Annotated in this window: 68 protein-coding genes, 1 tRNA gene and 2 pseudogenes; 24 read left to right on the top strand and 47 right to left on the bottom strand. The window is 36.5% G+C overall.

Features of this window, described 5'->3' with window-relative positions; all coding sequences use genetic code 11:
- Window positions 1-368 precede the first annotated feature (368 nt).
- Both ABEA36_RS10775 and ABEA36_RS10780 read left to right on the top strand, forming a co-directional pair.
- Window positions 369-1,058, top strand: a complete 690-nt coding sequence (locus tag ABEA36_RS10775; protein ID WP_345492497.1) for a response regulator transcription factor — start codon at window positions 369-371, stop codon at window positions 1,056-1,058.
- Between the two features lie 9 nt (window positions 1,059-1,067).
- On the top strand, window positions 1,068-2,363 hold the full coding sequence (locus ABEA36_RS10780) for an ATP-binding protein (RefSeq protein WP_345492024.1): 1,296 nt from the start codon (window positions 1,068-1,070) through the stop codon (window positions 2,361-2,363).
- Window position 2,364: 1 nt separating this feature from the next.
- On the opposite strand, the gene ABEA36_RS10785 is transcribed toward ABEA36_RS10780, so the two are convergent.
- On the bottom strand, window positions 2,365-3,084 hold the full coding sequence (locus ABEA36_RS10785) for a M15 family metallopeptidase (protein ID WP_345492026.1): 720 nt from the start codon (window positions 3,082-3,084) through the stop codon (window positions 2,365-2,367).
- Window positions 3,085-3,201: 117 nt separating this feature from the next.
- On the opposite strand from ABEA36_RS10785, the gene rlmN reads away from it, so the two are divergent.
- The 3 genes from rlmN to ABEA36_RS10800 are packed head-to-tail and all read left to right on the top strand — an operon-like array spanning window position 3,202 to window position 5,649.
- On the top strand, window positions 3,202-4,395 hold the full coding sequence (gene rlmN / locus ABEA36_RS10790; protein ID WP_425571934.1) for a dual-specificity RNA methyltransferase RlmN: 1,194 nt from the start codon (window positions 3,202-3,204) through the stop codon (window positions 4,393-4,395).
- A gap of 20 nt (window positions 4,396-4,415) precedes the next feature.
- On the top strand, window positions 4,416-5,051 hold the full coding sequence (locus tag ABEA36_RS10795; RefSeq protein WP_345492030.1) for a hypothetical protein: 636 nt from the start codon (window positions 4,416-4,418) through the stop codon (window positions 5,049-5,051).
- A 34-nt stretch (window positions 5,052-5,085) separates the two neighbouring features.
- Window positions 5,086-5,649, top strand: coding sequence for a manganese efflux pump MntP (locus tag ABEA36_RS10800; RefSeq protein ID WP_345492032.1), 564 nt, complete (start codon window positions 5,086-5,088; stop codon window positions 5,647-5,649).
- Between the two features lie 126 nt (window positions 5,650-5,775).
- On the opposite strand, the gene groL is transcribed toward ABEA36_RS10800, so the two are convergent.
- The 3 genes from groL to ABEA36_RS10815 all read right to left on the bottom strand — a co-directional run bounded on the left by groL (window position 5,776) and on the right by ABEA36_RS10815 (window position 8,357).
- A complete protein-coding gene (groL, locus tag ABEA36_RS10805) occupies window positions 5,776-7,419 on the bottom strand; it encodes a chaperonin GroEL (RefSeq protein WP_345492034.1) in 1,644 nt (547 codons plus the stop codon).
- Window positions 7,420-7,467: 48 nt separating this feature from the next.
- Window positions 7,468-7,761 (bottom strand): co-chaperone GroES, encoded by a 294-nt coding sequence (locus ABEA36_RS10810; RefSeq protein ID WP_039105960.1) that lies wholly within the window; start codon window positions 7,759-7,761, stop codon window positions 7,468-7,470.
- A 155-nt stretch (window positions 7,762-7,916) separates the two neighbouring features.
- A complete protein-coding gene (locus ABEA36_RS10815) occupies window positions 7,917-8,357 on the bottom strand; it encodes an FxsA family protein (protein ID WP_345492040.1) in 441 nt (146 codons plus the stop codon).
- 203 nt (window positions 8,358-8,560) lie between these two features.
- On the opposite strand from ABEA36_RS10815, the gene ABEA36_RS10820 reads away from it, so the two are divergent.
- Window positions 8,561-8,636, top strand: a tRNA-Phe gene (locus ABEA36_RS10820).
- 146 nt (window positions 8,637-8,782) lie between these two features.
- On the opposite strand, the gene ABEA36_RS10825 is transcribed toward ABEA36_RS10820, so the two are convergent.
- From ABEA36_RS10825 to ABEA36_RS10940, 25 genes and pseudogenes are all read right to left on the bottom strand, one after another.
- The gene (locus ABEA36_RS10825) at window positions 8,783-9,004 is read right to left on the bottom strand and encodes an Ogr/Delta-like zinc finger protein (RefSeq protein WP_345492042.1); all 222 of its coding nucleotides are present in this window, start codon (window positions 9,002-9,004) and stop codon (window positions 8,783-8,785) included.
- 72 nt (window positions 9,005-9,076) lie between these two features.
- Window positions 9,077-10,099 carry a phage late control D family protein gene (locus ABEA36_RS10830; RefSeq protein WP_345492044.1) on the bottom strand — a complete coding sequence of 341 codons (1,023 nt, stop codon included), beginning with the start codon at window positions 10,097-10,099 and terminating at the stop codon, window positions 9,077-9,079.
- A 14-nt stretch (window positions 10,100-10,113) separates the two neighbouring features.
- Entirely contained in the window at window positions 10,114-10,512 is a 399-nt protein-coding gene (locus tag ABEA36_RS10835) for a phage tail protein (protein ID WP_345492046.1), read from the bottom strand.
- Between the two features lie 17 nt (window positions 10,513-10,529).
- Window positions 10,530-13,346: a phage tail tape measure protein gene (locus ABEA36_RS10840; protein ID WP_345492048.1), complete on the bottom strand. Its 2,817-nt coding sequence runs from the start codon at window positions 13,344-13,346 to the stop codon at window positions 10,530-10,532.
- On the bottom strand, window positions 13,339-13,503 hold the full coding sequence (locus tag ABEA36_RS10845) for a GpE family phage tail protein (protein ID WP_345492499.1): 165 nt from the start codon (window positions 13,501-13,503) through the stop codon (window positions 13,339-13,341). The genes ABEA36_RS10840 and ABEA36_RS10845 overlap by 8 nt, the downstream gene beginning before the upstream one ends.
- Window positions 13,467-13,763, bottom strand: a complete 297-nt coding sequence (locus ABEA36_RS10850) for a phage tail assembly protein (protein WP_345492050.1) — start codon at window positions 13,761-13,763, stop codon at window positions 13,467-13,469. The genes ABEA36_RS10845 and ABEA36_RS10850 overlap by 37 nt, the downstream gene beginning before the upstream one ends.
- 62 nt (window positions 13,764-13,825) lie before the next feature.
- The gene (locus ABEA36_RS10855; protein ID WP_345492052.1) at window positions 13,826-14,338 is read right to left on the bottom strand and encodes a phage major tail tube protein; all 513 of its coding nucleotides are present in this window, start codon (window positions 14,336-14,338) and stop codon (window positions 13,826-13,828) included.
- A 13-nt stretch (window positions 14,339-14,351) separates the two neighbouring features.
- Window positions 14,352-15,527: a phage tail sheath protein gene (locus ABEA36_RS10860; protein WP_345492053.1), complete on the bottom strand. Its 1,176-nt coding sequence runs from the start codon at window positions 15,525-15,527 to the stop codon at window positions 14,352-14,354.
- Between the two features lie 548 nt (window positions 15,528-16,075).
- Window positions 16,076-17,143 (bottom strand): annotated as a pseudogene (locus tag ABEA36_RS10865) (phage tail-collar fiber domain-containing protein); the annotation flags it as partial.
- Complete coding sequence (locus ABEA36_RS10870) at window positions 17,140-17,745, bottom strand: phage tail protein I (protein WP_345492056.1); 606 nt, start codon at window positions 17,743-17,745, stop codon at window positions 17,140-17,142. The pseudogene ABEA36_RS10865 and the gene ABEA36_RS10870, both read right to left, overlap by 4 nt.
- The gene (locus tag ABEA36_RS10875) at window positions 17,735-18,643 is read right to left on the bottom strand and encodes a baseplate assembly protein (protein ID WP_345492058.1); all 909 of its coding nucleotides are present in this window, start codon (window positions 18,641-18,643) and stop codon (window positions 17,735-17,737) included. The genes ABEA36_RS10870 and ABEA36_RS10875 overlap by 11 nt, the downstream gene beginning before the upstream one ends.
- A complete protein-coding gene (locus tag ABEA36_RS10880) occupies window positions 18,643-18,969 on the bottom strand; it encodes a GPW/gp25 family protein (protein ID WP_425571937.1) in 327 nt (108 codons plus the stop codon). Before ABEA36_RS10880 ends, ABEA36_RS10875 begins: the two co-directional genes overlap by 1 nt.
- An 11-nt stretch (window positions 18,970-18,980) precedes the next feature.
- Entirely contained in the window at window positions 18,981-19,619 is a 639-nt protein-coding gene (locus tag ABEA36_RS10885) for a phage baseplate assembly protein V (protein ID WP_345492062.1), read from the bottom strand.
- 72 nt (window positions 19,620-19,691) lie between these two features.
- The gene (locus ABEA36_RS10890) at window positions 19,692-20,153 is read right to left on the bottom strand and encodes a phage virion morphogenesis protein (protein ID WP_345492064.1); all 462 of its coding nucleotides are present in this window, start codon (window positions 20,151-20,153) and stop codon (window positions 19,692-19,694) included.
- A complete protein-coding gene (locus ABEA36_RS10895) occupies window positions 20,138-20,584 on the bottom strand; it encodes a phage tail protein (RefSeq protein ID WP_345492066.1) in 447 nt (148 codons plus the stop codon). Before ABEA36_RS10895 ends, ABEA36_RS10890 begins: the two co-directional genes overlap by 16 nt.
- A complete protein-coding gene (gene lysC, locus ABEA36_RS13285) occupies window positions 20,559-20,792 on the bottom strand; it encodes an Rz1-like lysis system protein LysC (RefSeq protein ID WP_425571943.1) in 234 nt (77 codons plus the stop codon). The genes ABEA36_RS10895 and lysC overlap by 26 nt, the downstream gene beginning before the upstream one ends.
- Window positions 20,695-21,153 carry a hypothetical protein gene (locus ABEA36_RS10900; protein ID WP_345492068.1) on the bottom strand — a complete coding sequence of 153 codons (459 nt, stop codon included), beginning with the start codon at window positions 21,151-21,153 and terminating at the stop codon, window positions 20,695-20,697. Before ABEA36_RS10900 ends, lysC begins: the two co-directional genes overlap by 98 nt.
- Window positions 21,128-21,715, bottom strand: coding sequence for an N-acetylmuramidase family protein (locus ABEA36_RS10905; protein WP_345492070.1), 588 nt, complete (start codon window positions 21,713-21,715; stop codon window positions 21,128-21,130). Before ABEA36_RS10905 ends, ABEA36_RS10900 begins: the two co-directional genes overlap by 26 nt.
- The gene (locus ABEA36_RS10910; RefSeq protein ID WP_345492073.1) at window positions 21,712-22,026 is read right to left on the bottom strand and encodes a phage holin family protein; all 315 of its coding nucleotides are present in this window, start codon (window positions 22,024-22,026) and stop codon (window positions 21,712-21,714) included. The genes ABEA36_RS10905 and ABEA36_RS10910 overlap by 4 nt, the downstream gene beginning before the upstream one ends.
- Complete coding sequence (locus ABEA36_RS10915; RefSeq protein ID WP_345492075.1) at window positions 22,023-22,394, bottom strand: putative holin; 372 nt, start codon at window positions 22,392-22,394, stop codon at window positions 22,023-22,025. The genes ABEA36_RS10910 and ABEA36_RS10915 overlap by 4 nt, the downstream gene beginning before the upstream one ends.
- 4 nt (window positions 22,395-22,398) lie before the next feature.
- Window positions 22,399-22,602: a tail protein X gene (locus tag ABEA36_RS10920; RefSeq protein ID WP_345492077.1), complete on the bottom strand. Its 204-nt coding sequence runs from the start codon at window positions 22,600-22,602 to the stop codon at window positions 22,399-22,401.
- Complete coding sequence (locus ABEA36_RS10925) at window positions 22,603-23,073, bottom strand: head completion/stabilization protein (RefSeq protein ID WP_345492079.1); 471 nt, start codon at window positions 23,071-23,073, stop codon at window positions 22,603-22,605.
- Between the two features lie 95 nt (window positions 23,074-23,168).
- On the bottom strand, window positions 23,169-23,816 hold the full coding sequence (gene gpM, locus ABEA36_RS10930; protein WP_345492081.1) for a phage terminase small subunit: 648 nt from the start codon (window positions 23,814-23,816) through the stop codon (window positions 23,169-23,171).
- 8 nt (window positions 23,817-23,824) lie between these two features.
- Window positions 23,825-24,838, bottom strand: a complete 1,014-nt coding sequence (locus ABEA36_RS10935) for a phage major capsid protein, P2 family (RefSeq protein ID WP_345492083.1) — start codon at window positions 24,836-24,838, stop codon at window positions 23,825-23,827.
- A gap of 60 nt (window positions 24,839-24,898) precedes the next feature.
- Complete coding sequence (locus tag ABEA36_RS10940) at window positions 24,899-25,726, bottom strand: GPO family capsid scaffolding protein (RefSeq protein ID WP_345492085.1); 828 nt, start codon at window positions 25,724-25,726, stop codon at window positions 24,899-24,901.
- 155 nt (window positions 25,727-25,881) lie between these two features.
- Here ABEA36_RS10940 and ABEA36_RS10945 point away from each other — a divergent pair, with 155 nt between their 5' ends.
- Window positions 25,882-27,663: a terminase large subunit domain-containing protein gene (locus ABEA36_RS10945; RefSeq protein WP_345492087.1), complete on the top strand. Its 1,782-nt coding sequence runs from the start codon at window positions 25,882-25,884 to the stop codon at window positions 27,661-27,663.
- A 2-nt stretch (window positions 27,664-27,665) separates the two neighbouring features.
- Window positions 27,666-28,652 carry a phage portal protein gene (locus ABEA36_RS10950; RefSeq protein WP_345492089.1) on the top strand — a complete coding sequence of 329 codons (987 nt, stop codon included), beginning with the start codon at window positions 27,666-27,668 and terminating at the stop codon, window positions 28,650-28,652.
- A 308-nt stretch (window positions 28,653-28,960) separates the two neighbouring features.
- On the opposite strand, the gene ABEA36_RS10955 is transcribed toward ABEA36_RS10950, so the two are convergent.
- From ABEA36_RS10955 to ABEA36_RS11010, 12 genes are all read right to left on the bottom strand, one after another.
- Complete coding sequence (locus ABEA36_RS10955) at window positions 28,961-29,137, bottom strand: hypothetical protein (RefSeq protein WP_345492091.1); 177 nt, start codon at window positions 29,135-29,137, stop codon at window positions 28,961-28,963.
- Between the two features lie 182 nt (window positions 29,138-29,319).
- Complete coding sequence (locus ABEA36_RS10960; RefSeq protein WP_345492093.1) at window positions 29,320-29,919, bottom strand: hypothetical protein; 600 nt, start codon at window positions 29,917-29,919, stop codon at window positions 29,320-29,322.
- 9 nt (window positions 29,920-29,928) lie between these two features.
- Complete coding sequence (locus ABEA36_RS10965; RefSeq protein WP_345492095.1) at window positions 29,929-31,071, bottom strand: putative phage abortive infection protein; 1,143 nt, start codon at window positions 31,069-31,071, stop codon at window positions 29,929-29,931.
- An 87-nt stretch (window positions 31,072-31,158) separates the two neighbouring features.
- Entirely contained in the window at window positions 31,159-31,359 is a 201-nt protein-coding gene (locus ABEA36_RS10970) for a hypothetical protein (RefSeq protein WP_345492097.1), read from the bottom strand.
- 435 nt (window positions 31,360-31,794) lie between these two features.
- Window positions 31,795-33,963: a replication endonuclease gene (locus ABEA36_RS10975; RefSeq protein ID WP_345492099.1), complete on the bottom strand. Its 2,169-nt coding sequence runs from the start codon at window positions 33,961-33,963 to the stop codon at window positions 31,795-31,797.
- Window positions 33,964-33,975: 12 nt separating this feature from the next.
- A complete protein-coding gene (locus tag ABEA36_RS10980) occupies window positions 33,976-34,800 on the bottom strand; it encodes a DNA adenine methylase (protein ID WP_345492101.1) in 825 nt (274 codons plus the stop codon).
- 16 nt (window positions 34,801-34,816) lie between these two features.
- Window positions 34,817-35,617, bottom strand: coding sequence for a DNA adenine methylase (locus tag ABEA36_RS10985; RefSeq protein WP_345492103.1), 801 nt, complete (start codon window positions 35,615-35,617; stop codon window positions 34,817-34,819).
- Window positions 35,614-35,820 carry a TraR/DksA family transcriptional regulator gene (locus tag ABEA36_RS10990; protein WP_345492105.1) on the bottom strand — a complete coding sequence of 69 codons (207 nt, stop codon included), beginning with the start codon at window positions 35,818-35,820 and terminating at the stop codon, window positions 35,614-35,616. Before ABEA36_RS10990 ends, ABEA36_RS10985 begins: the two co-directional genes overlap by 4 nt.
- Complete coding sequence (locus ABEA36_RS10995) at window positions 35,820-36,053, bottom strand: DUF2732 family protein (RefSeq protein ID WP_345492107.1); 234 nt, start codon at window positions 36,051-36,053, stop codon at window positions 35,820-35,822. Before ABEA36_RS10995 ends, ABEA36_RS10990 begins: the two co-directional genes overlap by 1 nt.
- On the bottom strand, window positions 36,025-36,438 hold the full coding sequence (locus ABEA36_RS11000) for a hypothetical protein (RefSeq protein ID WP_345492109.1): 414 nt from the start codon (window positions 36,436-36,438) through the stop codon (window positions 36,025-36,027). The genes ABEA36_RS10995 and ABEA36_RS11000 overlap by 29 nt, the downstream gene beginning before the upstream one ends.
- Before the next feature lie 25 nt (window positions 36,439-36,463).
- Window positions 36,464-36,598 carry a hypothetical protein gene (locus ABEA36_RS11005; RefSeq protein ID WP_345492111.1) on the bottom strand — a complete coding sequence of 45 codons (135 nt, stop codon included), beginning with the start codon at window positions 36,596-36,598 and terminating at the stop codon, window positions 36,464-36,466.
- Window positions 36,595-36,840, bottom strand: a complete 246-nt coding sequence (locus tag ABEA36_RS11010; protein WP_345492113.1) for a MerR family transcriptional regulator — start codon at window positions 36,838-36,840, stop codon at window positions 36,595-36,597. The genes ABEA36_RS11005 and ABEA36_RS11010 overlap by 4 nt, the downstream gene beginning before the upstream one ends.
- Window positions 36,841-36,960: 120 nt before the next feature.
- Between ABEA36_RS11010 and ABEA36_RS11015 the strand changes: the two genes are divergently transcribed.
- The 7 genes from ABEA36_RS11015 to ABEA36_RS11045 are packed head-to-tail and all read left to right on the top strand — an operon-like array spanning window position 36,961 to window position 41,481.
- Complete coding sequence (locus ABEA36_RS11015) at window positions 36,961-37,320, top strand: helix-turn-helix domain-containing protein (protein WP_345492115.1); 360 nt, start codon at window positions 36,961-36,963, stop codon at window positions 37,318-37,320.
- A 46-nt stretch (window positions 37,321-37,366) separates the two neighbouring features.
- Entirely contained in the window at window positions 37,367-38,464 is a 1,098-nt protein-coding gene (locus tag ABEA36_RS11020) for a hypothetical protein (RefSeq protein WP_345492117.1), read from the top strand.
- Window positions 38,461-38,787, top strand: a complete 327-nt coding sequence (locus ABEA36_RS11025; RefSeq protein WP_345492119.1) for an STAS-like domain-containing protein — start codon at window positions 38,461-38,463, stop codon at window positions 38,785-38,787. The genes ABEA36_RS11020 and ABEA36_RS11025 overlap by 4 nt, the downstream gene beginning before the upstream one ends.
- Window position 38,788: 1 nt before the next feature.
- Entirely contained in the window at window positions 38,789-39,220 is a 432-nt protein-coding gene (locus ABEA36_RS11030) for a hypothetical protein (RefSeq protein WP_345492121.1), read from the top strand.
- 50 nt (window positions 39,221-39,270) lie between these two features.
- Window positions 39,271-40,290: a phage integrase gene (locus tag ABEA36_RS11035; protein WP_345492123.1), complete on the top strand. Its 1,020-nt coding sequence runs from the start codon at window positions 39,271-39,273 to the stop codon at window positions 40,288-40,290.
- A gap of 4 nt (window positions 40,291-40,294) precedes the next feature.
- Window positions 40,295-41,005: a DUF3800 domain-containing protein gene (locus tag ABEA36_RS11040; protein WP_345492125.1), complete on the top strand. Its 711-nt coding sequence runs from the start codon at window positions 40,295-40,297 to the stop codon at window positions 41,003-41,005.
- Window positions 41,005-41,481 (top strand): hypothetical protein, encoded by a 477-nt coding sequence (locus ABEA36_RS11045; protein WP_345492127.1) that lies wholly within the window; start codon window positions 41,005-41,007, stop codon window positions 41,479-41,481. Before ABEA36_RS11040 ends, ABEA36_RS11045 begins: the two co-directional genes overlap by 1 nt.
- A 555-nt stretch (window positions 41,482-42,036) precedes the next feature.
- On the opposite strand, the gene ABEA36_RS11050 is transcribed toward ABEA36_RS11045, so the two are convergent.
- Window positions 42,037-43,170, bottom strand: coding sequence for a hypothetical protein (locus ABEA36_RS11050; protein WP_345492130.1), 1,134 nt, complete (start codon window positions 43,168-43,170; stop codon window positions 42,037-42,039).
- An 82-nt stretch (window positions 43,171-43,252) separates the two neighbouring features.
- Here ABEA36_RS11050 and ABEA36_RS11055 point away from each other — a divergent pair, with 82 nt between their 5' ends.
- Genes ABEA36_RS11055 through ABEA36_RS13290 form a run of 3 tightly spaced genes read left to right on the top strand, consistent with a single transcriptional unit; the run spans window position 43,253 to window position 44,399 of the window.
- A complete protein-coding gene (locus ABEA36_RS11055; protein ID WP_345492132.1) occupies window positions 43,253-43,546 on the top strand; it encodes a transposase in 294 nt (97 codons plus the stop codon).
- A gap of 14 nt (window positions 43,547-43,560) precedes the next feature.
- Window positions 43,561-44,304, top strand: coding sequence for an IS3 family transposase (locus tag ABEA36_RS11060; RefSeq protein ID WP_345492501.1), 744 nt, complete (start codon window positions 43,561-43,563; stop codon window positions 44,302-44,304).
- On the top strand, window positions 44,301-44,399 hold the full coding sequence (locus ABEA36_RS13290) for an IS3 family transposase (protein WP_486348661.1): 99 nt from the start codon (window positions 44,301-44,303) through the stop codon (window positions 44,397-44,399). The genes ABEA36_RS11060 and ABEA36_RS13290 overlap by 4 nt, the downstream gene beginning before the upstream one ends.
- Before the next feature lie 700 nt (window positions 44,400-45,099).
- On the opposite strand, the gene ABEA36_RS11065 is transcribed toward ABEA36_RS13290, so the two are convergent.
- From ABEA36_RS11065 to ABEA36_RS11080, 4 genes are all read right to left on the bottom strand, one after another.
- Complete coding sequence (locus ABEA36_RS11065) at window positions 45,100-45,843, bottom strand: MipA/OmpV family protein (RefSeq protein WP_345492134.1); 744 nt, start codon at window positions 45,841-45,843, stop codon at window positions 45,100-45,102.
- A 100-nt stretch (window positions 45,844-45,943) separates the two neighbouring features.
- Entirely contained in the window at window positions 45,944-46,294 is a 351-nt protein-coding gene (locus tag ABEA36_RS11070; protein ID WP_345492137.1) for a helix-turn-helix domain-containing protein, read from the bottom strand.
- A gap of 4 nt (window positions 46,295-46,298) precedes the next feature.
- Complete coding sequence (locus tag ABEA36_RS11075; protein WP_345492140.1) at window positions 46,299-49,436, bottom strand: multidrug efflux RND transporter permease subunit; 3,138 nt, start codon at window positions 49,434-49,436, stop codon at window positions 46,299-46,301.
- Between the two features lie 13 nt (window positions 49,437-49,449).
- Window positions 49,450-50,640 (bottom strand): efflux RND transporter periplasmic adaptor subunit, encoded by a 1,191-nt coding sequence (locus tag ABEA36_RS11080; protein ID WP_345492142.1) that lies wholly within the window; start codon window positions 50,638-50,640, stop codon window positions 49,450-49,452.
- A 186-nt stretch (window positions 50,641-50,826) separates the two neighbouring features.
- On the opposite strand from ABEA36_RS11080, the gene ABEA36_RS11085 reads away from it, so the two are divergent.
- The 4 genes and pseudogenes from ABEA36_RS11085 to ABEA36_RS11100 all read left to right on the top strand — a co-directional run bounded on the left by ABEA36_RS11085 (window position 50,827) and on the right by ABEA36_RS11100 (window position 53,160).
- Window positions 50,827-51,390: a TetR/AcrR family transcriptional regulator gene (locus ABEA36_RS11085; protein ID WP_345492144.1), complete on the top strand. Its 564-nt coding sequence runs from the start codon at window positions 50,827-50,829 to the stop codon at window positions 51,388-51,390.
- Between the two features lie 342 nt (window positions 51,391-51,732).
- Window positions 51,733-52,032 (top strand): transposase, encoded by a 300-nt coding sequence (locus tag ABEA36_RS11090; protein ID WP_345492146.1) that lies wholly within the window; start codon window positions 51,733-51,735, stop codon window positions 52,030-52,032.
- The gene (locus ABEA36_RS11095) at window positions 52,029-52,877 is read left to right on the top strand and encodes an IS3 family transposase (RefSeq protein ID WP_345492503.1); all 849 of its coding nucleotides are present in this window, start codon (window positions 52,029-52,031) and stop codon (window positions 52,875-52,877) included. The genes ABEA36_RS11090 and ABEA36_RS11095 overlap by 4 nt, the downstream gene beginning before the upstream one ends.
- A 73-nt stretch (window positions 52,878-52,950) precedes the next feature.
- A pseudogene (locus tag ABEA36_RS11100) lies at window positions 52,951-53,160 on the top strand (helix-turn-helix domain-containing protein).
- 256 nt (window positions 53,161-53,416) lie between these two features.
- On the opposite strand, the gene ABEA36_RS11105 reads toward ABEA36_RS11100, so the two are convergent.
- Window positions 53,417-54,646: a sugar transporter gene (locus ABEA36_RS11105; RefSeq protein ID WP_345492148.1), complete on the bottom strand. Its 1,230-nt coding sequence runs from the start codon at window positions 54,644-54,646 to the stop codon at window positions 53,417-53,419.
- Between the two features lie 503 nt (window positions 54,647-55,149).
- On the opposite strand from ABEA36_RS11105, the gene ABEA36_RS11110 reads away from it, so the two are divergent.
- Both ABEA36_RS11110 and ABEA36_RS11115 read left to right on the top strand, forming a co-directional pair.
- Entirely contained in the window at window positions 55,150-55,977 is an 828-nt protein-coding gene (locus ABEA36_RS11110; RefSeq protein WP_345492149.1) for a DUF1266 domain-containing protein, read from the top strand.
- Window positions 55,978-56,073: 96 nt separating this feature from the next.
- Complete coding sequence (locus ABEA36_RS11115) at window positions 56,074-56,208, top strand: hypothetical protein (protein WP_345492151.1); 135 nt, start codon at window positions 56,074-56,076, stop codon at window positions 56,206-56,208.
- Window positions 56,209-56,342 lie beyond the last annotated feature (134 nt).

Raw genomic sequence — 56,342 nt, forward strand, 5'->3', positions numbered from 1 at the left:
GGAGCCGATGGTAGTGTGGGGGTCTCCCCATGTGAGAGTAGGTCACCGCCAGACTATATAATATAAAGAAGCCTGCTGATGCAGGCTTTCTGCTTTTTAGCGGTTTAGATTTTACGAGTGTTATTAGAATCTCACCGAGTAGGCCAAATTGAACCCCTATCGTATGATAGGGGTTTTTTATTATCAGTCGGTATAACACGATTATCCTTGCTGGATTATCGATTTTTCTACGTTTATCCGTTGTTTATAAGTCCATATTTTTATTAAAAATATGCTAATTCGTGTAATATTTTAGTAAAAAGAACTGACATTTTTCTGTACTTGTTGATAATATTAACTATCTTTAACTCTTCTATAAATATTTTATGATAAATATCTTACTAATTGATGATGATGTTGAACTTTCACAAATGTTAAGTGAATACTTAACCAATGAAAGCTTCAAAGTAAAAGTAGTTCATACCGGACAAGAAGGTATTGATGAGGCGTTATCTGGAAAATACAAAGCCGTAATTTTAGATATTATGCTGCCTGATATCAATGGTATTGATGTATTAAAAAGTATCCGTCAATCGGTAAACCTTCCCGTGATTATGCTTACAGCAAAAGGCGATAATATCGATCGTGTGCTCGGGCTTGAACTTGGTGCAGATGACTATGTGCCGAAACCGTGTTATCCACGTGAATTACTCGCTAGATTACGCGCAGTTTTAAGAAGAATTGATGATCAATCAGCATTAGGTCAAACAGAATTAAGTAATAAAAAATATGAATTCCATAGTTTGGTCCTTGATGTTCCTCAACGTCTTTGTATTTGGAATGATGTGACAATCGAACTAACTTCAACAGAGTTTAATCTGCTTGCATTACTAGTTAAACATCAAGATCGTGTCGTAACGAAAGAAGAACTTTCCGAAGTTGGCCTTGGGCGAGCACGGGAGCTTTATGATCGCAGCGTTGATGTGCATATTAGTAATATTCGCCAAAAATTACATCAGCTAACAAAAGATGCAGTGACTATTGAAACAATACGAGCTGTCGGATATCGCATTAGATAATAGATACTTATGAATAGGCGCCTGTTTTGGAAAATCCTTATCGTTTTCTGGGGGATTTTCTACCTTACATTTCAGCTGACTTGGTTTGGCTTTGCTTTTTATTTAGAAAGCCGTGAACCGAGGACGTTTTATCATATTCCAACTAAAGTTGAAATGATTGCTCAATTGTTGCAGATATCAGGCGAACAAGAAGCGGTTAACTTTATTTCACATCTCCCAGAACCTGAACGTATTTGTTTTTCAATCACGCTATCTGATGCACAAGATGAGCAATATATTGAAATGGCTTCAACAGATTTAAATGATAGTGCTTTTATTTACCAGAAAACGGCGACCGCACCCGATGGTATTACTTATCTGATTTCATTTAGAGATCATGATAAAAGTTACAGCAAAGGTATGATCTTTAATATGCCGATACCCATGTTTTTAGTTGGTATCGCTGGAGGATTACTCTTTAGTCTATTTTTAGCTTGGAACTTAACCAGACCAATGCGACTATTAAGACAGGGTTTTTATCAAGTGTCACAAGGTGATCTTTCGGTACGATTATTTGATAAATTGAAGAAACGTCATGACGAGTTGAGTGAGCTTGCGCAAGATTTTGATGCGATGGTCGAACAGTTAAATATTTTGATTTCAGATCGACAAGTTTTATTGCATGATGTCTCTCATGAACTGCGCACACCCCTCGCTCGTTTACAATTAGCAATTGGACTTGCACAGCAAAATAAGCAAAATATTGATAATTCATTACAACGAATTGAACTAGAATCTCAGCGTTTAGATACGCTTATTGGTGAAATACTCAATTATTCACGAGCAGAGATCAGTAAGCCATTAGATGAATACTTTGATCTTAAAGAATTGGTTGGTGTTGTTGTCGATGATGCAACCTATGAAGCTGAGCCACAAGGTATTATTATTAACTTTACCTCTTCACCGATTATTCATTCGATCATTAAAGGTAATGCTGAGCAGATACGTCGTGCGGTTGAAAATATTATTCGTAATGCGATTCGTTTTTCACATTCAGGGCAGCAAATCGATATTGCGCTAAAAGAAAGTGGTCGCTATTTACAAATTGATATTAGCGATCATGGGCCTGGTGTAGATGAACATAAGTTATCGAGTATATTTGAACCTTTCGTTCGCATTCAGTCTCCACAACTTGGTAAAGGTTATGGCTTAGGTCTGGCAATTGCTCGCAAGATTATCATTATGCACAAAGGGACCATTCAGGCACGCAACCGTGATACTGGTGGTTTAGTCATGACGGTCAAAGTGCCATATTGGCGTTCATAATTTAATTACATTCTGAATTAATATCAAATACGAACTCTTGTAATAATTCGTCTAACGTAATTTTATTATGTCCGCTAAAATTGAGCTTAGTAAGAATTGATTGTTTATTCTCTTTGAGTAATCTTTTATATTCATTGAGATAGTTTTGTGAAATCGGTTTATATGACCAATGCCACTCTTCGGGTTGGTAACCCCCTTTACGCCCTTCACCATATGGTCGACAAAACCCATACTTAGGCATGTTTTCTTGTAACCATTGATAAAGAATTTTACCTTGCTTATTCTCTTTAAAAAACGCAGATGAAACACTGGTAATATCAATGTCAGTTCCCCAATGGTGTCTTGAACTTCCCGGCATCGATGAATACTTTAAGATTTCTTTGGCCGTCTTTTGCTCATCTTTTAATTTAGGATATAAGGCATCCCACTTGCGTTGCCAAATGCCATTTTGATACGTGTAATTACGTGTTGCACTAACCACGACAAAAGGGATATCAGGATGCTGTTGTTTAAAATCATGATATGCTTTAATCAATTGCTCAGTCGGCTCTTTTTGCAGATACATACCCGGTTTATTAACCGGTAGCTCTGTTGAATCTAACGAAATGAACTGGCTGTCGGTTTTTTCATTAAATTGACCGATCAACTTGTTTAATGGGATTGTATTTGCCATAGTCATAAACGGTAATGTTAGTAAAATCAATAAGATATTTTTTTTCATGCTATCTGAATCGTATTTTGAATAATATTATTAGCCAGATGGGGTAGAAACCAGTATAATCCTTCCTCGATTTTTGTCATATATTTTTCTGCCGCAATGTGTAAAAACGAGGCCCTTATGTCCACAGTTCATTCAAACAATGTTCAAATAGAACAATGCAGTTCATCATCAATTTCTGATACCACAGCCACTACTGATAAAGTCAATTTATTGGATTTCACTCGTCAGCAATTGCGTGAGTTTTTTAAAAATTTAGGTGAAAAACCATTTAGAGCCGATCAGGTAATGAAATGGATATACCACTTTGGCTATGATGATTTTGATTTGATGACAGACATCAATAAAAAATTACGGGATCAGCTTAAACTGATTGCTGAAATTAAAGCGCCAGAGGTTGCCGAAGAACAGCGTTCTTCTGATGGTACAATCAAATGGGCATTAGATGTTGGTCACAATCAATTAATTGAGTGTGTTTATATTCCGGAACGTGATAGAGCAACATTGTGTGTCTCTTCACAAGTTGGCTGTGCACTGGCCTGTAAATTTTGCTCAACCGCCCAACAAGGCTTTAACCGTAATTTGCGTGTTGCGGAAATTATTGGTCAAGTTTGGCGTGCATCTAAAATTATTGGTGTCACCGGTAAATTATCCGATCGTCCTATTACTAATGTTGTAATGATGGGGATGGGTGAGCCTTTACTTAATTTATCTAATGTCGTGCCTGCTATGGAAATTATGCTAGATGATTTTGGTTATGGTCTATCAAAACGCCGCGTAACCTTATCGACATCAGGTGTCGTGCCCGCGCTGGATAAAATGGCCGGCATGATTGATGTTGCTTTAGCTATCTCATTACATGCGCCAAATGATACCATACGTAGTCAGATTATGCCGATTAACGATAAATACAATATGGCCACATTACGAGAATCTATTCACCGTTATTTATCTTACTCAAATGCAAACCACGGTAAAGTGACAATAGAGTATGTATTACTTAATCAAGTGAATGATGGTGTTGAGCATGCTCATGAATTGGCCGCATTCTTAAAAAATACACCATGTAAAATTAACTTAATTCCTTGGAATCCCTTCCCAGGAGCACCTTATTCACGAAGTTCTAATACGCGGATCGATCGTTTTATGAAAACATTAATGGAATATGGGTTCACCGTTATTGTTCGTAAAACCCGAGGTGATGATATTGATGCTGCATGTGGGCAATTGGCGGGCGATGTCATTGACCGAACCAAACGCACGAAGTTAGTTGCATCACCTTTATCTAAGTCATTTATTGAGGTTAGGCAATAACACTATCGAGGGTGAATGAAATGCGAGTTGCTATGCGTTATATTATTGTGTGCATGCTATCGTTATTGGTTTTAAGTGGATGCCAGTTTACAGCGGAGCAGCAAGAGACTTTTAATCCAGAAAAAGCCGCATTGGCGAGGTTAAAACTGGGCTTAGGTTACTTAGCGCAAGCTCAAGGGCAAACCGACAAATCCAGTGAAGATCTTAAACTAGCACACTATAATCTATCACTCGCCAATCAATACTCGCCCAATAACCCAAATGTCATGCTTGGCATGGCTTTATTTGATCAGCATGTCGGTGAATATAACGAAGCTGACATCATTTATCAAACGATAACAAAAACAGAACCGAACAATGGGTTGTATCATATTCACTATGGTTCATTTTTATGTGCGACAAATCGTTATAATGAAGCACAAATACAGTTTCAGCAGGCAATCGCTTTAAATCGTCCACAATGGAAGATAGACGGTTTAGAGCAATTAGGCTACTGTGCGATTCAACATGGTGATAAAGGCCAGGCTGATAGCGCTTTTCACGCTTTATTTGAATATGATTCAAGTAAACGTGAACATGTTGCAGATATGGCCAGAATTTATCAACAAAAAGGCGATACAAATATCGCGACATATTTATTAGCAGTTTCTAAATAATTCTTATTCTAAAAATATAATTTGAGCATATGTTATGAGTTTTTTCGCAATTTTATTGTTGTCATTTGCAATGTCAACCGACGCATTTGCCGTCGCAGTATGTAAAGGGGTTTCACTCAAAGTTCCTAAGTTTTGGGATGCTTTAAAAGTTGGCCTATTATTTGGTTTTATTGAAGCGATTACGCCAATATTAGGTTGGTTATTAGGGTATATTGCATTGCAATATATTGAAGAGTGGGATCACTGGATTATCTTTGCCTTAATGTTATTTTTAGGACTACGCATGATATACAGTAGTTTTAAAGAAGATGAATGTTGTGATGATGACCCTAAAAATGATTCAATATTGATGTTGGTATTGCTTGCTATTTCAACCAGTATTGATGCGTTTGCCGTTGGTGTCGGTCTTGCGCTTGCGTCAGTCAATATTGGCTTTGCCGCTACAATGATAGGCCTTGCAACTTGCCTGATGGTGACAATTGGTATTGTATTAGGTAAAAAAATTGGATGTATTGTAGGGAAAAAGGCAGAACTGATTGGCGGCTTAGTGTTAATTTTTATTGGCGGGTTTACGCTTTACCAACATCTTTGGGGATAAAGTAAAAAGCAGGAAATGCTGTAAATAATGGTTTCGTACTCAATGATGTGAAAAGTAAGCTCAATTTAGAGATAAAAAAACCGCAATGTTGATTGCGGTTTTTTTTGATAAATGGTCAGACGATGATTACATCATTCCGCCCATACCACCCATGCCGCCCATACCTGCAGCGCCCATGTCAGCTTTATCATCTTTCGGTAAATCAGTAATCATACATTCAGTTGTGATCATAAGACCTGCAATTGATGCCGCATACTGTAATGCACTACGTGTTACTTTAGTTGGGTCTAAAATACCCATCGCAATCATATCACCGTATTCTTCAGTTGCCGCATTGTAACCATAGTTACCTTGACCTGCTTTTACTGAGTTAGCAACAACAGATGCTTCTTCACCACAGTTAGTCACGATTTGACGTAATGGCGCTTCCATTGCACGTAAAGCAACTTTGATACCCACGTTTTGATCTTCATTGTCGCCTTTTAATGCAGAGATTGCATTAGCAACACGTACAAGAGCAACACCACCACCTGCAACAACACCTTCTTCAACGGCTGCGCGAGTTGCGTGTAATGCATCTTCAACACGTGCTTTTTTCTCTTTCATTTCAACTTCAGTCGCGGCACCCACTTTGATCACTGCCACACCGCCAGCTAGCTTAGCAACGCGCTCTTGTAGTTTCTCTTTATCATAGTCAGAGGTTGACTCTTCAATTTGGCCACGAATTTGTGCAACACGTGCTTCGATAAGTGCTTGGTCACCGATACCATCAATAATGGTAGTGTTGTCTTTATTGATAACAACGCGTTTTGCTTGACCTAAATCTTCAAGTGTTGCTTTTTCAAGCTCAAGACCAATCTCTTCAGAAATCACAGTACCTGCAGTCAAGATTGCGATATCTTGTAACATGGCTTTACGACGATCGCCAAAACCAGGTGCTTTAACGGCTGCGACTTTAACGATACCGCGCATTGTATTAACAACTAATGTTGCTAATGCTTCGCCTTCAACATCTTCAGCAATAATTAATAATGATTTACCTGCTTTAGCAACAGCTTCTAATACCGGTAATAATTCACGGATATTTGAGATTTTTTTGTCTACTAATAAAATAAATGGACTTTCTAGCTCAACTGTTGCGGTTTCTGGTTTATTGATAAAGTATGGTGATAAGTAACCACGATCAAACTGCATACCTTCTACAACATCTAATTCATCTTGTAAGCCAGTACCGTCTTCAACAGTAATAACACCTTCTTTACCTACTTTCTCCATTGCTTGAGCAATTAATGTACCAACAGTCTCATCCGAGTTAGCTGAAATAGTACCCACTTGTGCAATTGCTTTTGAGTCAGAACATGGTACAGATAATTTTTTAAGTTCTTCAACTGCAGCAATCACTGCTTTATCAATACCACGTTTTAAATCCATTGGATTCATGCCAGCAGCAACTGCTTTTAAGCCTTCGTTAACAATAGCTTGTGCTAATACTGTTGCCGTTGTTGTACCGTCACCAGCCGCATCGTTTGCTTTAGATGCCACTTCTTTAACCATTTGTGCACCCATGTTTTCGAATTTATCTTCTAATTCGATTTCGCGAGCCACTGACACACCATCTTTAGTAATAACTGGTGCACCAAATGATTTGTCTAGTACCACGTTACGGCCTTTAGGACCTAACGTCACTTTGACTGCATCAGCAAGGATATTTACGCCGCTAAGCATTTTTACGCGTGCATCGCTACCAAATTTTACATCTTTAGCTGCCATTTTTAGTTCTCCCTAAAATCTGTCTATGTATTCTGTTTAATAACTTAATTATGCTTGAACAATCGCTAAAATATCGTTTTCAGATAAGATTAAAACTTCTTCATTATCAATTTTTTCAGTTTTAACGCCGTAACCTTCATTGAAAATGACGATATCGCCGACTTTAACGTCTAACGGCTGTACTTGACCATTTTCTAAAATACGACCATTACCAACAGCTAAAACTTCACCACGAGTTGATTTACCTGCTGCTGAACCAGTTAACACGATACCGCCAGCTGATTTTGATTCAATTTCTTTACGTTTGATGATCACACGATCATGCAATGGACGAATTTTCATTAGTTATTCTCCTTCACTAATTTCTTAATTAAGTTGATACACAATAAGTTAAAGTAAATCATAAAATATACGTATTTTATGATGTAGTGCAAACTAAATGGGGATACTTTCACATTCTTCAAGAGAATAGCACAAAAATTTTTTTAATTGATTATTTAATCATCGTTTTTGTGTTTAAACTCACCTTCAATGATATCACTTTCATTCTTTGTACTTTGCGAAGACTGAAAACGATAGCTTCTTACTTTCATTTTTGGCACGATGCGTTTGACAAAAAATTGTTGCACTGGTGGTAATAATAACAAAGCACCCAAAATATCAGTCAAGAACCCTGGAATTAATAATAAAAAGCCGCCTATCATTAACGAGATATTTTTTACCATTTCATCTGTCGGGTTTTCATTGTTTGCCATTTTTTGTTGCATTGCAGCCAAATTTTTTAAACCTTGTGATTTAACCAAAGACAAACCTATGATCGATGTCGCAATAATTGCGATTAATGCCAATAACACCCCAATGCTGTTTGCCACAGCAACAAAAATACTTATTTCTACGTAGAGATAAATAAAAAATACCAAAATGGGTAGTAAACGCATACGGCAGATCCTTTTCATTAAGAGATAATCATCACTCATTATTATATTGAGTCAGAAGGTCTATTTTTCAATAAAATGCTTAAGGAAATATTAAATTTGTACAAATCATCTATTTTTTGAGCAAGTAAACTCTTTTTTTTAAAATAAGCGATAAAAGGGATTGACGAATAAACGGAGATCGTGTTTAATGTGCATCCATTGTTGCCCGGATAGCTCAGTCGGTAGAGCAGGGGATTGAAAATCCCCGTGTCCGTGGTTCGATTCCGCGTCCGGGCACCAATTTAATAAAAGAATTCAATAAGATAGCTAGTTTAAGAGACTGGCTTTTTTTATGTCTATTTTTCAAGTGGCGATAAAATGGCGGTTCTGTTTTAGGTTTATGGTACTTGATTTTATTCCGGACAGAAAAAAGCCGCATTAGCAGCTTAACAAGTTTGGGTAATCCGTTTGGTGTTTGGCGAAAATGGAATATTTACTTTAGGATCAGGGCAATTACTTGGTACTATCGTTTCAGATATTGACTGCATTGCTGTAAATGTATGACCACAATAAATATTTGAACATTGATAATATTGTTTTCGTGTTAAGTCAGATAATGCTTCACTTGAACGGATAAAGGCTTTATTTTTGCAATGTGGGCATCTCATTCATAAAACTCCATATTAACTTTTGGTTAATTATACATTGGTTTTATTTAATTTAAAGTTAATGTTGGTAATTTATCCTACTTTCATTTCTAACTCTAAACTGGTTATAAATCCCCCTGTTGCTGTAATTGAGTGTGTGCAACGGGTTATTATCCATTCAGAGGAATCAATTTCTTGTTTAAACCCTTGCACTGTAACTGGAGTTTCGGGGAATAGATCAGGCCGACCTTGTGCCAACGTCATATTGAATTGACATGCTCCACGTTGTAGTTTTTTCCATTGGTTTATGGCGGCTCTATGAGCATTTTGTTTGCTTGAATAAGTATGGCGTAATACTTTCACGTTTCCTTCAGCACCGACTAATACACTTTTATCATCTGAATTTTCACTACCACTTGCGGAAGAACTAAATTCTGCTTTTTTATAATCAAGCCAATAAGCCTTTACACCAGTATAGGCCTCTCTATCTGCTATTGAAAATGAATGGCTATCACCTGATGAGCGGTTAATTATGACATTTGGTAATATTTGGCCAGTAACAGTTTTCCCTGCACCTGATAAGAAAATAATTAACATCCCATTTTTAACAGTCGCAATAGCATCATAATCACTAAGTATACGAGTTAAAAATGAGGCATCTGATTCTTGGGTTTGGTCGGCGTGATCAATGGTTTGATTTGCGATCTCTGTCGCAATCTTATATTCAAGATTGTGACGTTTTGCGATCTGGATCGCAATTTTTTCAATAGTTATTAAATCATAACTTTGTTCACGTTTTACATTGAGTGATTCACGAAAATTAGCGCTTTTCCCTCTAATTGTTAAGGTGTCTGGTGGACCATTATGTTCGCATTCATCTACAACAAATTTATTATTAAATATAAGCCCTTGATCGTCATTCCAGCCAAAGGAAATATTTAACTCTACGCCACGTTTAGGAAGCGCTAATTTACCGTCACTATCATCTAATTCAATTGAAAAAGTATCAGCTTCAAAACCGCTATTATCAATAATTTGTAATGATATTAAACGACTATCAAAATGACTGGTAATATCTTTATCGTTATACTGGATCTTAAAAATCGCTTTTTTCATAATGAATAACTTAGTTATAAAAGTTTAATAATGTCTGCACCTGGTATTACTTCTGGGGGATCGACTTTTTTTAAGCTAAAAGTAAATTCAATTTTACGCGGAGTGCCATCATTGAAAAATTCCTCTCTATCGGTTTGAATTGATTCGTTAACATAAAATCCTAGTAATATGCCACTACCATTTATTAAAGGCCAAGCAATACCAAAATCAGCTTGTCTTTTATAGAGTTCAAGGCTTACCCTTCCGCCCGTTACTTCGGGATAAAGCACACCGCTTAATGTGATTTTTTCCTCGCCAACACCTACAAACTGCGTTGCCGGGCGTTCTCCGAAACGATTATTAGAAGGGTAGCGATAATTAATTGTTTCACTCATTTTCTGAAATGGAATCGTTTTTAGTTCAAATACAAACATGCCATATATCATTAACATTAATCGATATCCTTATAGCTATTACGATAACTGTTATTTTTATTACGTAAATGCCGACTAACTTCTTGACCTACCATAGTCGCTAAATCACGCTCATTAGTATTAGGTGCTGCATTAATTGTTATAAATATTTGTGGTGATCTTGTCTCTATAGGCGATTGGTTGTACTGTATTGACGATATAGGTGGTCTATTATCAACAGTAATACTGGATAATCCTTTTTCACTGATTTGATTGGAAAACTTACTCATTGAGCGAATGGCCTTATTGCTATTACGTTCAATACCTAACTGGTAACCTTCAACAGTAAAACCGCCATACTCTGCAAATACTCTTGATGGTGAGTGTATGCCTAATGCTTCTTTAAACCATCCCGTTACACCATCAGTAAGATCCGAAATTGTACTTTTTAGTTCATTCCATTTATTTTTAATGCCACCCATTAAACCATCAACAAGGTTATTGCCTAAATTACTGAATATTCCTGTAATACCACCTTCACCCGTAAATATTTCACCAATTTTACTCGGTAGCTCGGTAAGTTTTTCGGGCAGAGAAAAAATAAATGTCCAGACGCTTTTAACCAATTCAAAGAAGTCTTGAAATAGCTTAATTGGTAGCATGATAGCTTTACCAATTGCTTCACCGAATGCAACACCTGCCGATTTAGTACTTTCAAACTCTTCACTGGTGAGTTTAACGGGTTCAAATAAGTTACTAAACCAGTTGATCACGCTGCCAATTGCATCACCAATCGCATTAAATATCGGCGCCAATGGTTCAAAGAGTTTAATAATGGGCTCAAATGCAGCTTTAACTGGCTCCATTGCTGTAGTGAAGCCTTCCCATACACCAATAAAGAATGCTTTGATGGGTTCCCAATATTTATAAATGAGTAGTGCGGCTACCGCAATAGCGGTAATCACTAATCCAATGGGGTTGGTTAAAAATAATCGACCGACAAAAGCAAATGTAGAGCCAAGGAAACGAACAGCGGTTGATAGCGTTGATAAGGGCGATGTAGCCAAACCGATAGCAGCCGAACCAAGGGAACTAAAAGTTTTACCTAATAACCCATTTTTAATGGCTAAACTGCCAACGGATAGCCCTAAGCGAGATAAAATAAACTTTGTCATCAGCATGGGGCCAAATACACTCATTAGCATTAAGGCTAAACCACCAAAGGCCGTGGTAAGCGCAGCAAGTCCTGTACCAAGCATCACAATCCCCTTACTGACTGCAGGATGCCGTTTTAAAAATTCACCCACATTGTGTAAGAAGTGAGTAAAGCCTTGGATGGCTTTACGGAGCCATGCATTATTTTTTTCGAATAATTCAACGCTGATATTTTCAAAGGCAGCGTGGAGCATGGTCATATCACCTTTGAGATTATCAAGTTTTAACTGTGCAACTCGCTCTGCTTCACCATCATATTCGCCTTTTTCGCCTCTTAGCTTTTTCAGTTCACCTGTTGCACTTTGTGATAGTAATATTTCAAATCCAGTTAAACCGATTTGACCAGCGATTTTTTTATTGATGGCTGCGCGGTCAACGTTACCCATGTGTTTAGTTGCTTCTGATATATCAGAAAGAATATCAACCAAATCCCTCATATTACCTTTATCATCCGCAACTTTAACGCCAAGTTTGGCAACGGCTGACGAGGTACCAACACGGGTTAATATTTGCCTTAATGTGGTACCGGCTTGGCTACCTTGAATACCAGCATTACCCATCATGGCTGTTGCAGCCGTTACTGTTTCTAAACTTTGACCAAATGCAGCACCAATACCGGCGCTATATTTAAGTGATTCGCCGAGCATTTGGATATCAACGTTATTACGGGTAAACATTGCCGTCATGACATCAGCTACATGATCCATCTTTTCGGCAGGTATGCCCATTGCCATTTGGATATTGGATGCGATATCAGCGGTAATACCTAAATCAAGATCGCCAGCGGATGCTAAATTTAGCATGCCGGGCATGGCTTTTAAAATCTGATCTGCATTGTAACCGGTTCTACCTAAGAAGTACTGACCAGCGGCGACCTCACTATCTGTAAATTTGGATTGAAGTGGTAAAGTTCTGGCTTGCTGGCGCAGGGCAAGCATACGTGGATCATCTTTATCGGCGATACGTGTTACAGCTTGTGTTGCACTCATGCTGGCATCAAATTCGTAGCCAACACCTAATAGATTACGCATACCTCTGGTTATTGTTCTACCTGTTGCCAGTGAACCATAACCAACACCACCCATCACAGCTATACGTTGCATGCCTTTATCGTAATTTTGCCTAATTTGATTTGATTTTTTCATCTGTTCATTTAGGCGTGCAAGCTGCGATCGTTGTTGCTCAATACTTTTTGTTGCACTATTAATTTGTGAACGTAATGTTGTTTGATGTTGTGCCAGATTCTTAGTATTAATGCCTGATTTTGCCAGTTCATCACGCTGTTTTTGCGTGGCAGATCGCAAATTATTAAATGTGTCTTTTAATTGATATGCTTTTTGTTTGGCTTTTTCAAACTCATCAGCCATTTTTTTTGTTGGTGATGAGGATTGTTTTATCGCCAGTGATAGTAGATTAACTTTATTACGAGCCTGTTCTAACTCGGTACCGACTTTTTGAGTGTTATTTTTTAATTGGACAAAACCTGACAGATTTTTTTGTATCTGATTCAGGTTTTTTAATGCTGATTTGGTTTTAAGTAATTGTTCAGCTAAAAGTTTGGTATTTTTAGTTGAATTTTGTAGCGGACGACTAGCATTATCAACACCGCTAAGAATAATTTTAGCTTCTAATCTACTCATCTTCGGCTCCGCTACGGATTCGGGCTTGTTCTCGCCAATGCATTAATTCAGAAATGGTTAACTTATCAAGCGCATCAAGCGACCAATGAAAGATGGTCGCTATATCTGCCTGTGCGTTTTCTACTCGGTCAGGGATTCCGTTGCTGCACTGCTTGATTTCGGTTTCAAAAAACTGCTAATTTCAACCACTATTTGAGTTAAATCAGCTAAATCCATGTTATAAACGTCTTGTTCGGATAGTGTTGGTGTGGCAATACGTGGGAGTACTTTTGCCAATGAATTAACATCTGCATCAACAAAATCAAGTAATTTAACTCCACGTAGATCGCCAGTTAGCGGCTTACGAATAATGATAGTTTTGATTTCGGTTTTACCGCTAATAATAGGGGTTGATAATGTGATTTCTTTTTGTGTCATGATTTTCTCCTGATTAACTGCCTATATCACATAGGCAGTAAGATTTTAGGTTTTAAGTAAGGTTATAAGCCGATTGCTTGACGCGCTTTTTCGAGTAAATCAACGCCGTTTACTTTGTAGACCATATTGATAATGTCTATCTCAATAATATCTTCACCATCAATGGTTAAACGGTAATAGGTACACGCCATAGAGTATTTAGTTTGGCTACTTTCCCCTTGCTTTAGTTCACCTAGATCCTGTTCTTTATGACGACCGCTGACATTGATCTCTACTTTTGTAAAATCTTCGCTATCATCTTTTTGAAAACCACCAGCAAAACGTAAATTGCATTGATTAATTGAACCGCCCAATAGTTTAGCTATTTCAGCAGTTAATCCGCCCATAGTGTACTCAAGATCAAGTGCATCATCATCTAATCCAAGGTTGATTTTGACAGCACCAGGCATACCAGCACCGCGGTAGCTTTCTAGTTTTTGAGTAAGTTTAGGTAATGTGATTGATTCAGCTTCACCAATATAGGATGTTCCATCCACAAACACGTTAAAATATTTTAGTTTTTTAGGTAATGCCATGAGTTAAACTCTCCTAGTTCGCAGCGACTGAATTAGCTAAATCAACTAAATAGCGATCAGTAATGCGTTGGTTAAACATTAAGTTTTCAAGTGGTGGCACTGGCGTATAATCGTAATCAATTTTTAGCTTGCCTTCTTTTAGTTGGTCCTCGGTATTAACGGAAGGATCAAACCATGCTTTACCATCAACAATATAGCGATTTGCTTTAAGTTCTCGGAACTTGTTATTAACAGATTCAACAATATCTTTAATTAAAGATGCGTGCATAGGTTCATCAACAAAATCAAACATAGCATCAGCAATTGAATCCGCCAGTACTTGTGCTGTTCTGGTATAGTTTTCAAACATGAATATGCCATCTTCGGTACAGGTACGAGATCCCCAAAAGCGGTAACCGCTACGGCAAATCAGTGTTGTTACTTCATTTTTATTAAGGTAATTGGCATCAGTGCTTTCTGCTTGTAAATCCCAATACACATCTTTATCAATACCGGTTACACCATTAACCGGGATGTTTGATAAGGTTTTATGCCAACCAATTTGTTGATCGATTTTAGCCCGTAATCCAACAGCCCTTGCTGTGGCATAAAATGTTGCTTCGCTAGATGTTGCAGTATCAAAACCAACAAAATCAGGCCAAATCACCATGACTTCACGGGCACCGAAACTATCACGATATAAAACGGCATCTTCTTTGGTTTTGGCTCCATGAGCCGATACATAACAAAAGGCGCGTAGTTGCTGGGCTACCGCGATTAAGGCAGTCGCAACGGGTAAAGAATCATAACTAGGCACAGCCAAAATACGTGGTTTAATACTTAATCTAGTTTGCGCTGCAAGTAGGGCTTTGATTCCTGTATATTTGCCGTCTGCGGTTGTGGTACCAATAATATTGGATTGGGTTTCTTCTGGGGTATCTCCTTCAGGAACACGAACAGCAACAATAACAGGGGAACATTGATCTGCAATTGCATTCAGGGTTGAAAGTAATGTACCTTTTTTACCTGCTTTCGCAATTGCGCTATGAACATTAGTAATAAGAACAGGTGTATTGAGTGGAAAAGCATCTTGATCTGCATCTGTAGCGGTACAAACAACGCCTATTACAGCGGTTGATACTGTGCGGATCGTTTTACTGCCCTCGTTAATTTCAATAACTCGGACACCGTGATGATAATCAGCAGCCATTTATAATCTCCAATATTTAGCAATAGATTGAGGTAAATGGTTGCATACGAAAAAAAAAGAATGTAGGAGTTTAACTTGTAAAATGAAGATTTACAGATTGAGAAAGTAGAGCCGAAGCTCTATAAAAATGGCTATTTATTGAATTAATATTCATACATGGAATATCATTTTATTATTCTTAATCTTATTTGAGCAGATGCTAAACCTGAAGTTTCTGTATACCCATTAGGTAAACCTGCATATTGATTATTTGCATTAATTAAAAAACTTGCACCAGCCTTAATTAGTATTTTACTTTCAGAGCTGTCTCTGACAACATTTACCCCCCATGATGCACCATTTTCATATATAAATCGTACATCTAACCATCTTTTTTTACCATTTTTACAATTAACATATAATTGGGCAATGTAGTCATAAGCTTTACTTGGATATGGATCAGATATTATGATTTCCCCTGATTTAGTAATTGTTGATGGTGTAGATTCAGAACCATTTGGGTAAATAAACTCAATATCATGAGTCTTATTAACCGTGGTAAGGGTATTATTTGCTAAATCATAGGCTTTTTTTACTGCTCCCGGTGTGGCTGCTTGGTTTTCTGCTGTGCTATTTACTGCTGAATTAAGTTGTACCCGTCCTTTAACTGCTGTTGTAGCATCTGTACTTGCCAAGGTATAAGCGCTATCCGCTTTAGTTTGTGTGGTTGCTGCATTAGTTTTGGCAGTGTTAGCTGTGGTATTAGCTATGTTAGCTAAATCATAGGCTTTTTTTACGGCTCCTGGTGTCGCAGCTTGATTCTCTGCAGTACTATTTATCGCTGAATTAAGTTGCACTCGCCCTTTAACCGTGGTTGATGCGTCTGTTTCCGCAGTAGATTTTGCTGTATTGGCGGTAGTGTTTGCAGTGTTTGCTAATGTATAAGCACTATCCGCCTTTGCTTGTGCTGTTGCCGCATTGGTTTTGGATGTGTTAGCGGTGGTATTGGCCGTATTAGCTAAATCATAAGCCGTTTTAACTGCCTTTGGTGTTGCAGCTTGATTTTCTAAAGTACTATTAATCGCTGAATTTAACTGAACGAATCCTTTTCCTGTTGTTGATGCATTAGGATGGTTAGTTGATTTTTCGTGTTCGGTCATTTTTGACGAGATTAAATCATCAACATATTTTCGGGTAGCAAGCACCGTTGAAGCATCTATTTTTAATTCGACAGTACCCGTATTATCAACCATGATCACCATATTAATAACTTGAGTTCGTCCGCTACCTTCAGATAATTTAGGTTTATAGGAAGGTGGGCAATTACCCACTGCAATTAAATTACCTTTATCGTCAAATACACCCAACTCACGAATATAAAAGCCTCCTTCCTCTGGGGGAATAACTTGCTCGATAATAATGTGATTTTCGTTATTTTCATCCGTATAAACAGTATTGATAGCACTGCGCCTTACTTCATGAATTAATTGTGTTTGTGTTGGTAATGGCGAGGGAACATTGCCATTACCATCCCCAACGGCTAAATGAGTAATTTTTAACTGTGTTCCTGAAGCTGTTGCTTGAGCAAGTAATGCTGCCCCTAAATTAGTTAAAATAGTAAAGTAAGTTTGGCTCATGGTGTGACCTCTAACAAATCAGTGGAATAAGTTGCAATATGGTAATAAGTACTTCCTGATACTATGATGTTCTGCGGAATATACGGATTGACCGTTAATATGTCGCCGTCAGTGGTTAGGCATCTTAAATTAACTTTGCCCTGACTAACCAAAACAATGGAGAGCCCAGTTATATGACGAGAATAAGCCCTGACATCATCAATAATACGGGTTAGTTCGGTATAATCATCTTCGGTAATGCCTTCGTCTAATATGCCGATTTCTAATGAGAAGGTGCCCGGTTCATTGCCAGTATTAAACCATTCATTAATGCGGATAATATACCCGAATGGCTCAACAGCTCTTTTTATGGCTTTAATGGTGCCTTTAAATTTGTGTGTTAGATAACTATCAGCAATCACTTTACGTTTTACTTGTTCTGTCCAGTTTTCATCCCAGCGATCGACACTATATTGCCAGGCAAGAAAAGGGAGCCAGCTAACAGGGCATAAATAAGGATCCCATAAAAAACGTAAATCAACATTTAACTGGATGTAGCATGTTTCAGATAGATTACGCTCTAATAATGTGGCGGTTGGCGGTAATAATGTTTTACTCGTCATAACCATCAACCTTAACAGTAAAGCTTGAACAATAACTTGCCTGTTCTTTGGTGATAATAATATCTTGTGCTGGTTTAATTAATTCAACGCGTTGAACGCCTTCAACATGAAGAGCAGACATGATCGCACTGCGATTAATCCTAACGCCTATTCGGTGTTTATTGTTAATAAAATTAATGAGGTTTTTAATAGCTGCAGCTTTGATAGGTTCTGCTTCAGGATAGGGATCTAAATAGATATTAGCCTCAATTTGATAATCAATAATTTTAGCAGATTGAACAGTTACCCTATCAGCAATTGGTCTACGCTCTTCATCATTTAATTCAGTTGTGACAATATTTAATAGCTCTTGACTTGCAACGCCATTATTCTCTCGTGATAGAACAACTACCGTAATATAACAGGGTTTAGGGCTAAGTACTTCAGCATCAAGTACGCGGCCATCTGCACTTTTGGCGAAAAAACGATAAGCTCCACGCGGACCAGCAACCGATAATCCTTCAAATGCTTCTGGTGTACGATTTTGTAAATCAAGGTCTGATTCCATAATCTGCTCAATAGGCGGGGTGACGGTATTATCTGCTTGCTGAACAACTAAACGTTTAACATTAAAAATCGCGCTTAAATTATCTAAATCCTCACCATTGGAATAGGCAATCATTACCGCTAGTGCAGCCTCATTAATGCGTTGGCGTAAAATCAATTCTTGATAACTTGATTCTTGAAGTAATTTAACGATAGGCTCACTCTCTAATTCCAATGTTTTACGTAATTCAGTTTGTTTATCTAATGGGTAAAGGTTAATAAACCGCTCTTTACGATTATTAAAAATCGTTTCAAAGTTAAGTGTTTCAATAATCTTTGGTGCTGGTAAAGTTGATAGATCAATTGTTGCCATTAGCGCACCTCAATTTCAGTTGTATTTTTTTGATTAGATTGTGATTTTAAATAATAAGTAAGTTCTAAAAGGAGTTTTTCTTTACTGATGGTAAATTGCATTGAATCAATAGTAATACGCGGTTCCCACTGCGTTAATGCCATAACAGTTGCTGACATGATTTTTAATTGTGTTGCAGTGTGATTAGGGTGATCAATTAAGAAAAATAGCATTGAACCATAATCACGGCGTTCTACTCTTGAACCAATAGGCGTTAAGATAATATCTTTTATGGATTGTTTTATGTGGGCATCATCTGTTAATGTTCTGCCTGTTATGCTATTCATGCCTAAATAACTCATTTAGGACCACCTGTTGATTGATTGCCTGTTGCAACACCACCGTGTATATGTGTATGAACAACCACACCGTTAGAAGATAATTCACCGTTTTTATGGATGACATTACCAGTAATCTCACCAGTATTAGCACCACTACCGCCACCAGTAGCCCCAAATGATTGGAAAGTGATGTGATTACTGCATTCGACCAGAGGCGTTAATAAACTGATTTTCATGCCAGCTTTAGCCGTGATTTGCTCGCTTGCATCTATTAAAGCTGTTTTAATGCCTTTAATGGTTAACGTACTTGTTTCAGGTTCATATTCAAATGTTGCACCGTCCGGGAACTCGACAAAATGCCCGTCATTGGATGATGATGGTGCCGGATAGTTATCACAATATAAGCTAGGAAGCACACAACCTAATTCTAAATTACCATTAGGGCTTAAGATAAAGACTTGTTCGCCCACACTTGGGCTCCACCAAGTACGGCTTTTTCCTGCTCGATGAGTAAACCAAGGAAGCCAGGTGGTAATGATTTCACCGGAACGGACTTTAACCCGATCACCGTTAACCTTATAAATGGTTCCCTGGCGTATCAGGTTGCTAATCATTCGTTTAAGTTCTGCCAATTCGGCTGGATGATATGTATTCATGGTACATATCTTTAAGATTAAGACGTTAAAAGGGAAGTTAGGTAATTTGTAACTGACTGTTTTACAAGTTACCTATGAGTGATGTGCTAAGTGTGCGAGTGTAATTTGTTCGATCATCATTAAATCAGCATGATTTATACCTAATAACTCACGCTTAGGATAGATAATTCGATATTCTGCTTTTCTATTTACTCTATCTCTTAACCCATACTGGTGTACTTTTGCTATTTCCTGAACGTTCCCTAAAAAACTAACCGTAGCACTGTTTGCATTAGCGCTAATTTTGAGATACTTAATTGTACGTATTTTAGAGAACATCTTACGCTTTATTTTTCCTTGTTTTCCTCGGAGTTTTTGTTGTTTTCTTGGTGTGAATGGCGTTCCGTCAGGTTGAACTTGAGCAATCATACGTTTGCGATTACTTTCTCGCAATTTTTTAGCCATTTCACGAGCCAATTTTGTTCTACTCTGTGAATTTAATTGGCTCAATATCCCATCGGTATATTGATGGTACTGTCTTAATACATCTGACATATTTCAACCGCCCAAGTTGGAATCATATCTTCCGGTGATTTATCGTCAAGATGTTTGTACTCTAATCCACTGTCACCATTTTGCACAATAACCCTTTCGGTTAATGATAAGGTAATCCCAACATCACAACTCTTATTATTTAATTGTTCTATTTCAAGTTTTATTGCATCTTGACGTAAATCACTATTACCCATTTTCTCATTTTGATGAACATACATCCAGGCAATAATAGGCACCATTAAATAATCAATTGATTCCGCATAATCTAAAATAATAATATTAAGTTTATATTGATATTCAAAACTTAAACTTTTAGCAGCAGTAGCGATTACATCACTATCCTCTATAAATATATGTAGTTTATCGGGATTATTTTTTATTAATAAACTATGTTGTTCAAGTAATTCACGGATCTGTTCGGGCTTTTTCATATTGTTGTTCCTGACACTGAATAATCATATCGACTTGGTCAGCACAAAAGAACCAAGCTTTTTTTAGTATACTGATCTCATCTAACAATGATTGGTTATCACTTAGTTCATTATTTTGAATTGTGCACAGCTCCACCTTCGGACAAGAGTTTTCTATAATGATCACTTCCTTTGATGGTGTATGGTCTACTGTACAAGCGGATAACATCGTCAGGCAAAGCAGTATTAGCCCATAATTTAAGTTGTTCATTTTCATTGGTTAACCTTGCTAACTGTTTTGATTGTTCATCAATTAAGACTTGGGATTGCTCATTTTTTTGACGTAATAAAATTAAACTATCTTGATTGTTGATATTTTTCTGTTTTAAGGTATCAATAGTTTGATTATTGGTTATGATAGTGCCCTTAAGTTCACCAATTTGTTCCGACTGTGATAAGTTTTTTTTCTCTAATGAATCAATAACACTATTCATAAAAAAAATAGCAACAAGCAATAAAATAATAGCGATCCCAGCAACAGGAATAAGCCAATTAACATATTTATTAATGAGTTGCTTTAATAGATTCATACGTTTCCTTTATCTTTTCATCATAACGATTTTTTTTATAGTTAGAACCATTATAAAGACGGGCAAACGTTGCATAATCATGTTCTTGAAGTGCAACAATCATTTTGCTATTTGTTTTTAGAGAGATAAACCGGATAAATGCTTCAGTTTGTTTTAACTCGTTTTCGCTCATCTGATTTTCAAAATCTTGTGCTGATTGATAGCCTAATGTTTGCCAATGGAACCCCATAATTTGAAACAAGCCAAAACTGGTTGATTCTATGGCGCAGCCTTCATTAATCTGTTTTGCCATCTCTAATCGATAATTTTCACGTAGACCACCTTGATAACCACCCGGCGTTTTATTGATCAATAAAGGGTATTGATTAGATAGCTCATCAACATTGAAGCCTTGTTTTTTAAGTTGTTTATAAAAAACGTGACGCTCAAATAAAACAATCGGTTTATTTGGTGCAATAAATCCTTTAGAGCCAGCCTCGACTTTTGTAATCGTTAATAATAATGAGTAATCAACACCAAGTAATAACGCACTTTCTTTTAAATATTTAGTGATCGTAGTCATAGTATTTTTACCTTTTTATTTTGACGGGGCGCAGTTGCTTTGGACTGCCAAAACAAATGGTAAATAAATTGCGAGATATTACCTTTTGTTTTGAACATGCAGATAAACACGAGTAAGTTCATAAAGGTTTGCGCTGTTTGTGCTTGTGATAATTGATTAAAGAAGATCAAAATAGCAACGGCAGCACTAGAACAGACTAATCCCCATGCAAGTAAGGCATAACTTAGTTTATAGTTGCTTTGGCCACGTTGATAAAGGAATAAACGTATTGCAATCGCAAGGCAAATTGCAGCATTAGTTAATAAAATCATATTCTCCCCCTTATGATTTTAATGAGTGAGGCTAAATCCTGATTTAAAATCAGTAACAATAGTTGAGTGGCAAGGATTGAAACGAGTAAAGCGCCAAGGCTTAACGGTGTTTTATCAGATAGATCTTGCGGAAGTATGCCACATAATACCGTTGTCATTAGGTCAGCAAAAAGGATCCCAATGACGAATGAGGCAAAGAAAAGCGCAATACTCTTAAACCGTCCTAGTTCTTTTCGTCCAACAATTAATAACGTTGCACCACATAAAGCGCCAAGTACTGAACCAGCATCAAGGTTAGGAAAGAGCGCAGTAATAGAAATTGCGCTAATTAGTGCGGTACTGGTTGTTGTGGTTGCTGGTTCGGCCATGATATTAATCCCATAATTTAACTTGTTTTTGCTGTGCTTGTGGTACGACATCAGGAATAATGACTCGTGTTCCTAATGGTAATTTTGCTGGTAACTGACAAAGCTTAGGATTGTTGTTATAAATCATTTCAACTAATCCCTTTGTACGTCCAAATAATCGATAGGCGATCTCGTCGACAGTTTCATTCTGTTCGGAATAAATAATCATTTAAACCAATTCCATTGTTGAACGTGACTTACCTAAAATATCCCGAATTGCATATCTTGCGTCCCGATAGAGATCACCGGCGCTTTGTTGTTCCGGTTCAATTTGTTTGACAGCTTTAGCCGTGGCATCATAATTTAAATAACGGTCATTAATTAAAGCATTCGCCCAGCAGTAAACCGCGTGTTTATAGAGATGTAGATATTTAGATTTACCATCAATTAACTCTTCGGTTAACTCATCAACTGAATTAACACCTTGTGCCTGCTGTATTAATCGCCACTGCGTTAAATCATTATTAACGGTGATAATTGCAGATATGATGGCATTTTTTAAACGTTCGGTTGTTACTGTTCCATCAATCCGTTGTGCTTCACGGACTTTTTTTATTTTAATATTCGGAAAAAATGACATATTAGTGATCTCAACATCTTCCGATTCATTCGCTTTTGATATTGCAGTAAAATCACTCATATTAAACCTTTATTAATCAGCGGTGGACAAGGGCGCCAAAGTACTTAAAAAGTATTTATTGCCCTTGTGCCGCTGTGGTGTGAGGGTTCACCCGGTTAAGAATTGGCGTTTTCGATCGCCTTTTCTAATTCTTTAATTGCTGTTTTAACGCCTGAACTTTCATCTAGTTCAAGTGCTCGTTTTAAATACCCTAAAGCCTGTTCTGGTTGTTCATTTCTTAATGCATAGCCAATAGCTTTATTAAATTTAGCTCGCACTTGATCGAACATATCTTTATCAGCAACTAAATCAGAAAATTTTAATAAAGTAGTAATATCAACATCTTTCTTATTGCTGACTTGGGTTAATGTTGTATTGGCTAACTCTTCAGCAATTAGCGTTGCAGTTTGACGCTGATATTCATCAGGTGTTACCCATTTATGTTTAAGCGCGTGCTGTGCCAATGGATAGGCTAACTCGAACTGTTTAGTATCAATCATCCAGACCAGTAAACGCATAAATACATCATCTTGCTGTGCATTATCTGAACTTAATACACCATTTATCCAATCCATATATTCAGGAATGAGGATTTTTTTAAGATCAATTTTAGCTTCCGTTGATTGGAATTTTTTTAGGCGAATACGATCATTATTGAGTTTAGCAAGCATCATTTCATAAGCATTGGTTGCTTTGATGTTGGTGGCATTACGCTCTTTTTGAGCGTAATGCTTGGCTAAAAACTTTTGAGCCGGTGATGTCATGAATCCCCCTATTTATAAACAATATTTTCTAGTAAGCATCCAGCATCATAGCGTTCGATAACAAATGATTCGTTAGCCGATTGGAAATCTTCAATACGATCACGTTTTGGATTATCAATAATATGACGGCGTGCGGTACCATTTTGAATATAGATAGCAAGGTTACTAAATGAAGTAATAAGCATTGCACCTTTAGGGAAGTAGGGAATTCGGTAAGCTGGTAACTCACCAATTGATTTTGTGGCTAATAGCAATTGTCCGGCGACTTTTTCACTGTTTTTATCAGCATCATTAACAATTGGGAAATACTTATCAAAAAGGAGACCACGGCCACAAAGAACTACAAGATCAGTACTATCAGCATAAACAGGGTCAATCAGTGTTTCAACCGCATCATAAACCAAGGCATCAACATTTTTGTAATCACCACTACCAGAAGAATCTAGAAGGATTTTACCAGGTGTTTTTGTACCTTCATTCATAACACGTTCAGGCGCATCTTCACGGTATTTTTGTAACCAGCCTTTATTAACGTCTTGTAATAGTGGATTTGCCGTACGATTTGATGTTGCCGCTCGGCTGGTACCATTTAAACCGATCATAATACGATCGAGTGCTTTTTGGCGGATAAGTGCATCACGTAAAATCGTTTGGAAGTTCTTTTTATGGCGCCAAGCATCCAATTTAGCGTAGCGAATTGATGTATCATAGTTAGTTTGTTCACAACGATAACCATATTTACTTAAATCTGAAATATCAGCCGCTTCACGTTCTTTAGTTGTGGTGTCAGTTGTACTTGCAGTTGTACCAGATACACCCACACCCACTTTTTCACCCTCTTGGGCATCAACAAATTCAAATCCAATTTTGTTCAAAAATTCAGATGATTGTTGCGTTCGTTTTTCCAACTTTTGTTGCACTTCAGGATCAACGGCAAACTCTTCACTTGCATTATCAATACCATTAAGTTGGGCAATACGTTGTTTAAATCCATTAAATAGCTTTCGGGTATCGTTTCTCATTGTTCAGTTCCTATAAAATTCTGTTTCTTGTGGTAATCAAGTAATTTAATCAATTATTTACTAGCAATCTGTTTCTACTTCAGCCGATCCACCTGTCGAAATAGGGCGTACAGGAGCATCAGGAATATCACTTAATAGCGCTTTATACTCATCATTTTGTTTTTTAATGGTATTCAATTCACTGTTTAGCTCGTGGATTTTTAATTCCAATTCAGTAAAACACTGTTTTGTTTGAGTAAAGAATTGCTCGACAATTTCGCCTAACTGTACAAACTTACCAGAATCTTTTTCTGATTTGTTTTTAAACAAACTTGTTAGGCGCTCAATCATGGCACCAAATGCAGCTTCTTGAGGTTCGTCATTTTCAAACTCTAAGATTGTTTCTTCCGCAACAGTGAATAGGTTATTAGGGGCTTGTTTTCGGCTTAATAATGGATTTACTTTTGCACTTGCACTAAACTCCAAAAATTCAGTACCTAAACTTGCAGGGTCATCCGTAACAGCCAGTCCAACAAGGTAAGCTTCACCCGTATCGGCAAACTCAAGATTAACTTCAATTGATGTATAAACTTTTTGTTTGCTCTTATTCATCTCAATAAGATCTTCGGTTGGCTCGATCTGTGCCAGTAATGATAATTTTCCAGCTAATGGACCTTCGTTAATCAATTCTGTTTTTACGGCAAGTACATCACCGTAACGCTTAAATGAACTTTCTGGGTGGTAGCCTTTAATATGCTCTAAATTAATACGGGCTCCATAAACTTTTGGATCGTAGTTTTTAGCCATTTGTTCAATCCAAGAGCGTTGTATTTTTCGTCCATCAGTTGTTGCACCTTCAACGGCTACACGAAACCATTTTGATTTGAATTTTTTTGCTGTTTTACTCATATAAGAAGATCCTTAACGGGAACGGTTATTTTGCTTTATGGTGTAGTGCAAGCGAAAAGAGAGCAATTAAGCACATTTGTAATTCATTGTTTTACAACCCTAACAACCATTAAAAATCGCTAATGATAGGTAAATTGACGGCATGAGGAGAGTTCATGAAAAACGTCAATTTATTAGATCATTTAATTAGTGAAGATATCGACCCAAGGCGAACGGCAAGATCGTTATATTGGGCTGGATATCGCATTAAGCGTATTGCTGAATTGCTTAATGAAAAGGCTAATACAATTCATAGCTGGAAACGCCGTGATAAATGGGATGAATCATCAACTTTAGAACGTATTAATGGCGTTCTTGAAGCGCAATATATTCATTTAGTGATAAAACCTAATAAAGAGGGGCGAGATTTCAAAGAAATTGATTTATTAAGCCGGCAAATAGAACGTACGGCCAGAATTGAAAAATATCAAAATGGCGGTAATGAAACTGATCTCAATCCAAATATTGCCAATCGTAATACAAAACCAAAGCAGAAACCTAAAACCAATTTATTATCAGAAGAGCAGATTGAGAAGTTAAATGAACTGTTTAATGATGGTTTATACGATCATCAACGGGTTTGGTATCGTGCCGGTTTGCAAAATCGTATTCGTAACATTAATAAATCACGCCAAATTGGGGCAACTATGTTTTTTGCCCAAGAGGGTGCCGTAGATGCGGTAAATACTGGACGAAATCAGATATTTTTATCCGCTTCAAAATCTCAAGCCTTCCAATTTCGTCAATATATTGTTGATTTTTTCCATGGTATAGATATGGATCTAAAAGGGGAAGTTATCCACTTACCCCATAATGATGCACGAATGTATTTTTTAGGTACCAATGCTAAAACAGCACAAAGCTATCATGGTAATTTATATCTAGATGAATATTTTTGGATTAATCAATTTTTAAAACTAAGAAAAGTTGCTTCAGGAATGTCGAGCCAAAAACGTTGGCGGCAAACTTATTTTTCAACACCATCTAGCATTAATCATGAAGCTTATAAATTTTGGACTGGTGAGCTGTTTAATAAAGGTCGACGTAAAGAAGATAGAATTAGTGTTGATATTTCACATAATGCTTTAAAGAATGGTTCGTTATGTGCTGATGGGCAATGGCGCCAAATCGTTACGATTGAAGATGCTGAGCGATTAGGTTTTGATTTATTCGATATTAATCAGTTAAAACTTGAATATAGTCCGGAAGAGTTTGCCAACCTATTTTTATGTAATTTTATTGATGATTCATCATCTGTCTTTCCGCTATCAAGCTTACAACCCTGTATGGTCGATTCATGGGAAATATGGGATGACTATAAACCGTTTGCCTTACGCCCTCTTGGTGAGCGCCCTGTTTGGATTGGATATGATCCTTCTCATACTGGTGATAGTGCCGGATGTGTCGTTGTTTCTCCGCCAATGGTTGAAGGGGGTAAATTTAGAGTAATTGAAAAACATCAATGGACGGGGATGGACTTTGCAGCACAGGCTGAAGCAATCAGAAAAATGACAAAACGCTATAACGTGACTTACATTGGTATTGATGCAACAGGACTTGGTGAAGGCGTTTATCAGCTAGTGAAACAATTTTACCCTGCAGCCGTTGCCTTTAAATATTCAATCGAAGTGAAACAACGCTTAATCCTAAAAATGCAAGATGTCATTCGTCGTCAACGTTTGGAATTTGATGCTGGATGGACAGATTTAGCACAATCATTTATGGCAATTCGTAAAACATTAACTGCTAGCCAGCGTTATGTAACGTATGTCGCCGATCGCAATGATGAAGTTTCTCATGCTGATATTGCATGGGCAACGATGCATGCAATTTATAATGAGCCGCTTGAAAGTCTTGGCGGTGCAAACAGTAATAGTGGTTATATGGGAGTATTTTAACAATGACGGACTTAATGCAACAAAACGAAAAAATAGAATGTTTTACTTTTGGTGACAGGGAGCCAATGGCTGATGCAAAAGAGTTATTGAATTATTTGCAATGTACAGAATGTGGGAATTGGTATGAGCCGCCCGTTAATTTTGATACGCAGGCCAATACTTTTGCCTCATCGTCTTATCACAGTAGCCCGATTTATGTGAAGCGCAATATTTTAACCAGTACGTTTATTCCTCATAAATATTTAACCAGGCAGTCTTTTGAAAGAATAGCGAATGATTTTTTAATCTTAGGTAATTGTTATCTTGAAAAACGTTCAAATATGTTGAAGCAAACAGATGGATTAAAACCAACTTTAGCCAAATATACCCGTCGAGGTGTTGAAGCCAATAAATATTGGTATATCGATCAGTATTGGGAAGAACACGAATTTAAAAAAGGGTCTATCTGGCACAATCTTGCTCCTGATATTAATCAGGAAATCTATGGGTTACCTGAATATTTAGCTGCGATTAATTCTGTGTGGTTAGATAACTCAGCCACGGTGTTCCGTCAACGTTATTATAAAAATGGTTCACATGCTGGATTTATTCTTTATCTCTCTAACCCATCACATAATGAAAAAGATATTGAGGAATTGAAGAAAGCGCTACAAAACAGTCGTGGACCTGGTAACTTTCGTAATCTACTAATGTATGCACCAAATGGTAAACCCGACGGATTAAAATTAATTCCAGTTGGCGAGGTAGCTGCCAAAGATAACTTTGCTGATATTAAATCCGTTAGCCAAGATGATATTTTAACGGCGCACCGAGTACCACCGTCATTGATGGGAATTACTCCTAAAAATACAGGTGGATTTGGCGATCCTGAAAAGGCATCAAAAGTATTTGCCCGTAACGAAATTAAACCACTTCAGGATAGATTTTTACAACTGAATGATTGGATGGGGGAGGAAATAGTAAGATTTAATTCTTATTCTCTTGAGTAAATAACCTAAAACGCTCTATAACGCCCATAATGGGCGTTTTTTATTATCTATAGGGTTTATTGGAATTACTTAGATCGTTTAATTCTATTTAAATTTGATATGCCTGCATTGATTTTTTGATGCTATTTTTAAAGATTTACAGTGAAATTGCGCCGTTGAAACCCCACCCCACCCTCGCACTAAAAGTGTGTGAATTTGTGCAAAATTGCAAACCGCATAAAACAAGCCCTAGCAAAAGGGCTTGAGCTGTTTTTGATCCTTTTTAGATCTTGCATTTTCGTGCAGTATAGCCGTGCAGTAAAAAAATTTTAGCTATTTTCTTTTTTAGGTTTATCGATAAGACACTCTTTTATTGGCTCCAGTAAATCTCGAATCCAAAATAGTGTTACATCCTTATCCCTTTCTGTTAGGTGTTCTGATTCAGTTACAACACGAATAAGTAGCTCTGCTCGTTCAACTCTTTTTGCATTCTCTAATTCCTTCATAGATAAATCACCTCAAAATTAATATTTAGTTTAACTTATCAAAAATAAGTAGTGAGTTATCGCGCGATATAGAAATGCTAACGGATAAATACCTCAATTGCATTAGTTTAATCAATATCCATTTGTTTGATTAAATCGTTGATTTCTTAATTTAAAATTTGCTATTATAAAAAGTTTTGTTCTTAAAAATGCTCAACATGGGTGTTATATAATATTTTGGCAGATTGTTTTATAAGATAGTAGTATTCAACCGCCTCTTTCATTGTAGGTAGTAAACAATTTTTATCATGAGTTAGTTCATTTCTGCGGTTAGTAAGTGTAGAAATTATTTTAGAGTGATCTTCAGATATAAGATGTTGCCAAGCTTGGAGCCTTTTTTTGTTATAAGGCCCTTCAAAAGTAATTAGAAATTCTTTATATATTTCAAACTGCTCTATTATTGCTAGTTTAGCAATTACAGATTCAACTCTAGACCCGTCTTTGTTTCTTGGTGGAGACATAGGGGCAGTAACTCCACCATTTGCATTTTTGATAGGAGTATTTCCTATGACTAAATTTGCAGCGACACTAAATTCTTTACTCATATTTAATATATATGGATATTCATGATTAATTTGTTCAGCATTTGCTGGAGCTGATAGACAAGGACCTTCTGTCCAGGCTAAATTATCCTTACCCAAAAATTTCCAATCTAGCATTTTTTCTGCTGAACGCGCATTATCGTAAACAAAACAAGCAGATAATAAGGCCTCTCCTGAATTTTTAATGTAATCCTCTATCATTTTCTTAACCTATTCATTATTTAATAATTCTTTTGGCAATTTATCATTTTCAACAAAAAACTTTAAGATAGGAAGTATATTGTTAATGTAATATGGGTTTTGATCAAATGCAGAAGAGGTATATTTAATATATAAAGATAATTTAAAATTTTCATTTAGATTTAATTTTAAAATCTCGTTTTGAAAATTCTTGATTGTTAGATTTTCTTGTTCTAATTGAGTTAGGTAATCATTTTTTTTTGGTTCCTTTAAATTAGCTTTCAATTTATCTTCAAGATCATTTTTTTTATTTATATGCTGAAAATATGATGCAATTTTTATGAGTTGGATATCGTTTGTCATCATCATTGAAATTTGTTCTAAGTTTATATGTTCAAGAAATTTAAATTTATTTAAATATTTTCTATAGTCTTCAAATTTACTAATGGAGGATGGATTTCGTAATCCATTCATAGCAATTACATATAGTAAATGTTCGGATATAAAAGAACGCAAAAGACCAGAATAATCATAAATACAACTAACATTGTTTTCATTATCATCAAGGTATTTTAAAAAACGATATAAAAATCTTAAATAAGCATTAATTGTATTATGTTTTCCTTCGGAAAAAATGCTCTCTAATGTTTTTTGTGTCCAGTTAAAATTGATAACGCCATCAGCTCTTCTAATTCGAGATGTAGTTAATTCATTATAAATATTAGTAATATTTTCTGAAAAATCTTTTTGCAGGAAAAAAGCATTATGCTGTTCAAGCATTAATGTAAACATTCTATCAAAATCATTTTTTTCCGATTCTTTATCTTGTCTTTCTAGTTGTTTTTTTAGTTCTTTGTTTTGATTATGGTTTGTCCATAATAAAATGATTATTGTTATAAAAGTTAGAATTGGATTGAGAATACCACCTATGTAGTCCCCCATAGCTCCCCAATCTTCTTGGGTTGTCATAATATTATCTACTTTCTTAAAATAGTTTACATAATCAATTGCTATATTTAGTATCAATAAAAAACATATAACAATAAAAAAAATTGAAACAAGTCCAAACTCATATTTTTTATTAATCCAGATTCCAAACAAAGCAGTAATTGATACAACTACAACCAAGGAAATAGTAAAATTTAAATCACTCAATAAATTAAAAAACAACATTCCAATACCTTATATTTGAGTTATAAAAAAGTAGCCCACACAGTGGGCTGTTGGATTTTATATGGTTTTAGGTATTAAGTCACTTTGTTACTTAGCTTTTTTCATTACGCTGTATAGTAGATCTGCAATGCAGCTTACTGCGATTATGAATTCGTTTTTATTTGTATGATCGGCACTTAATAGGAATCGGGCGAGTAGTTCGGCTTGTTCGAGTTTTGCGTAACTGTCTATGTTAATTTGAACTGTATCGTTAGAAGTTGCAATGTTTAAAATTGATTGGTTTTTCATGACTAAATTCCTTTTGGGTTTAGATAATTTAATCACCACCAGCACGCCAATACTGGGGGTGAACTGAACAAGGTTGGCGTACCGCCCCAAAAGATCACGGCGAGCCTTTCGGCTCCCTCATCCAGCCCACCATAGAAAAGATGCAACTAGATTGTAAGCATAAAAATACCGCATTGAGCGGTTATGCTCTTTTGGGAATAATCCAAGACGCCAATCTTGACGTTAGATTTTGCTAACGTGCTTTTAATATATATCTGTTTGGTTTTTGTTGTCAACTTTTCCCTTAATTGCCTTTAAATGGTCAAGCGCTTTTTGTAGCTGATCCAGTGAACAATTGCAGCTATATTGTAGTGAATTTAATTCGTTAATAATTTTTAAAATAGTTGCTGGTGGCGGTCTCGGTCTAAATCTTGGTATGGCCATGTTGCTCTCCTTTTAAAATGAGAATTCAAAATCATCAAATGTACTGATTTTTAACGGTTTTTTAGTGCTATTTTGTCTGTTCTGTGGTGAATTACAGACGATAAGATGCACTCCATTTAAAGTGTTATCTAATTTTAAGTATTGGTTTTGACTGATTTTTATACTTTCTCGTAAATAAAGTCGATTTACAGCCAGATCATCATCTGGAATACCGATTATTTTTAGCTGTTTTTTTATTTCTTCTCGCTGATCGTCCGCATCATCTTTAAAATTCTGCGTACAGTTATTGACAGAACTCCAAGGCGTGCGTTCCGCACGATTTTTAAGGTCAAGAGCCTTGCTTGTTTGGCCTTTTTGGATAATCTTACATTTTATTAACCTGGTGCAAATGTATGACGTTAGCCCGACGATAGGGGAAAACACACCATTGATTTTTTTGATTGGCTCTTCATATTGGTTGAGTTGCTCTTCATAAGATAGGCGAACGGCTAGATCTTTGCGTTTTACCATAGGTCCACCTTGATGGATAGTGTAAGCAGCCCAATCGCCGATATCGGCAGAAGCAAGAACAGGATCGATCACGCTTTCATCTACTGTTTTATCTTTGAGCCGGCGCAACTCTCGCCAAACAGTAACAGGCGCACCGCCTATTTGTTGAAATTGTCTAATCTTCCATCTGCTTGCCCATGCGGTAACGGCTTTTGCCATATTCTTTAAGTTTTGACCAGATTCATTATCGACCGCATCATCAAGTGCATAACCATCAATATTTTTAGATATATATTTTGCTATGTAACCTGTGGCACTCCCTTTTTCTTTCTCAATCATTTTGAATTCAAAACGGTTTTTAGCGGCTCCTTTTTCGTGACCATCTTCATCCATGGCGTAGATCCACATAATTTTAAATGCTTTGCTGATATCTTCGGGACGCATAAAAACAAGAATATGCCAATGAGGTGTTCCGTCGTGATGTGGTTCGGCAACTCGAAAACCAAAAACTTTGATATCTTCACGGGATAGTTTTGCTCGGATTCGTGACCACACTTTACATAAATAGGCTTGAGTATCTTGAGGCGTATTACCAATCCAATTTTCAACAAAGCCACCTCTTGAATAAACACTGTGATATTTAGATGGGGCGGTTAAAGTAATAAAAGCGCCACAATAGCCAAACTCTTCAGCAATATCTTCAAAACCACGCATACGATTCATTAACTCAACTCGGCGAATAGCTGGATTAGCAATGGATTTGTAAACTTGTAAATCAAGTGGGATCTGCTCGCCAGTTTCCTCATTTTCGATTGCCATTCGTTCAAGGTATTTACGATTTCGGCGTTTTTGTTCGTTGAATTCGTTGATACATGAACGGCTTGCGTATGGGCTGGCTTTAGCTTGAACTTGACCAACAGCAATGGCTAAATGTTCTTTTTGAGTATCACGGCGACGTTGCAATTTATTACGCCACCAATCTTCATTGGTGACTTTTGCCCATGCTTTTATGATGTTTTCATTGGTGAGTTTGTCATTTTTATAATCAGCATAGTAGGGCGGTGTAACATTGATTCCGTTTAACTCTTTCAAAATGAGTGAGTAAATTTTGTGTTCGATTGAATTTTGGTTCACTTCATTAGCTGAAAGAGAAAACGAACTTTCATCCAGTTTTTGAGTGATTAAGTTATTAATATGGCGAGCAATATCGACACTTAATTTATTAATGCTTTCACGCTCGTATGTTGGCAACTTTTCAAACTCGGCACCAAATACGATAGTCAACGAACTTGGCTTATCTGCTTCATATTTTTGATTTAAAAGATCAAGTCGACCTTTGATATTTCCGCCTAAGGTTTTGCGTAAAAAAGTATTCGCAGCACGGCGACTTTTCGACTGAAATAAATCAATATATTTATTGGTAAAATAACTACTTAAATAGTTTGGCAAATTGCCAATATAGTTAGATCTAAAGGCATGATCTTCGTGGTCAATATTCCACAGTTTTATTTCATTATAGGAAATATCATCAGGAATTCTTTTAGCTACAATTGGCTTTGCTGTTGGCGTTCTATCCACTTTTTTATTTGGTAAGAATCGCCCAACATTTTCATAATAATCACGCATAGCCACAAACAAGGAATATTTATCCTTGTTTGAGATTAATGGTAATTGTTGCGTGAATGAGACCATAGCTAATGAACCCTAAACCATATCTGGCGTTAATACGCCTATAATTTCTTTGGCTTGTTCTCGGTTGCCATTGGCGGCGACAGATCGCCGTGCTTGGATTGAATAAATTTTAAATTGTCGGAATAGGTAACGGGTATCTGATGTATCGTGATTAGAGATCACAGCACATGCGCCACGTTTTACAGCTTTATAAAGGTGGTAAGCTAATTGTTCCGTTTCGTTATAATCAAAAGTTGATGGTGTATACCCGTTAAAGCTAACGTCACCACCTAACGGCAAATAAGGGGGATCACAATAAATTACATCACCATTACTAGCGTAGTTAACGGTGTTTTTATAATCACAGCGAAGCAGTTCAATTGAAAAAGGAATTTGATTCAGCTTTTCTGAAAAAAGCATTAATTCATTAGTAGGATTGTATATATTTTTATGTTTACCCTCTGGAACATTAAATTGACCACTTTTATTGTATCGGCATACACCATTAAAGCAGTGGCGATTTAAATAGATAAATAATGCAGCTCGTTTATTTGTTTGAGATGAGTTATTAAATAATTCCCTTGCTTCATAATAATTAGGGTTTTGACTAAAATAGAAATCAACAAGCGAGATTAATTTTTGTGGCTCTGCTTTTAACCGGTTATAAACATTGATCAAATCCTGATTAATGTCCGCTAAAAGATACTGTTTATAATTGGTATTGATAAAAACATTACCGCCACCAACAAAAGGTTCAATCAACCGTTCGCCTTTTGGTAAATACTGCAATAATTGAGGAATAACTCGGCCTTTTCCGCCCATCCATTTAAGGAAAGAGCGATTTGTTTTAGTTTGCATTGTGAACCCTTAAAACTTAATAGTTACTATCTTTTATCCAAATACATTCCTTACGGATGATTTGGCCTTTTTGACCTGCTGCGCGTGCTGGTGAAGTTCTTTTTTGCCAGACAAATAAATAGTCGTTATATAAATCGCAATCGTATCCAGAAATAACCACGCTTCCGGACAGATTATTTGCTGAAATTAATAATTGTTCGTGGTCGTCAATTGCCATTTCGTATTGATAAACATTGGTTGATGTTCTTGTTTCGCTCATGTAGGGCGGATCTAAATAGAACAAGGTTTTTGGTGAATCGTGTTTTTGTAATAGTTCCAATGCCGGAATATTTTCTATAATCACGCCAGTTAAGCGTTGGCAAATAAATGCTAAGTTGTTAGGTATTTTTGCCCATACTGTTGCATCAGTGGTTTTGCCTTTTCTTGTGCTACCCGAAAAGCCAGTACAACCTTTAATGCAACCAGTTGAAGAAAAAGACATAAATGACCTAACTAACATTCGGCGAGCCTGTTCAACTTGCTGCGAACCTAAACTATTACCGGCATCAAAATACTCACTGCGGTGAAATGGTGTTAATGCAACTAAATCAATTAGTTGCTTGGAAAGAATCGGATCCCTTAATACCTTAAATAAATTGACAACATCATTATTAAGATCGTTATAAACCTCATTACCCAATCTTGGTTTTTGAAGTAATACGCCAGCAGCACCGCCAAAGGCTTCAACATAAATTTCATGTTTAGGAAAATGGCTAATAATCCAAGGGGCTAACCTAAATTTACCGCCAAAATATCTTAATAATGGATGTTTGATCATTTTGTTAATCTTTCCTTAATTTGCTGACAATCAACACACAACTTACAGCCTTGTAGGAGTTGGCGGCGTTTTTCGGGAATGGGGTCGCCACACTCGAGGCAGTTAATTGCCGATTCGCCTACAAATACGGTTTGCCGTTTAACTAAAATGTTATCGATTTCTTGTTGTGCTAAATCATTGGCACGGTCGATTGTGTCTCGCATTAGGCATGCGCCTCGTGCTTTTCGTTTTGCATTTTTGTGGCTTCTTGCTCTAAAAGTTCGGCTGCTTCATGTGGCGATAAAAAATTGATGCGGATGTGACCTGCTAAACGTTCTAAACGAGCGGAAAATACATCACATAAACCTTGTTTTGTTTCTGTTTTGGCTTGATTTAATGCCATTAGTAATGCATCACCTTCAAACCCATTAAGCGAAGTCATTGGATTGTTCGACATGATTAGCTCCTTTTGCTATGTGAGCGACAAGATCCGCTCGTTGTTGTAACTGGCGATGTAAATCGCAATTCATTTTTTTTGCTTCAATATGTACTTTTTGGAAATCTTCTTTTTTGCAGTTAACAAACTGATTAACAATGATTTGTAATCGTTTAATGCCAACCGACAATTTTTTGACATCACTATCACTTAACTGTGACCAACTGGATTGGTCTGTCTCTAAGCCGGATGCAATTAATAAATAGCGTTTTTGATTAGGTGATAAACGTTCAAAAGCCAAACGGGCCAAACTGCGATCATTAACAATCAGTTCTCGACATGCCCGAATATGTTCAAGGTTATTCATTCTTTGGGCTTTGGCTTGCGGTGTTTCTTGAATAGCCATAAAAATCACCTTCACAAAATAATTATTAACGTTGAGTTAACTTAACCGCTTTGCCGTTTGGTTTTTCGATCCAACCTTTGCGGTTATGGTTGTTGGTTTTGATAAAAATTAAAGCAGGCTTATCGGCTGCTTTTGGACTTAAATAGATTGCGTGGCTCATGATTTATCCTCGTCGAGTTTTAACTCTGGGTTAAATGCTTTTGCACCTTCCAAAGTTAAGGCTGTCATGTTGATAAGCGTTGTAGAACGGTCGTACTTACCAGTGATTTTCTTTTTACGAATAGGGAGCTTACCTTCGCTAATGTACTTTTTAACGGTGCGAGGATTCATGCCCGACACACGAGCAAACTCGTCAACCGTGACATAAGGTGATGAAATAGCTATTGATATTGTTGGCGTCATAGTGCATTATTCCTAGTTAGATGATTTTATATGTTCAAATAGGTAAAATCTAAATTCAAGTTAAATATATTCTAAATTGAATTTAGAGTCAACGCCTTTTTATTAACTTTAGGTTTGATTATGAAAATTAATTTTGAAAGTGGTGGTGCGGAAGTTATAGATAGAATTATTAAGGCCTATGGTTTTAGGACAAAATTGGAATACAGTAATTATTTAGGCACATCTTCGGCTAATATGTCTGCACGTTATAAAAAAGGTTTTTTCCCTTCAGACTTAGTTGTCCGATGTATGGCCGAAACGGGCGCAACATTGGAATGGCTTGTTACTGGTGAGGGCGAGTTTTCACCAAACGAACCAACCCCAAAAGAAACCGTTCTATCGGATGAAACACTGGAAAAACTTGAACGATTAGTCACCCTAAAAGAAAAGGGCGCAATAACCGAACAAGAGTTTAATGATCTTAAAGCTAAGTTGATTTGATTATTATTTAGATAAAAATTATGGCCTAATAAAAAATGGATAACTAATGAAAAAATTCGTATTTAAGAAAGATAAAAAGCATTGGCTGAGGATGGTCGAAAAACGTAATGATAGAAGAAAAGAGTCAAAAAATGATAAGCATTTAAGCACAATAGGAAGCAAATCACTTTATGCTAATTCCAAAAAACGTGAAAAAGTTATTATGCCTAAAATTGTAGCACCCAGGATAATGTTGCTAAAAGTTAGTGAATATTACAATCAATTTATTAATTTCATTAACGACTTTGAAAGACTATGTAAAAAAGCTAATGAGTTAAAATTTAGATTTGAATTAGACTTGAGCCATATAAAAGAGATGTATGGAGATGCTTGTGTATTATTCATTGCATCAGTTGACAGCATGTATCAACTATATCCAAATTTAAAAATCAAAATAAGGAAGCCAATAAAAGACATTACCTCTCGATATGATCCTCATGCCGTCTTTTGTCACCTTGGTTTTTATAAATTATTTGGCCTAGAATACTCAGCTGATTGTTCAAGTGAGAATGTAGTATGTTGGAGGTATGTAACTGGTGATTTAGCTGATGGGCAATTAACAGAACCTTTGATGAAAACATTAAATGATATGGGAATTAATACAAAGGAATTATATAGAAGCTGTATTGAAGGTATTGCTAATGCTGTTGAGCATGCATATATTCCACAGATTAAGTCTTCTCGTGATGTTAGAAATAAAAAATGGTGGATGTTATTAGCTAAATTGGATGGTAAATTACTATTATTTGTTTATGATCGTGGGCATGGAATTCCATCTACTTTGGAGTACACCCAAGATCAAAAAATTCTAAAGGAAATATGGAAAAAACTAAAACAACTAGTATCACCAACAAAGGATTGCTTATATATTAAGGCCTCAATGTTAGTAAAAGAAACTAGAACTGAATTAAATTATAGAGGTAAAGGAACAGGAGACATAAAATCATTTATAGACAAAACTGAAGGTAATCTTTTGAGAATATACTCAAGTAGAGGCACAATGATTTATAAAGGTGAATCTACGCCATCATTTTGCTATGATAACTCCATATCTATTAATGGTACTCTATTGCAGTGGAGTATCAAATTGCAGGATACTATATGAAAACTATTTATGTTAGAGATTTTACTAAATACCCTGGAGCAAGACTTAGGAAATTAGGTCCGGGCAGTGGCGAAGAGTTTAGAGATGATTTTCTTATTCCACAACTGGATGGTAAAAATATTCAGATCAATTTTGATGGAACTATTGGTTATGGTTCTTCTTTTCTTGAAGAAGCTTTTGGAGGCTTGATAAGAAAAGGAATTGATAAAGAAATTGTTTTGCACCTTGTTGATACAGCGATCTCGGATGAAGATCCATTATTGAAGAAAGAACTACTCATTTATGTAACGGAAGCTATCGCCGTTAACAAAAAAGGTAAATGATATGACTACATCTGATTGGATTTCATTATGTTCATTGTTTATCGCGTTAATTGGAGTTCCTTTAGGATATTATTTAGGTTGCAGAAGTGCAAGACATGCAGCATATAATGACATGATTGATACTTTGGAAAGCATAACTCAGACAACATTTAATCTATTTTTAGAAATTTATACCAAACAGTCTGTAAATGATATTAAAGATTACCATTTGATGATTGCTTATTATAAAAAGATACAAAGACATTGTTCCGAACTGAGAACAATGAAAAAAATCGCAATGCATAACAAAATAGACAATTTGTTGATAGAAGTTAAACAAATAATGACAGATAAATTATTTCATGCAAATGAAGCAATAAAACAAAACTCACTTAGTGAGTTAATAGTGAAAATGGATGAACTGAACGCTTTATACACAAAACGTTTTTATTAATTAAATTATTTTTTGTTATTTTACCGTTATAGAGACCTTTTCTATTATTAATGACAGTACGCAAACAAAAATCAGGTAAATGGTTATTTGAAAAATACCTTGATGGTGGTCGTAGAGTTCGTAAGACTTTTGCAACCAAAGGCGAGGCATTAGCTTATGAAAATTATTTAGAAGAACAAACCAACGAAAGGCCTTGGTTAGGTGAAAAGATTGATCGCCGGCGTATTTCTGATTTAATTGATACTTGGTTTAATTCTCATGGTAAAGCGCTTGATAATGGTGAAAAGGTAAAGGGTATTTTAACTTTTATCTGTGAGTGTATTAATAATCCGTTAGTTGATGATTTTACTGCTAAAACATTTACCAATTACCGTAAAAAAAGAATGTCTGGCGAATTTTTCCGGACAGAAAAAAAGAAAACTGTATCACTAAACACCTTAAATAAAGAGTTAATCTATTTTAGGGCTGTTTTTAATGAATTGAAACGCCTTGGCGAATGGGATAAACCAAACCCACTAGAGAACATCAAAGTCTTTAAACTTGATGAAACAGAGATGGCATGGCTAACCCACGAGCAGATAGATCATCTCTTAAAGGAATGTGCTAATAGCCAGGCAGAACATCTTTTACTTAAAGTACAAATTGGATTGTCAACTGGTGCCCGATGGGGTGAAATCAACAACCTTACGGGCTTAAATGCTATTGATAATAAAATTACTTATGTAAAAACCAAAGGCCGTAAAAATAGAACAATTCCTATATCGAAACAGTTATTTGATCGAATACCAAAAACACAAGGTAAGCTGTTCCCAGATGGCGATAATATTAGTGCATTCCGAAAAGCTTTAAATCGATGTAATATCTCTTTACCTGATGGACAACTAACACACGTTCTAAGACATACATTTGCAGCCCATTTTATGATGAATGGTGGCAATATTCTTGTATTACAAAAAATACTCGGACACCAAGATATAAAAGTCACTATGAGATATGCTCACTTTGCTCCAGATCACTTTGAGCAAGCGATTGAGTTGAACCCTTTGAATAAACAAAATATTAGCAGGTAACATTATGGATAAAACTTATAATATTTATTGTGATGAATCATGTCATTTAGAACATGATAACCAAACGGCAATGGTATTAGGTTCGGTATGGTGTCCATTCTCGAAAAGAGAGGAAATATCTAAGCGAATTAGAGAGATAAAGCAAAGAAATAATATGTCACCTCATTTTGAAATTAAGTGGACAAAAGTTAGTGAAGGTAATTTACGTTTATACATGGATATTATTGACTATTTTTTTGACGATGATGATTTGTATTTTAGGGGCTTAGTGGTTCCAAATAAAAATGTTCTAGACCATGAAAAATTTAATCAAACGCATGATGAATGGTATTACAAAATGTACTTTTTATTATTGAAAATGATATTTGAACCATGCAATAAATATAATGTATATATTGATATTAAAGATACCACTGGCAATACTAAAGTTATAAAATTACATAATATATTATGTAATAGTGCTTATGATTATTCACATAATATTATTCAAAAAATTCAAAGAATTCACTCCCACGAGTCTGAACAGTTACAAATAGCAGATCTTATTATTGGTGCTTTATCTTATCTATTTAGAGGGCTTGCAGATAATAAAGCCAAAGTAAAAATAATTGAAAGGATAAAACAACGTACACAATTAAGTTTAACAAAAAACACATTACCTAAAGCAAAAAAATTTAATCTTCTAATATGGGATAAAAAAGAGGGAGATGAATAATGTCTGAATGGTTACCGCCTATAATTCCTAATAATGGCTACAACGATTGGAATCATTACTTTAATGCAATATATAAAGTATTTGAGCAAGATTTTGTTATAGATAGACCAGTATATAATGGTGTCCGGTTAGGATTGAAAAATCACCCCGAATATAATGGAAAATCTGCCACATTTTGGCATCTTATCTCTGAGGGGAGCATTGAAGAAGAGCGATTACCTTGCACTTATAGATGCGAACGAATTACGTATCCTAAACCAATTATTGATAATAGTAATGATGGATGTTTAAAAATATGGACAGAATTACGAAAAGGAGAAAATAGAATTCATATATGGTATGAAGATGAAAATTACCTTGTTGTATTAGCGGAACGCAAAAAAGGTTACATATTACCATGGACCGCTTTTTATATAAAAGAAGAACATAGCAAAATAAAATATAATCGGAGATGGATGCAGTATAAAGATAAGTAATTTAGGCTGGCCTCGCCCTTATATTAGGACGGGACCGTATCTCCTTCAACACATGGTAGATGAGATGGCGTTATTATAACAATAATAATTGTGTAAAGTCTATAATTACAAACAAATATGTGACCTTTGTCATAAGTTCGGTAGGAAATCTGTTACCATAATGGCGGTAAAACGGCGGTTAAAAATCTTTTTATATGTTCTTTTGTGTGTTTATATGTTTTTTAACTAATTGATTTATTTGTAACTTATTGTTTTTATTGTATCGATTAAAGGATTGAAAATCCCCGTGTCCGTGGTTCGATTCCGCGTCCGGGCACCAATCACCAAATTTTAAGACCTGCTTCCAGCAGGTTTTTTTATGCCTAAAGCCTTTTGATGAAAGCCTTTCACCTTGTTTTACTACTCAACTCACTTCAACAGATATTACCCCAAATCAAGTTCAAAAGTGGATACAAATGCGGGTACATTTGGTTCGATAATGGCGTGTATCCATAAATTAGTCTTAATTGCTTTGTTTGCAATGGTTAGCAGGATTTGCTAGTGAGAATATCAATTTTATCTGAATAAATTATCATACAAATTAGTTTTTTGAAGATTGTTATTTAACTCTTCAACTGAATTAATTATTTTATTTTTACAGGGATAATAAAATGAGCTATAAAATTGCCAAAAATTGATATCTGTATCACAAGTTTCCATATTCAGTATCATGTCAAAATGGTGATTAATGTATTTTATTATCTCATTGAAAATGAAATCTGTAGTTTTATTGATATGCTCCCACTTTTTAGGTGGGGGAAGGTCTAGGAAGAATTTATCAGTTGTATCTATTATTTCTTTTATCACATCTTGTTGATCTTCCGTTATTAAAGCGTGGAACACAGTAATAGCTAATAGTTCAAAGAAACAAAAATACCGTTCAATATTTCCCCCTAAATTAATGTTTTCTTTATAGCTTTCTAATTTAGAATAAGAAGCACGATAATCGATAGATGTTGATATATTTTTTATCAATAAATTATAAATAGGATAGTTATCAAACCTGTAACTTCCATATGAGGAAACCCGCTTTTCATAAATATTATCAATAATTTTATTTCCTATTTCCTCAATATAAGCAGAGGTCTTTTCTTTATATGTTTCTTTGAGATTATTATAAAAATTGATTCTTTCTGTTGAAGAAAATCGTTTTCGTAGAACTTCATCAATTTCAAAATTACTTTTTTTATCAGCTTTATTTTTTATGATATTGTTACTCATTTTGAATAATATTGCCGACGGTATTTTTAATATTTTATAGTCATGTTTTTCTAAAATCATATCTGTAGATGAAAACAATGGATTTAAAGATAAACAATATGATTTTGTATTTAAAATCCAGTAATCATGTTTAAAAAAACCACTATTGATTAGTTTGTTTGTTACAACCTGTTTTTCTATTGAAAAATAAATTTCGGTTATATCGCTTAATTGTTCAATTTGCTCTAAGTAATCAGGATATTGCCTAAATAGTGAATTTATCTCTTGCCACTCTTCTTTTTTTAGAAAATTGCTTAAGTGGAAACATTGATTGCTACAAAAGAATTTATTATTTGTTTTAAGCACTGCCCTGTTACAAAACTGACATTTTTTTTCGATGAAATCAGACGCTTTAACACGATTACGTTCCCAGTTTATATAATGAATCAAGCACAACTTTTTTTGTTTAGCATAAGGATGTGATCTGCTCTTAGTTTAGTGGAGACTTTTTAACAACAAAAAGGAGTCTCATATGAACAAAAAATACGATCCAAAATTTAAACAAGAAGCGGTTAATTTAGCACTAAATAACGAACAAACTTATCGACAAACAGCGAATGATTTAGGTATAAATTACAAAACATTTTGTAATTGGATATATCAAACGATGAATAAACCTACCCATCAAGCGATAAAATCAAATAAAAAACCAGACTATCAAGAACTCGAGCGTCAAAATGAAGCGATGAAAAAAGAGCTTGAGCTACGCAAAAAGGAGATCGAAATTCTAAAAAAGGCCGCTCAGTACTTTGCAAGCCTGAAATAGCAAGGTACGAATTTATTAAGAAGCAAAACGATTTATCTAAGCAACGTTTGTTTCATCTATTTGACGTGTCGAGCAGTGGTTATTATGCCTATTTAAAACGGTCTCCGTCTCAGAGGATGTTGTTTAATGAGCAGCTTGACAAAAGAATTGCAGCACTATTTGAAGAGCATCGGTGTCTATACGGTTATAGACGTTTACATGTCGAACTTTTGGAGCAAGGCTATTATTTATCACGTGAACGAGTTCGTCGACGAATGAATAAACTTCACCTAAAGGCAAAACAACGCAAAAAGTATAAACAAACAACAGACAGTAACCACGACAAACCCGTTGCTGAAAATATTTTAGACAGGCATTTTTCAATGAATGCACCAAATCAAGCTTGGGTATGCGATATCACCTATATTAGAGTGAACGGGCAGTGGCTATACCTCGCTATTGTACTTGACCTCTACTCTCGTAAAATCATAGGCTGGGCGATGGATATACGCATGGAAAGCGCCCTCGTTTGTCAAGCCTTAACAATGGCTTTGCTTCATCGTGCTTATCCGAGTAAAGTGATTGTTCATAGTGATCGCGGCAGTCAGTATTGCTCAGAGGATTATCAAGCCATATTAACGGCTTATGGCTTAACGTGTAGTATGAGCCGCAAAGGTAACTGTTGGGATAATGCGGTGGCTGAAAGCTTTTTCCATACATTAAAAACAGAATGGATTTATCGACACAAACTAGAAAATATGGCAAAGCCAAGTCGATGATCTTGTGGTATATTGAGGTTTACTATAACCGAGTAAGAAAGCATTCTTATTTAAACTATTTATCACCCGTTCAATTTGAAGAAAAGAGGATTTAATAGTTTCAAAATAACTCTCCACTTAAATGTGGGCAGATCAGTTGTAACTGCTACCTTAGATATTGACTCACTTCGAGCATTCCAAAGCCGAGCAAAACGCTGGCCTGAAGAAGGGGACAAGTTTAAACCAGTACCTGAAGGGTTCAAATTATCAAAAGACAGAAGAAAACTACCTCCTAAGTAAAATTATAGTAGAAATATCTTCACTGAACATAAATATAAAAGAAATAAAATTAAAGGATACAAACCCGGATACATCCTCTCACCTAAAATCCACCGACCCAATAACCCCAATGCTTTAGCCTATCTATTCGATTCCGCGTCCGGGCACCAATTACCAAATTTTAAGACCTGCTTCTAGCAGGTTTTTTTATGTCTAAAACCCATTAAAACCTACAAAAGCTTATGAAGAAAGGCTTTTCAGTAATATACTAAACTCTTGATTTATCGACTATTACTCATTTTGAACTCCACCGAAGTCAATCTACATTACCCCACATCAACAAGCAAAAAGGGTAAAAAAGAGGGTAACACTCGGTTCAATTTAGGTTGTTACCCTTATGAAGAGTAAAAAGATAGATTATTTCTAGCATAACGACATATTTTACAAAAAAGATCCTTCCAAAAATATTAAATAGCAATAATTCGTTGAAAAAAAATATCTTGTTTATATAATTTGGATTAATAATTTGACAGTACCCTAGAATGTATAAGCCACACCCCCAAAAACAGAAGCGACAGTGCTGTGGGCGATCATTGGGCTGTTTGCTGCGTCGCTTGTGAGTTTGTCGATTCGTACGCCGACGAATGCGTTAATATTTTCGGTGAACATATATTGTCCTGATAATTCAATATACGGTGTAATCGCGCTGTCCGCATCATGATAGGCGAGTTCTGAACGGGCTGATTCTTTGTGTGATACGCCGAAATAGTGGTTATTGTGACTGCTGTTTGTCCAATTTAAGCCAATTTTTGGCGTGATACTCCAGTTTTCGCCATAAATGGGATAGCTGTAGTTGGCATTGACAATCACACTGTTACTTTCGTTTAGTACATCGGCGCCGACTTTGGTCGCAAAATCTCCCCATTTAGTTGAAAGCGAATAACCGACTTCGGCAAGCAGCGTTGAATTGCGTTTTTTGAGTTGTTTTAGCTGCTCATCATCCGATTTTTTCGGATCAAACTGGAGGACGAGGTAGTTGATTCCCAGGGTGACGGCTTGGTCATTATCGTTATAGGCATAAGCCCCTGCGGATAATCCATTGACATAAAAAAGACCATCATCATAATAAACATAAGGAATTGCGTCATAAACAGCACCATAGCCTTTATAGGGCGAGTCAATTAAGCCGCCTGCGATGCCCAGCGAGACGTCACTTGCCGATGCAACCGACGAAATAGTTAATGTAGAAAAGATGGATAATGTGGTAAGTACTTTTTTCATGAGATTCCTTAATAAATTAAATAATGGAAATTCCTAAGTGGGCGTTAACCCACTTAAAATCGTTATATATCCTAATGATTTAAGATTGAAAACTTAGGGATTAAAAGCCAATGTGCAAATTTATGCATCGATTATTACGGCGATAATACCCTGGTGTAACGCCGAACTGTTTTTTAAACGCCCTCGTTAATGATTGTTGGGATTCAAAATGATATTCCACCGCGATATTCACAATTGCTTTGTTGGTGTTTTTTAACTTCAATGCAATGGCAACCAGTCGCCGAAAACGGATATAAGTTCCGAGTGTTTGACCTAACATATTTTTAAACATCCGTTGTAAATGCCATTTTGAATAGCCTGCTTTTTTGGCAATATCATCAATTTGTAATGATCCGTCTAAATTGGATTCGATCCATTTGACAAGATCGAAAATAAAATTGATTTGATACATACTGTTACTCCTCCAAATTTTTCATAGCAAAACGGGGCTTACTTTTTTTCGGTTTAAAAAACGACAGTATCCAGACAAAAAAGATTGGTACAAAAATAATACCGATGGTTGTTGCAGTTAACATTCCACCAATCACGCCTGTACCAATGGCTTTTTGACTTTCTGCGCCTTCGCCACTGGCAATCGCAAGTGGGATCACACCTAAAATAAAGGCGAGCGAGGTCATGACAATCGGGCGAAAACGTAAGCACACGGCATTTAGTGCGGCGCGTTGTAACGACATGCCACCTTCCCATTGGGATTTGGCAAATTCGATAATTAAAATGGCGTTTTTGGTGGCGAGTCCAATAATGGTAATCAGCCCTACTTTAAAATAGACATCGTTTGGCATCATCATTGCAAGCGTTGCTAGCACCGATCCTAATGCGCCAATCGGTACAATAAGCATAACGGTGGTTGGAATTAACCAGCTTTCGTACAACGCAACCAGTAATAAAAAGACCACAATAAATGAGAGAGCAAACAGCATCGGCGCTTGTGATCCTGATAATTTTTCCTGATACGAGAGCCCTGTCCACTCATAATCAATGCCTTTAGGTAACTTAGCTGCAAACTTTTCCATCTCTGCCATGGCTTGACCTGTGCTGTATCCCCAAAACGCATCACCCGAAATTCGAAAAGCGGGATAACCGTTATAGCGCGTTACCTGAACGGCACCCTTTTCCCAATGAGGTTTTGCAAATGAGGCAATGGGCACCAGTTCACCATATGTATTGGGGACTTGTAGTTTCAGTATGCTATCGGGCGTCATGCGATCTTTAGAGTCCGCCTGCACGATCACGCGCTGCATTCGCCCAACATTCGAAAAATCATTAATCATTGCCGATCCATAGCTACTTGCCAGCGCAGTGTTAATCACATCAAACGTCACGCCTAATGACTCCGCTTTTTGGCGATCAATATCTAACCGCCACTGTGGTGCATCTTCGAGTCCTTCCATAATGGCATAAGCAATAACGGGGGATTGATTAGCGGCTTCAAGTAACTGATCGCGAGCCCGTGTTAACACTTGGCGACCGACACCGCCACGATCGATTAATCGAAGTGAAAAGCCACCAGAGTTACCTAATCCATCAATGGGTGGTGGTTCTATCGCTAAGGCGTTGCCATCATTGAGTTGTGATAGGCTTTCACTTAACGCCATCACTTCATCAAATGCGCTTTGATCTGCTGCTCGTTTTTTCCAATCTTTTAAGACCACAAAACCCAGCGCGGCATTTTCACCATTGCCCGCAAAACTGTAACCCATAATAAACGTGGTGGACTGCGTCGCTGGACGCGCAAGAATCGCATTATCAATGCTTTTAACTTGGGTGGTTGCACGTTGATAAGTTGCTGCGGGTGGTAACTGTACATTAACAATGTAATAGCCTTGATCTTCGATGGGTACAAAGGATTCAGGGAGCTGTTTGTAAACCATAGCAAGTCCTGCCACAATCACCGCATAAATCACCATATAGCGCCCTGTTCGCTTAATTAAACGCGAGTTAAAATAGGTAAAGCGTTTGGTTAACAGATTAAAATAGCGATTAAACCAGCCGAAAAAGCCTCTCTTTTCGGCATGATGACCTTGTGGAATCGCTTTGAGCAAAGTGGCGCATAAGGCAGGCGTTAATGTTAACGCCAAAAAGCCAGAAAACAGAATAGAGATGGAGAGTGATAATGAGAACTGCTGATAGATCACGCCAACCGAACCACTCATAAAAGCTAACGGTAAAAAGACCGCCGATAAAACAAGCGTGATCCCAACGATCGCGCTAGAGACTTGCTGCATGGCTTTTATCGTCGCTTTTTTAGGTGATAGACCTTCGTGCGCCATAATCCGTTCAACATTTTCAACCACGACAATAGCGTCATCAACCAAGATCCCAATCGCTAGTACCATACCAAACATGGTCATCATATTGACCGAGAACCCCAGTAAACTCATTACCGATAATGTGCCAAGCAGACAGACTGGCACGACAATGGTTGGGATCAAGGTATAACGAACATTTTGCAGAAATAAAAACATCACCAAAAAGACTAAGATCATCGCTTCGCCAAGCGTGTGAATCACTTTACCAATTGCAGCATCGACAAAAAGTGAGGTATCAAAAGGCACGCTATACTCAAGATCAGATGGGAAAGAGGCTGACAACTCCTGTAACCGATTTTTAACCGCTTCGGCGGTTTGTAAGGCATTTGCGCCAGGTGCTAACTGCACAGCAACACCGACTGACGGTTTACCATTGCTCGTCATCTGAAAGTTATAGTCTTGTCGCCCAATTTCAATGCGCGCTACATCAGATAATGTCACAGTTGAGCCGTCCTGATTCGCCCGTAAAATAATACGACCAAACTCTTCAGGTGTGTCTAAGGTGCCTTTCACCACAATGGCCGCAGTCAGCTCTTGATCAGTATTGTTCGGTTTGCTACCAAAGCTACCCGCGGGTACTTGTGCGTTTTGTGTACTGATTGCTTGATTAATATCAGCAACTGACAGTCCATAACCAATTAATTTTTGTGGATCGACCCAAATTCGCATCGCCGCTTCAGAACCAAACATCTGCACACGACCTACACCCGTTATTCGCCGAATCTCATTGTTGATATTACGCGCAGCGTAATCGGCGAGTCCAACTACATCTTTTTTACTGTTACTATCTTTATAAGTCAGGCTATAAATCATTAAAAAACCTGAATTAGTTTTTTCAACATTAATCCCCATCTGCCTTACGCTCTCTGGCAGACGTGATTCGGCATTTTTAAGGCGATTTTGCACATCCACTTGTGCCATATCAGGATCGGTACCTGGTTTAAACGTGACAACCGTTTCGGCAGAACCTGCTGAGCTACTGGATGAGTCAAAATAGAGCAGTCCACTGGCGCCGTTTAGCTCTTCCTCAATAATACTGGTGACCGCTTTATCCACGAGTATTGCCGACGCACCCGGATAACTTGCCGAAATCGTGATTTGTGGAGGTGCTACATTCGGGTACTGTGACACTGCCAGCGAACGCATAGCAAGTAGTCCAAATAAAGCAATAAAGATGGCAATAACCCAAGCAAAGTTAGGGCGTTCAATAAAAAATCGAGACATAGTGATTTATACCTTAGTGCGTAGCGACGTAATCATGTTGGTTGATATCAAGCGGTTCGTTTGTTGAAGTAATATTTTTAATATCAATCTGACTGCCTATCGGTGCATAACCGCCAATAATCACGGTATCCCCCACACTTAAACCACTGACAATATGCCAATTAGCGCCATACATACCGCCAGTGACAACTGTTTTTTTATCGATCACATGATTACGATCAACAATCAACACATCGGCTTGTCCGTCACTGTTAATTTGTACGGCGCGTTGTGGAACTAAGATGGCATTTTGGTCAACAGCTTGTTCAAGATTAACCCTGACATACATGCCCGGTAATAACAGTCCATCGGCATTATCTAATTGACCTCGCAGCAAGACTTGCCCTGTTGTTTGTTCAACCGTAATATCCGAAAACAGCACATGCCCTTGCTGTTTCTCGTCTATGCCATCAATACTGACAGTGAGTGGGATCTTCTGCTCTTTTTCGATATGACCTTGCGTTAACTGATTACGTAGCTTCAATACATCAGCAACAGGCTGTTTAAAATCGACATAAATAGGACTGATTTGTTGAATCACAGCCAGTTTAGTGGATTCATTTTGACCAACCAGTGCACCTTCGCTGACCTGCGCGCGTCCAATGCGACCCGATATTGGTGCAGTCACCACTGAATAATCTAAATTAAGCTTAGCTATTTCAACATCAGCAAGCGCTGATTGGCGAGCCGCTTGTGCATTTTTAAATGATGCAAATGCGCTGTCGTAAGCTTGCTTACTAACCGCATTGGTTTTAACGAGAGTTTGATAACGATTGATTAATGCTTGTGCCTCAACTAACGTGGCTTCAGCTCGAGCCAATTCACCTTGTGCACGTGATAGTGCGTATTGCAACGGCTTGGGATCGATATGAAAAAGTGCTTGCCCTGCTTGGACTTCAGCTCCCTCTTCAAAATCACGACTCAGGATAATTCCCTCAACTCTTGCTCTTACCTCTGCAACGCGAAAAGGTTCAACTCTGCCCGGTAAAGTGCTGGTCATAATAAGTGGCTGAGGTTTCACCACAACAGTTTGTACATGTGGAGTCTGTTCCGTTTCCGTGTATAAATCGCTAGCATCTTGATTACAACCTGTAAGGACTGCTGCTGTGATAAAGGGAAGCACGATCCAAGACCATGATTTTAGGTATTTAAATGCTATTTTCATTTTGAGACCATTTGTTAGAAAGAAATTAATTTAGCGCGTATGATATACTTAAATACCACTTGAATCAATATCGATTCATTTAAATGTATTTAAATTCTAAAAAATCTTATTAACATTATTTAATGTTGATTAATACAATTCTGGTAGGCATAATGTGAAAATGAACGCTATCGTTAGGGAATCGCAATGACACAGACTAATTTTTCAGAAGATCAAAGTTTTCTTGCCTCGCTAGCCTTGGCTATGGTAGAAAAACCTCGTGCAAATTTAAATGAACTTGCTAATGCTATCGGTGTGAGTAAAGCTACATTATATCGTTTTTGTCGAACACGTAATGAACTTATTGAGCGGTTAACAAATTACAGTTCAAAAGTCTTAATCGAGACAATTGAAGACTCACTATCAGACGCAGATCCATCGATTGAAGCATTAAAACGATTAGCTGATAATTTACTTACTCACAGTGAATTCACTCTCTTTTTTATACACTATTGGCAGTCAGAGAATCCAGTTATCCAAGCGTTAGATCAACGTTGGACCACGACCTTAGATAGCTTTTTCTTGCGAGGTCAACAAGCCGGACTCTTCCGTATTGATATTACCGCACCAGCACTAACAGAACTCTGGATATCGATTATCATTGGTTTTATTGATGCAGAGGGACGAGGACGAGTGGCTAGAGCTGGCTTATCTACATTAATTGTGACGGCTTTTTTACAAGGAACTGCCGTTGGGGTACTGTCAAATTAACTTTTTAGCCTGAAACTAAATTTATCAGTTGATTTCTAATTCTAAATTTTAGACGTAACTTGGGTAATAATTTCCCATTCTTTAAATCGACGTTCAGCTAAAATACGAAAGGTTTTAGCTGTAAATAGATGCCTTGCACAATTAAAATGATGACACAGATATTCCCAAAGCACGATAAGAATAATTGAGCTTGTTTTAATTATTTAAATTTACGCATTTTCTTCTCTCTAATCCGCGTTGGTTGATGTGAGATTTCAGCTCTGTTATTAGAGTTGTAACGGTATACTTTTCTTGTAGACATTCTTAGCGGTATGATAAACCATCACCTAAGGAGATTATCCCATGACAAGACAATTAAGTAGTGAATTTAAGCGAGAATGTGCAGAGCTCGTCCTCAATTATAGTAATGCACATAAAGAGGCCGCAAAAACAATGGGTGTTAGCATTTCATCAATCCAGCGTTGGGTAACTCAATACAGAAAAGAGCGTCAAGGCATTACCCCTAAAAATAGTGCGTTAACACCTGAGCAAAAACGAATACAAGCACTAGAGAAACAAGTTAAACAATTACAAAGTGATAATCAGTTATTAAAAAAAGCTTCAGCCTTCTTCGCAATGGAAATGACAAGCGGCAACAAATAGCGTTAATGTTGAAGAAGGCTGGAAATGAAACAGCTCAAATCTGTCGGTGTTTATTATTATCGCCAAGTACTTTTTATTATCGAATCAAGCATCGTGCATTTAAATTAATCAATGCTAGACTTGAAATTGCCATGAAATCAATTCACAACGAAATGGATGGCATATACGGAAAAAGACGAATGTTAGTTGAACTGGTTAAAAGAGGGTTTAAGCTTGTTTTAGATAAGGTTAGACGCTTAATGAAGAAATTAGGCCTCGTTGCTAAAAGACCTAAACAACATTCTTATCCTCGTGGTGGTAAATCGTCGATATTGGCATCCAATCATTTAAATCGACAATTTAATCCAGCAACGATTAACCGCTATTGGTCTGGTGATATTACTTATATTCGAACGAGACAAGGTTGGCTCTATCTGGCTGTTGTCATGGATTTATGCTCCAGACGTATCGTTGGATGGGCTTTTTCTGATAAGCCTAATAGTAACCTTACGGTTAAAGCATTAAATATGGCGATACAACGACGAAAAGGATTATGCCCTAATTTATTTCATTGCGATCAGGGCGTTCAATATCGTAGTGAACAGTTTCAGCAAATATTAACACACCATCAAATTACTTTTAGCATGAGTAGAGCCGGAAATTGTTTAGACAATGCCGTTACCGAACGATTTTTTAGGTCATTAAAATCAGAGCGGATTAACTATCGAGATTATGTAACCAGAGAGCAAGCTATAGAGGATATTATTAATTACATCGAACCCATTTATAATCAAAAACGAAGACATTATAAACTGGGATTTATTTCACCAGCAGAATTTGAACATAATTTACTAAAAACTGCCTAAGAGTGTCTCCAATTTTTCTTGACCGTTACAAGCAGAAGGAAACGCTCAATTTGTTTAAAAGGAGTCACAAAACATGCCTATAATTATTAATTTCGATGTGGTGCTAGCCAAACACAACGTAAAATCAAAAGACTTATCGGCTGCGATAGGCATTACGGAGCAGAACCTATCATAACTTAAACAAGGAGACGTTAAAGGATTTAGGCTAGCAACCCTTGAGGCTATCTTCCAATACCTAGATTGTCAACCTAGAGATATTTTAGAGTATATAAATAAGGAATAATCTATTCAAATGAAAAAAGACTCAATATCTTATACAGAGTCTTTTTTGTCGTTAAAGATCATTACTCTTTGATTACTAATAATTTGATGATTCGATATCCCAAACTAAATAAGAAACAGCTTCATCCATTTCATTCTTGCCAGCATAAACTGATAATCCACCAAGTTGAGGAATATCACTCAATTTAGTACGCTTTAGATTATTGCCACCAATAGAATCAATACTCCAAACAATATCATACTAAGCGACAAAGAAATTAATGAGCAATAATTTCTGAACCTGTATTGGCTTTTGCGAGTTCAATAAACAGTTGTTTATATTTTAATGTGATCAACACAGTAATACATAAAGATACAAATGCAATAGCACCACCATAATAACCAACCCAATTAACTTTATCATCATAAGAATTAATAACTTGTTGCCCAATAAGCGCTCCAGCACCAATACCCACATTGACAATACCAGAGTAAATTGCCATCGCAATATCAGTCGCATCGGAAGCAAGCTCAAGAACTTTAATCTGCTGGCTTAACATCATACATGTATAGGCGATCCCCCAAAAGAAACAAAGTACAAAAAATAGAATGGAGCTTATTCGTGCAGAATATAGAGCTAATAACACCAACGTCATTAATGCAATGCTTATTGGTAATATTCCGAGCGGGTGTTTTGAGTTGATTTTCCCAAAAATAATACTACCAAAAATCCCTGAAAATCCAAAGAAAAGCAGTAGTATAGTAAACTCATTTTTTGTCATTCCGACTAAATCAGTCGAAAATTTCGCGATAAAAGTATAAGCAGTAAAACTACCTGCAACAGCCATAGCCGCGGAAATAAAAATACCGACTAAGGCGGCTCGTTTCATGATTACTGGTAAATTTTTAGCCGATCCGGTATTAATACTTGGCAATTTAGGTAATACTTTAATTAAAATAAAAAGGATCAATAAAGCAAGAATACCAATAATTAAAAATGTGCTACGCCATCCAAACAACTCTCCAATAATACGTCCAATAGGGATACCTAAAATCGCAGCTAATGATGTTCCTGTTGTAATAATAGCTAATGCTTGAGACTTTTTACCAGGTGGAGCAATGCGGATAGCAAGAGCTGAGGTTATTGACCAGAAAACAGCATGAGAACCAGCAACAATTATCCTACCAATCAACAATAAATTAAATAATGTTGCAAAATAACACATAACATGACCAATAATGAATAAGGCAAATACTATAATAAGTAAACGTTTTCGCTCTGTATTGCTTAGTAATAAGATAAGAGGTAAACAGAGTGCCGCGACTACCCAAGCATAAACTGTAACCATGATACCTGAATCTTGCTCATTCATATTAAATGAATTACTAATGTCAGGAAGTAAAGCAATAGGAACAAACTCTGTCGTATTAAAAATAAATGCGGCAAAGCCTAAGCTAATTACACCTATCCAAGCGTGATTACGTGAAGATATTTTTATATTAAACATTTGAAAAAAAAAAATTAAAGGTGACGTATTATACCTCTTAATTTGCGAATAACGATATATCTAAATTTAATATATTATGTTTATTTTAATCACATCGTTAAGCTTTCAGCTAAAATACAAAAAGCTTTAGCTGAGCATTTAAGGTTAACAACATGATAAAATTGATTAAAGTTTAAGCAACTCAATTAAGGATACAAAAGTGGATATATTTTTGCAAATTAAAAGTAAGAAATCTAGTATTTATAAGGTTTTATTAGACTAAGTTCGATTCCACATCCGAGCACATTCCATACACCATCATACCCATCTCCCTTCATTAAATAAGTCAAAAAAATAAAATCGCTTGATATAAACAAAAGGCCAATTAAGCTTAAAAGTAAATTAAATGACGCAGATAGATTTTGATCGTTTTGAGCCGTATAATTGCACGAAAAATGGTAAACGATACCATGTTGATGTGTGGTTAATTTAAAACGTTATAATTAATAATAAAAGGAATCATGATGGGATTTTTTAATTCGCTTGCTTACGATATGATGGATAACGACAAACTCCATTATAAAGAAAATGTCGTCCTAACTCACCAAACCAAATGGTTAGTCGCGCTCAGTTCAATACTGTCATCATTTAATGGTGATTACGTCAATGCCTTAGAAACTGGAAAAAGTGATGGACATCTTACTGATTCACTACCGAGTATTTGGGGAATTGCCGATCGTGACAGTTTTATCGAACAAGCAACTTGGTTAACCCAAGAAGGGCAACGCAGTAAGTATCAGCCAAATTTAGAGCTCGTTAAATTACTGAATGAGTCTACTTTTGAAAAACCATTACCGATCATCGGTAAGCTCTTCTACACCATGAATATGGATGAACTGTTATTTACGTTTACCAATATCAAATTGTTCTTTACCCAAAAACCAAAACTTGATCAGTTGTCTGACGCGCTAGGGCTTAAACGTAAAACCAATAAAATTAATATGCTGTTACCGATTTATCAGGAATGGCTAGCAACAATACGCCGTAAAAAATTAGGTAATGTTAGCGCAATAGACAGTTTATTAGCCTGGGATGCCGTTCGCTTAGTTAATATCTGCCGTTGGTCATTGCAACTGGGCTATATTCGTGAAATTGAGTTTGTTGAGTATGCAAATCAATTAACCGAGGACGTTAAAAAGATGTACCAATCTTGGGATGAAGTCATCGTGGCTTATGCCATTGCTGGCTTTATTTGGAATAGTGATGAGGGTCGTGTGAAGAACATGGTTAGGACATTAAACATGCTTAAAAAAGATCCGCAGTCACTCATTAATCAAGTACCATTTAAATAACGTGTTGTACGTGTCGCATTTTTCGATATCATTAAATTGATGAAGTCTATTTAAATCTTAAAAGGAGTTATTGATGGTCAACCTTGGCAGATTGATATGCAAAAACAGCAGATCATTTTTGGTGATGATTTGTTTTTTCAATCCAAATATTGGGAACGTTTTCCGATGCTTCAAAAACTTAGCTTTGGGCTTAGGCAAGTGTTAACACACTATTTGCATGCTAAAGATTAGCACGTGACTTTTAATGACGGTTCGAAGCGAATCGCAGTAAAAGAAAAACATCAAATCACTGCTGAATCTGATCATTTATCGTAATGAGTTAAACTCAATGGCTAGAGCACGTTACTCGTGCTAATTCAAAGTAA

Source organism: Orbus sasakiae (genome assembly GCF_039542345.1).
Taxonomy (GTDB): domain Bacteria; phylum Pseudomonadota; class Gammaproteobacteria; order Enterobacterales; family Orbaceae; genus Orbus; species Orbus sasakiae.

Coding starts and splice junctions, on each gene's coding strand:
- ABEA36_RS10780 (WP_345492024.1), top strand. CDS start 1,068: ATGAATAGGCGCCTGTTTTGGAAAATCCTTATCGTTTTCTGGGGGATT.
- ABEA36_RS10785 (WP_345492026.1), bottom strand. CDS start 3,084: ATGAAAAAAAATATCTTATTGATTTTACTAACATTACCGTTTATGACT.
- rlmN (WP_425571934.1), top strand. CDS start 3,202: ATGTCCACAGTTCATTCAAACAATGTTCAAATAGAACAATGCAGTTCA.
- ABEA36_RS10795 (WP_345492030.1), top strand. CDS start 4,416: ATGCGAGTTGCTATGCGTTATATTATTGTGTGCATGCTATCGTTATTG.
- ABEA36_RS10800 (WP_345492032.1), top strand. CDS start 5,086: ATGAGTTTTTTCGCAATTTTATTGTTGTCATTTGCAATGTCAACCGAC.
- groL (WP_345492034.1), bottom strand. CDS start 7,419: ATGGCAGCTAAAGATGTAAAATTTGGTAGCGATGCACGCGTAAAAATG.
- ABEA36_RS10810 (WP_039105960.1), bottom strand. CDS start 7,761: ATGAAAATTCGTCCATTGCATGATCGTGTGATCATCAAACGTAAAGAA.
- ABEA36_RS10815 (WP_345492040.1), bottom strand. CDS start 8,357: ATGCGTTTACTACCCATTTTGGTATTTTTTATTTATCTCTACGTAGAA.
- ABEA36_RS10825 (WP_345492042.1), bottom strand. CDS start 9,004: ATGAGATGCCCACATTGCAAAAATAAAGCCTTTATCCGTTCAAGTGAA.
- ABEA36_RS10830 (WP_345492044.1), bottom strand. CDS start 10,099: ATGAAAAAAGCGATTTTTAAGATCCAGTATAACGATAAAGATATTACC.
- ABEA36_RS10835 (WP_345492046.1), bottom strand. CDS start 10,512: ATGTTTGTATTTGAACTAAAAACGATTCCATTTCAGAAAATGAGTGAA.
- ABEA36_RS10840 (WP_345492048.1), bottom strand. CDS start 13,346: ATGAGTAGATTAGAAGCTAAAATTATTCTTAGCGGTGTTGATAATGCT.
- ABEA36_RS10850 (WP_345492050.1), bottom strand. CDS start 13,763: ATGACACAAAAAGAAATCACATTATCAACCCCTATTATTAGCGGTAAA.
- ABEA36_RS10855 (WP_345492052.1), bottom strand. CDS start 14,338: ATGGCATTACCTAAAAAACTAAAATATTTTAACGTGTTTGTGGATGGA.
- ABEA36_RS10860 (WP_345492053.1), bottom strand. CDS start 15,527: ATGGCTGCTGATTATCATCACGGTGTCCGAGTTATTGAAATTAACGAG.
- ABEA36_RS10870 (WP_345492056.1), bottom strand. CDS start 17,745: ATGACGAGTAAAACATTATTACCGCCAACCGCCACATTATTAGAGCGT.
- ABEA36_RS10875 (WP_345492058.1), bottom strand. CDS start 18,643: ATGGCAACAATTGATCTATCAACTTTACCAGCACCAAAGATTATTGAA.
- ABEA36_RS10880 (WP_425571937.1), bottom strand. CDS start 18,969: ATGAATAGCATAACAGGCAGAACATTAACAGATGATGCCCACATAAAA.
- ABEA36_RS10885 (WP_345492062.1), bottom strand. CDS start 19,619: ATGAATACATATCATCCAGCCGAATTGGCAGAACTTAAACGAATGATT.
- ABEA36_RS10890 (WP_345492064.1), bottom strand. CDS start 20,153: ATGTCAGATGTATTAAGACAGTACCATCAATATACCGATGGGATATTG.
- ABEA36_RS10895 (WP_345492066.1), bottom strand. CDS start 20,584: ATGAAAAAGCCCGAACAGATCCGTGAATTACTTGAACAACATAGTTTA.
- lysC (WP_425571943.1), bottom strand. CDS start 20,792: ATGTTATCCGCTTGTACAGTAGACCATACACCATCAAAGGAAGTGATC.
- ABEA36_RS10900 (WP_345492068.1), bottom strand. CDS start 21,153: ATGAATCTATTAAAGCAACTCATTAATAAATATGTTAATTGGCTTATT.
- ABEA36_RS10905 (WP_345492070.1), bottom strand. CDS start 21,715: ATGACTACGATCACTAAATATTTAAAAGAAAGTGCGTTATTACTTGGT.
- ABEA36_RS10910 (WP_345492073.1), bottom strand. CDS start 22,026: ATGATTTTATTAACTAATGCTGCAATTTGCCTTGCGATTGCAATACGT.
- ABEA36_RS10915 (WP_345492075.1), bottom strand. CDS start 22,394: ATGGCCGAACCAGCAACCACAACAACCAGTACCGCACTAATTAGCGCA.
- ABEA36_RS10920 (WP_345492077.1), bottom strand. CDS start 22,602: ATGATTATTTATTCCGAACAGAATGAAACTGTCGACGAGATCGCCTAT.
- ABEA36_RS10925 (WP_345492079.1), bottom strand. CDS start 23,073: ATGAGTGATTTTACTGCAATATCAAAAGCGAATGAATCGGAAGATGTT.
- gpM (WP_345492081.1), bottom strand. CDS start 23,816: ATGACATCACCGGCTCAAAAGTTTTTAGCCAAGCATTACGCTCAAAAA.
- ABEA36_RS10935 (WP_345492083.1), bottom strand. CDS start 24,838: ATGAGAAACGATACCCGAAAGCTATTTAATGGATTTAAACAACGTATT.
- ABEA36_RS10940 (WP_345492085.1), bottom strand. CDS start 25,726: ATGAGTAAAACAGCAAAAAAATTCAAATCAAAATGGTTTCGTGTAGCC.
- ABEA36_RS10945 (WP_345492087.1), top strand. CDS start 25,882: ATGAAAAACGTCAATTTATTAGATCATTTAATTAGTGAAGATATCGAC.
- ABEA36_RS10950 (WP_345492089.1), top strand. CDS start 27,666: ATGACGGACTTAATGCAACAAAACGAAAAAATAGAATGTTTTACTTTT.
- ABEA36_RS10955 (WP_345492091.1), bottom strand. CDS start 29,137: ATGAAGGAATTAGAGAATGCAAAAAGAGTTGAACGAGCAGAGCTACTT.
- ABEA36_RS10960 (WP_345492093.1), bottom strand. CDS start 29,919: ATGATAGAGGATTACATTAAAAATTCAGGAGAGGCCTTATTATCTGCT.
- ABEA36_RS10965 (WP_345492095.1), bottom strand. CDS start 31,071: ATGTTGTTTTTTAATTTATTGAGTGATTTAAATTTTACTATTTCCTTG.
- ABEA36_RS10970 (WP_345492097.1), bottom strand. CDS start 31,359: ATGAAAAACCAATCAATTTTAAACATTGCAACTTCTAACGATACAGTT.
- ABEA36_RS10975 (WP_345492099.1), bottom strand. CDS start 33,963: ATGGTCTCATTCACGCAACAATTACCATTAATCTCAAACAAGGATAAA.
- ABEA36_RS10980 (WP_345492101.1), bottom strand. CDS start 34,800: ATGCAAACTAAAACAAATCGCTCTTTCCTTAAATGGATGGGCGGAAAA.
- ABEA36_RS10985 (WP_345492103.1), bottom strand. CDS start 35,617: ATGATCAAACATCCATTATTAAGATATTTTGGCGGTAAATTTAGGTTA.
- ABEA36_RS10990 (WP_345492105.1), bottom strand. CDS start 35,820: ATGCGAGACACAATCGACCGTGCCAATGATTTAGCACAACAAGAAATC.
- ABEA36_RS10995 (WP_345492107.1), bottom strand. CDS start 36,053: ATGTCGAACAATCCAATGACTTCGCTTAATGGGTTTGAAGGTGATGCA.
- ABEA36_RS11000 (WP_345492109.1), bottom strand. CDS start 36,438: ATGGCTATTCAAGAAACACCGCAAGCCAAAGCCCAAAGAATGAATAAC.
- ABEA36_RS11005 (WP_345492111.1), bottom strand. CDS start 36,598: ATGAGCCACGCAATCTATTTAAGTCCAAAAGCAGCCGATAAGCCTGCT.
- ABEA36_RS11010 (WP_345492113.1), bottom strand. CDS start 36,840: ATGACGCCAACAATATCAATAGCTATTTCATCACCTTATGTCACGGTT.
- ABEA36_RS11015 (WP_345492115.1), top strand. CDS start 36,961: ATGAAAATTAATTTTGAAAGTGGTGGTGCGGAAGTTATAGATAGAATT.
- ABEA36_RS11020 (WP_345492117.1), top strand. CDS start 37,367: ATGAAAAAATTCGTATTTAAGAAAGATAAAAAGCATTGGCTGAGGATG.
- ABEA36_RS11025 (WP_345492119.1), top strand. CDS start 38,461: ATGAAAACTATTTATGTTAGAGATTTTACTAAATACCCTGGAGCAAGA.
- ABEA36_RS11030 (WP_345492121.1), top strand. CDS start 38,789: ATGACTACATCTGATTGGATTTCATTATGTTCATTGTTTATCGCGTTA.
- ABEA36_RS11035 (WP_345492123.1), top strand. CDS start 39,271: ATGACAGTACGCAAACAAAAATCAGGTAAATGGTTATTTGAAAAATAC.
- ABEA36_RS11040 (WP_345492125.1), top strand. CDS start 40,295: ATGGATAAAACTTATAATATTTATTGTGATGAATCATGTCATTTAGAA.
- ABEA36_RS11045 (WP_345492127.1), top strand. CDS start 41,005: ATGTCTGAATGGTTACCGCCTATAATTCCTAATAATGGCTACAACGAT.
- ABEA36_RS11055 (WP_345492132.1), top strand. CDS start 43,253: ATGAACAAAAAATACGATCCAAAATTTAAACAAGAAGCGGTTAATTTA.
- ABEA36_RS13290 (WP_486348661.1), top strand. CDS start 44,301: ATGATCTTGTGGTATATTGAGGTTTACTATAACCGAGTAAGAAAGCAT.
- ABEA36_RS11065 (WP_345492134.1), bottom strand. CDS start 45,843: ATGAAAAAAGTACTTACCACATTATCCATCTTTTCTACATTAACTATT.
- ABEA36_RS11070 (WP_345492137.1), bottom strand. CDS start 46,294: ATGTATCAAATCAATTTTATTTTCGATCTTGTCAAATGGATCGAATCC.
- ABEA36_RS11075 (WP_345492140.1), bottom strand. CDS start 49,436: ATGTCTCGATTTTTTATTGAACGCCCTAACTTTGCTTGGGTTATTGCC.
- ABEA36_RS11080 (WP_345492142.1), bottom strand. CDS start 50,640: ATGAAAATAGCATTTAAATACCTAAAATCATGGTCTTGGATCGTGCTT.
- ABEA36_RS11085 (WP_345492144.1), top strand. CDS start 50,827: ATGACACAGACTAATTTTTCAGAAGATCAAAGTTTTCTTGCCTCGCTA.
- ABEA36_RS11090 (WP_345492146.1), top strand. CDS start 51,733: ATGACAAGACAATTAAGTAGTGAATTTAAGCGAGAATGTGCAGAGCTC.
- ABEA36_RS11105 (WP_345492148.1), bottom strand. CDS start 54,646: ATGTTTAATATAAAAATATCTTCACGTAATCACGCTTGGATAGGTGTA.
- ABEA36_RS11110 (WP_345492149.1), top strand. CDS start 55,150: ATGGGATTTTTTAATTCGCTTGCTTACGATATGATGGATAACGACAAA.
- ABEA36_RS11115 (WP_345492151.1), top strand. CDS start 56,074: ATGCAAAAACAGCAGATCATTTTTGGTGATGATTTGTTTTTTCAATCC.